Below are 43,156 nucleotides of genomic sequence, written 5' to 3'. Positions count from 1 at the left end.
CTAATCTTAGTATGTTTTAGTACATTCAAGGATCAATTTGCCGACAATCTCATGCGCTTTTCGGAAAGGAATTCCTTTTTTTGCGAGGTAATCTGCTAATTCTGTCGCATTTGAAAAATCCTTTTGAGTCGACGTTAGCATCCGATCCTTATTGACGGTCATCGTAGATAGCATTCCTGCCATGATATCAAGGGACTTCTGGATGGTGTCGACCGTATCAAACATCCCTTCCTTGTCTTCCTGCAAATCTTTATTATAGGCAAGTGGCAAGGATTTCATAATGGTCAAGAGTCCCATCAGATGACCATAGATCCGTCCACTCTTGCCTCTGATCAATTCAGCCATATCTGGATTTTTCTTTTGTGGCATGATCGAAGATCCGGTACTAAAGGTGTCTGATAGGCTGACAAATCCGTACTCATAACTGCACCAATTGATTAACTCTTCGCAAAAGCGAGAGAGATGCATAATCAAGATACTGCTATTGGATAAAAACTCAAGGATAAAGTCACGATCACTGACAGCATCCAGCGAATTGTGATAAATTCCCTTAAAGCCCATCAAATCTGCTGAAAGTTGGCGATCAATTGGGAAGGTCGTCCCAGCCAGTGCTGCTGCTCCAAGTGGGGAAAGATCCGTATGCTCCATATTAAAGCCAAAACGTTGACTATCCCGGGTAAACATTTGGTAGTAGGCCAAAAGGTGATGGGCAAAACTGATCGGTTGCGCGTGTTGCAAGTGTGTATAGCCAGGCATGATGGTTTCAACATTCTCTTCAGCCAGTGTCACTAAAACCTGACGGAGATGCAACAACTTCTGATCAATCAGCCGCAACTGATCCTTCAGATAGAGATGCATATCTGTCGCTACTTGATCATTTCGAGAACGGGCTGTATGCAGTTTCCCTGCTACTGGACCAATCTCTTCGGTCAACAGAGCCTCCATATTCATATGGATATCCTCATTTTGCACATCAAACTGTAATTCACCAGCCTCATAACGTGCCAATAAAGTCTCAAGCCCTGCCTCAATAGCCTTGGCTTCCTCTTGGGTGAGAATCCCAGTCTGACCTAGCATCTTGACATGGGCCAAGCTACCTTTTAGATCGTAAGGAGCAAGCCGGTAGTCAAAACCGATACTAGCCCCAAATTTTTCTACCCAATCTTCTAAAGCAGCTTCAAAGCGTCCGCCCCATAATTTATGGTTTGTCATAGTAGATCCTTTCTACTTTTCTAGATGTGCCTGTACTTCGGCATGCACCTTCGATGGCAAGCCCCAGAGCTTGATAAAGCCAACTGCTGCATCTTGATCAAACGTATCTGCACTCGTGTAAGTTGCGAGATTTTCATCATAAAGTGAATTGTTAGACTTCCGAGCTACCACTGTAGCAGTTCCTTTATACAATTTCACTTTGGCTGTAACATTAACAACTTTTTGTGTCTGTTTTAGATAAGCAATTAGAGCCTCTGTGGCAGGATTAAACCAAAGACCATTGTAAATAAGGTTTGACAGTTCATTTTCAATGATTGGTTTAAAGTGTGCTAATTCTCTGACTTGGGTCAAATCTTCAATATCTTTATGGGCAGCTAGAAGAGTGATAGCACCTGGACATTCGTAAATCTCACGCGATTTGATTCCGACCAACCGATTTTCAACGTGGTCGATCCGACCAACTCCGTGGGCACCTGCCAGATCATTCAATTTCAGAATCAACTCTGACAATTTCATCTTCTCACCATCCAAGGCCACGGGAACCCCTTCTTCGAAATCAATATCCACAAAAAGTGGCGTATCTGGAGCCTTTTCTGGTGCTACAGTCAGATCATAGGCATCTTCTGGTGCCTGATTCCAAGGATTTTCTAGAACTCCACATTCATTGGCCCGCCCCCAAAGGTTTTGGTCCACCGAATAAGGAGAATCTAAATCAGCTGGAATGGGCACACCATTTTCTTTGGCATAATTGATTTCTACCTCACGTGACCACTTCCACTCCCGAACAGGGGCAACCACCTTGAGAGACGGATCTAGAGAGGCGATAGCAAGCTCAAAACGCACTTGGTCATTGCCTTTTCCGGTACAGCCATGAGCAATGGTGGTCGCTCCTGTTTGATGAGCGATTTCGACTAATTTCTTCGAAATCAATGGTCGACTCAAAGCGGACACGAGAGGATATTTTTGTTCGTAGAAGGTGTGTCCTTGTAGCGCAACCAAAACATAGTCTTCAGCAAACTCGTCTTTGACATCAATCACATGCGATTCAATCGCACCGACCTTCAAGGCCTTATCGTGAATAAAACTCAGATCTTTTCCCTCACCGACATCCATACAGACGGCGATGACATCATAGTCTTTCTTCAACCAGGTGATGGCCACTGACGTATCCAAACCACCCGAATAAGCTAGTATTACTTTATCTTTCACCATACGATTACCTCTACCTTCTATGAATATATTGTCACCTATTCTACTCCGAAAAATAGAAGAAGTCAAGGAAAATTTAATAATTATTTAAATTAATACGTTTTATAAATATTTATTGATTTTGATAAATATCAAAATTTTAATTAGTAAAACAGTTTAAAATCACCTAAATAATAGGTTTGTTTGTTTTCATACTTTTTCTGAAAATTAGATGATCAGATGATTTTTTAGTTGGAAAATGGGTAAAACCATCTATTTCAGTCTTTTCGAATGCATAAAAAAGAGAGAAGCAAGTTCTCTCTTTCTCTATATGAAGTCTTATTTGACGTGTTTCTTAAGATCTTCTTGTGCTTTTTTATTTGACTCTGCTTGTTCTTTTTGCCATTTTTCAAGGGCTTTGTTGTAGTCAGCAGTTGTCACAGCTTTGTCTTGGAGTTTCATTCCTTTGTAGATAACGTGGTCTTTTCCTTTTCCACCAGTCCATGCAAATGGAGCTGAGAATGGTTCAATACGTGTCAAGAATGGACGTCCAGTTGATGAAGAAGTTGGCATAACAAGGGCGCTATCAGTCAACCAAGCTTGCGCAGCCGCATATTTTTCATAGCGTTTGTTAACGTCTTGTGTTTCTGCACCAGCATCTTTGATCATCTTTTCAAAGTCGTACAGACCAACTTTTTTAGCTGCTTCATTGTTTTCACTTGGGTCAAATCCAAGGAAAGTCTTAGTATTTTCACCAGATGAAGCTTTCAAGATATCCATGTAAGTTGATGGGTCTTGGTAGTCAGGGCTCCATCCAACATTATCAGAAAGATCCCAGTCTTCGCCAGCCGCATTCGGCGCAAAGAGGGTCGCATTTTGAAGGTCTTCTTTGGAAAGCATTTGGATATCGATGACGACATTTTCTTTACCAAGCGCTTCTTCAACTGATTGTTTGAAAGATTGCACCCGTTGAACTCTTGATGGAGTGGTTTGGTCTACAGGCATATCGATGTGAATTGGGAATTTCACACCTTCTGCTTCCAAAGCAGTTTTCGCTTTTGCAAACTCTTCCTTTGCTTTCTTCGCATCGAAGAGACCGTTTTGACCATCATCTAGTTTAGTAGATTTCCACTCATCTCCGTAGGTATCCAATTGTGTTTTCACCATTTCACCAAAGGTCTTTCCATCAGCTTGGACAAATGTTGGTGGAATGTAGAGGTTACGGATGATCTTGCTTGCTCCGTCTTTTCCGTTCAATTGAGCAGCATACGCTTCACGATTGAAGGCAAAGCTGATCGCTTGACGGAAGTCCTTGTTTAAGAGAGCTTTCTTCGTAGATTGTTTTTCCTCATCGGTCTTCTTAGCAGTGTGTTTGTAAGATTGACGATCGATGTTGGTACCAATGACATAAGAAGCGGCATCTTGAGGAGTATAGGTAATTTCATCCTTGAATTCCTTGGCTTGCTCTGAATAACCAGATCCAGTTGGGAAGAGTTTTGCTAAGCTAAGACCATTGTCCGCAAATGATTTGGCCAATTTACTTTGATCTTGTCCATCGTAGAACTCCAATTTGACATCTGAGATATAAACTTTGTCTTTGTCCCAGTAGTTTTGGTTTTTGGTCATTTCGATCGAAGATTTTGAAGTAAAGCTCTTCAAGATGTAAGGACCATTGTAAAGAAGGGAGCTAGTATCACTTGCTTGGGCGAATTTATCTCCTTTTGATTTTACGAATTTTTCATTGACAGGGAAAGTGATCCCAAGTGTCAATTTAGAGTTCCAGAATGATTCTGGTTGGTTCAAAGTGATTTGAAGGGTATGATCATCAACTGCTTTTACTCCTACAGCTGAGAAATCTTTATTTTTACCACTGACGTAGTCATTCAAGCCTTTGATAGAATCTTGGATGATGTAGAGCATTTCTGATTTATTATCAGCTGCATATTTGATCCCTGTGACGAAATCTTTAGCGGTGACATCCGCATACTCTTCGCCTTCTGAATCATACCATTTAGCATCATCACGAAGTTTATAAGTATAAGTCAAACCATCTTGGGAAACTGTCCAGTCTTTTGCAAGAGATGGAATCAAGTTACCATATTTGTCATTTTCAAACAAACCATCAATCAAGTTTCCTGTGATATCATGGGTTGCTGCTTTACTTGAAGTCAAGTAGTTCAAGTTTTCAGGCTCCGTCTCATAGACATATGAGAATTTTTGACCGTTGCTTGAGCTAGATGATTTCGAACCACCAGAACAAGCTGCTAGGATCCCTGCTGAAAGGAGAGCAACTCCCGCAAGTGCAATGACATTTCTTTTTTTCATGTAAAACTCCTTAAGAAATTTTAAGTTTATTTTAAGATTATACCACAAAGATTTTCAGAAGAAAAGGAATTTTCAGAAAATTTTAGTTTTTTAAAAAAACTACTCCGTGGAGTAGTTAAAATCGAAGATCGAGTTATCTTAGAAACTTTCCTTAAGTGAGTTCGGACGTTAGGTGAAATTATCCAGTGGATAATTTCAGCAATCCAGGAAGTTCCATGACTTAGTTTTGAATCTAAGGTTTCAAAACTCCCGAGTGCCTGAAACAAATGTGTTTCAGGCACCTATCTCACAGCGGAAAGTTTCCATATACTCCTGTCTTAATCTGGAAAGATATCAATTCTACTTTTTCGAATCACTTATATCACTTAATTTTAAAATTATTTGTTAACATTCTAAACCACTAGATAATATAGTTGTTCTTTTTACTCTACTAAGTCACTCTTGAGGTAGGCATCGACCATGCGCTCTGTTGCGACTACAGAATCCAAGTGGGTCCGCTCATATGAGTGGCTAGATTCGATCCCTGCTCCGAGAAGAGCGTGTTTGACTTCTGCTCCTGCACTCATGGCTGCAGAGGCATCTGAGCCATAGAAAGGATAGATATCCAACTTATAAGGGATTTCTTGGGCTTTTGCCAAGGCTACTAAATGCTGACGGAATTCGTAGTGATACGGTCCTGAAGCGTCTTTGACACAGATGGATACCGTGTATTCATCCGTCGCTTGGTCATCTCCCATAGCCCCCATATCCACTGCCAAGTACTCTACTACTTCAGACGGGATACTAGAGTTAGCACCATGCCCCACTTCTTCAAAGACTGAAAAGGCAAAGGTGGTCGTTACTGGCAATTGAATCTGTTCTTCCTTGTAGATGCGTAGAAGATTCAAGAGAATCGCCGCACTCACCTTGTCATCTAAGTGACGAGATTTGATAAAGCCGGTGTCTGTCACAATGGTCCGTGGATCAAAGCTGACAAAATCACCCACTTCAATGCCAAGGGCACGCGTTTCTTTTTCATTGGTTACTTTTTCATCCAGACGGACTTCCATATTGTCCTGGTTCCGCTCGACAGTTCCCGCATCCTTGTAGACGTGGCAAGAAGTCTGATGGACCAAAATTGTCCCCGAATGGGTCTTTCCTGTATTGGCTACATGGACCGTACAGTTTTCCCCTTCAATCATATTCCAAGGGAAACCACCGATACGGTCTAGCTTGAGGCGACCATCTGCTTTCACAGCGCGGACAATAGCCCCCAAGGTATCCACATGGGCTGTGACGTAGCGTTGCTTGTCTGTGATCACACCAGGTACGGTCACATTCACGCCACCCTTAGCCGTCCGAGTTACTTCGTACCCAAAGCCTTCAATGGTTTTGACCAAGTAGTCTGCGATCTCCCGTGTAAAACCGGTCGGTGAAGGAATGGCTGTCAATTCCTGCAAATAAGTCACTGTCTGATTCATAATGCCTCCAAATGTGTTTTTCTTTATTCTAGCATGAAATAGGTGGAATAGCCAGAGGAGAGGTTACAGGGTAGAGTTTTTTAACATCAATCCTCTAGGGTAAGAGGAAAAATATCTTCCCCTCTGTGCATTCTATCTTCCATTTCTTTCCACTCAATTACTAATTTATATAGTTCATCAGTTGGAATAAAACAAGGGTCTCCTAAAAGTTCTTCCTCAAATTGGAAGTAAACTTCTGTTATTTCTTTTCCAACTTCGATCCCCAATAAATTTCCATCAAAAGCGTATTCTTCCATACTTCCAGAAATGACACTCTCCAAAGCTTCTAGAACATCTGGATAAAAATCAGTAACTTCCGTCATCATAAAGGTTGTTAAAATTTTATAATTTTCATTATTATACTGAACGGTAAGTGAATCCTTGTTTCCAATATTTTTAAATAATTTATATTCTCTTCTTAACATTTATAAACCTTTCTACTTTGAAACAATTGGATAAGCTGTAATAATTTTTCCATTATCAGTAAGAATCATTCTAATTTTTATTCCTCCCTTACTCTCGCCAACATAAACACCTCTTGAACCTTCTTGATAAATCTTATTATTATACGCCTCATTAATAGCATCAACAACCTCCTGAGGACTCATATGATCGGGAAAGAAGGTTGATTTACCTCCGTTAGCTTTCTTAAGAGTCCCATTTACTTCAACTTTCGCTTCATAAACTCCAGCATCGTTTAAGACAGAACTTTTCGTACCTTCTATAATACTGCCAGTAGTCCCCTCTATCATATCATAGTGGTATCCTCCTGCTCGACCTTTTTTATTTAAATCACCTTCAAAAATGTGACTCAAAGACTTCTCGGTAAAGTTTTCTGTATGTTTGAGATTTGCTAAGTCATCCAAATTGTACATTTTGAATGCAGAAGCATTCCGATTCCAACTTTCAATTAAAGATTCTTCTTTTGCAACATACTGTTTAAAATTCGAACTCTCTCTCGCAATTTTGCTCTCTTCTATATTTCGTAAAATGCGTTCACGATCATAAGTTTTTGGTGGTTCTGTTATAGTTTTAACATTGGTTTCTACCTTAGGAATTACTGGTTTCCTATTGAAGAATGGAACCTTCCCTTTTACTTTACTAAATACATCCGAGAACGTTGTATAGGGTTTATTGTAGTACTGATTGTATCCAACATAAGAGGTATACAGGGAACTTGCCAGTTGCAAGCTCTCAGTAAAAGCCCTCACCTTCTTGATATTTTTTGCCCGATTGATTTCTTCCTGTGTAGCTGGTTTGCCTGTAAAAGGATTAATTCCTTCTTCAATTATATAATAATCATATTTAGTTTGAAAGGCGGGATCTCGCCAACTAAGCATTTTTTGACTATCTAAAAGGAAATAGCGATCTAGTAGGTAATCATAATTGGCGCGTTCTGTTTCAGATTTAAATAGTTGTGCATAGGGATTCACATGAGCCATGGAGATCAATGTTTTAAGTTCTGGATAGGCCTCTTCTATCGCTTCTTGATCCATTGCATCGATACGTTTCTTAAATTTCGGGTCCACCTTGGCTAATTCTGAAGGTAATAATCCTAAGTGATCATCCTTCACTTCATTATACCGCTTCCATAACAATTTGAGATCATTCATATCCCATTTTGCGAGAATCGTATCACCTTGCCCCATATTCGTAAACCTTTTATAGGCTTGAATCACATCTCCATACTCTTCCTCCAGTTCTGCACGTGACATTTTTGAGAGTTTGTCTTCTAACGTTTCAACCTTCGGACTCTTCACTTTGTTCAGGACTGCTTGTCGTTTTTGCCATCCTAAAGAGATTGTTTGTTTCCACGATAGATCCGATCCACTACTTGGTGGCAAGTAGGTTCCACTAGCAGCATCCCATGATTGTGCAGCTTGGGCAAACCCGTTTTGAACGGCCAATAAATACCGCTCTGAATTTAAAAAGATAGTTGGAGATACTGCATTAAAAGTAAGCAGGCTAATTAATATTTTCTGTAACTTTTGTTTTACTCCCTCGAATACAGCTATGGAGACCGAAAGATTTAGAAAAGCTGAAATCTTATTATCTGATTTTGTTTCCATTAACTGTCTTAGACTGGAAATCTTTTGATCTGCTTCCCTAATTTTTTCCTCTAAATCCACTTGACGCCAACTTTTACTATCTACATCAGAGGTATATTGACTGACAAATTTTTGACACTCCTCCGCCAGTGATTCTTGGTACAAGACAATCCCTTGGATTAATGGAATTACAGTACTTGTAATATGCGCCTTTGCTGAGTCGTAAGCATGCCCTTTTAACTCTTCTTCAGCTACAAAATTTTTAAGAACTTTAATCAATTCAATATTCTGTTGCACGCACTGGGCGGATATACTAGATAAACTAGTTGCCTGGCTGTTGGCGGATTCTAGATACATATCTATACTCATGTGATTTCCTCCGTCACTAATCGTCTTTTTTCTTGGTGAATCGAATCTAACTTCATTTCAATAGATTTATGTTCTTTCCGAAGTTTTTCTAATTCTTTATCCAGACTATATTCCATTATTCTCACTTGATGCTGGAATTCTAACTGGTCATCCATCATTTGACTTTGATATCTGCTACCTTCGAAAAGAAAATCTAGATCATTTAACCAATGAGAATCATTCAACAGCTGATCCATTACTTCCATTTTCTTCGAATCTAATTTTTCTATTTGCTGATATAAGTCCCACTCCTTATCTGAAAGTTGTAGTTCTTTCTCATGGAGCTTATTCCATGTATCTTCTGCACTCATATCTAATCCTCTAATACATCTAAGTATTTTGATTTCGCTTCATTTGAGAATGATGGCTTAGACTGAATAGTATTCAGAATATTTAAATTTTGACGAATCATGGCATCCTTATCTTCAAATTGCTCAGCTAAGCTATGGATATTTTGAATCATATTCACAATATGATTCGATAGCTGAGTCTGAAGATTCTCAAATTGACTAATACCATTTTTAGCACTATTATTACCAGCAACTGTCGTTTGTTCATCTCTTTGAACTGTAATAGCTGAATGATTATTGGCAGATCCTATTGCAGTAGCATGCTTAGCAGCCACCGAAAGATCACTTTTTACGGTGTATTTATCTCCCATTCATTTCTCCTTTAAATTTTTTCATATTATAACATCTTTCACAGCTATAAAAAAGCCTAGTTAGTGGTATTCCCAGCACATTCGCTCACACAAAAAACTCAAGCCGACTGACTTGAGTTCCTTATTATTGATCATTGCGGAATTCATACCAAACTTAGGGTGTTAAATGGAATAGCTTGAGGAAAGGTTACGGGTTTGAGTTTTTCAACTCTTCTCGTACTTGCATTAAGAGAAGGCCTAGCTTGTTCTTCCCAGAGCCATCTCCTCCATCAGCCCAGTAGTCGTCATTTCGTGTATGTTCGATGAGGATGGCATCTCCTGTCGCGAGCAATTCTTTAGCGATTTCGGGATTTTGGCTAAATTTCATCCGAAGGACCTGGAGCATCACCTCATCTTTGATCTCTTCCCAATCTGGTCTCAAGGGATTTTGACGATTGCGCCCCTCTAAGGCAGCATCCATCGGAGATGCTATCTGACGAATTTTCTCTTGAATTTGGGGCACTAATACAGTATCTGATGACAAAATGCTGGCTTTATCTTCCGCTTGTTTATCCTCTACAAGTTTAGCTTCAGCCAATTCAATCTCTTTGCGACTTTGTTTAACAGTCGAGTGTTGACCAGCAGGATATCCCATCATGAGAATAAAGCTAGTTGCAGCCACTGCTCCAACACTAATTAAGGCTTTAGTTTTGACTATATTTAACATCTTAGACCTTCTTTCTAAAAAACTAGGTCAAGCATACCAGATAAAGCTTGGAGCTTTTATCACAAGAAAAAGACTCCGAAGAGTCTTCGCATTACTTATGCAATTCTTTATTACTCAATGTATGAAAAATCCCCCACAGAAGAATATTTACAATGATAAACAGCACTATTTCCACTAAATTAAAGTCTATCAAATTCCGTGACCGCATTGCCACCATAGCTTGGGAGTAGGGATAGATTAAAGATAATTTATCTGATACAAAAATCATCATAAATCCTATGAAAGTACCAATAGCACCAATTCCCACAGATTTACTGAAAACACGAGTTTTAGCTGTTACAAAAAACTGCACTGCCATCATACTAATTGTTCCAAAAATCCCCAATAAATCCCACTTGAGGTAGGTGAACAAATTAGAAATTTCTAAATGAGCTAGGTGAGCACTTACATAAAAAATACCAAACAAGAACAACTGTAAAACAGCAATAAACAAGATAATTACTATTTCTTTTGCCAATAATAATTTCCCAAGACTGACATTATTAGCTCTGAGAAATTCAATATTTTTTCTATCAAACTCTTTTCCTAACATCATGGCTACATAAAGGCTGACCAAAATCGGAAAGAAAAGCTGGCTATAATAGAAGGTCAATTGTCCCCATAAAACAGGTACCTTTTCACTTTCTGAAACCATAGAATAAGCTGAACCAAAGTAAATCCCAAGACCAATCAGGCTACAAAAAGCTAAGAACCAAATACCAATCATCAGCATGGAAAATTTTTTGGTTTTCCGCCATTCTACTGATAGATAAGACATCATAGCTTGCCTCCTTTCTTTTCAACCAGATAGAGAGATAAGAAGAGATAGATTAGGGCTATTGGCAAATATGTAAAGAGTTTAAATCCTAGGTTTGTCACCAAAACATAACTCACTTGACTGGCGACTTGCTGGTAATCCACCAGAGACAGATATCCTATACCACCAAAAGGGAAAATCAGCTGTAGAAAAGCTGGGGCATGACCAAATCCAACTCCAAGAAATCCTCCGAAAATCCCTAATGACAGTATCAATGCCTGCTTTTTCAGTAAAAACTGCAAAGTCAAAAACAGACAGGTCAAGACAAAAGAGGCTAGCAGGAAAATGACGATTTGCCAGAGGATTAGGCTAACAGGCATTTCTAGACCAGATAAGATTGCAATCAACTGGACTACTACTCCCTCCAAAAAAGCGAGAAAGGTCAAAACGAACATAGTCAGGCCAAGCTTACTCAGAAAGATATGCCGTACATTTTCACCATTTGCCAAAAGCAGTTTGAAAGTGTTGCCCTCCTTCTCGTTCTTGACAATCCGCGATACAAAGAGAGCAACCACAATAGGAAGAATCAAGCCATTTACTTCTTTTATCATATAGAAAATTAGGCTAATCTGGTGCATGTGTGGATTACTTAGGTAGCGTGTAGCGGCTACAATTGCCCAAGCAAATCCAACTCCCATAACTAGTATGCTAATGAGGAAGGATTTGGTTCGTTTGGCCTTGAGCAATTCAATAGACAAATTATTCAACATAAGACTCACTCCTTGGTTAAGTTAAGGAAGATAGATTCCAAGGTTTCTTGTTCTTGCTTCACTTCATAAATTGGAACTTTCTCGACTATTAAATCTCGTAACAAACTAGAAATCTGCTGATCGGTAAGGTTAGTCAGCTTGAGTTTATCCTCTTGTATCTCTAACATCTTGCACGGATAACCAAATAACACTTGGCTAATGACTTCACGTCGATCTCTAAAATCCCCACGCACTTCCAGCCATTTATTGGACTGAATTTTACGAATTTCTCCCTCGTAAACCAGTTGTCCATGATTGATAATCCCCACACGGTCAGCAATATGCTCTACTTCAGAAAGGATATGGGTAGAGATGAAGACAGTAATGCCCTGTTCTTTTGCCAACTTGATAATCAGTTCCCGAATTTCATGAATCCCTGCTGGGTCTAGCCCGTTTGTTGGCTCATCCAGTATCAACAAACGTGGTTTCTTGACTAAGGCAAAGGCTAAAGCCAAACGCTGTTTCATACCCAAGGAATAATCTTTAACCAATTTTTTCTTGTTTTTAGGTTGATCTAACCCCACAATTTTCAAGGTTTCCTGAATATTTTTCTTATCAAATCCAAGGATTTTTTGGAAGACCAAGAGATTTTCATAGCCTGTCAAATTAGGATAATAAGATGGTTCTTCAATCATAGAGCCAATCTGATTAAGATACTGCTTGTCCGTACCTATAGATTGACCGAACACTTCAATCTCCCCAGCTGTACGAGAAATCAAAGACAAAATCATCTTCATGGTGGTTGTTTTCCCAGCTCCATTTGGACCTAGAAAACCATAAATCTCACCTTGTTGAACTGATAAGGAACTAAGGTTAACTACCTGAGTGTCCTTAAATTCCTTTTGTAAGTTTTTTATCTGTAAAACATTACTAATCATTATGAACTTCCTCCTCAACGAGATTCATTTGTTGTTTAGCCATTTGGAAATACCTCACTGATTAAAATTTATTTGAGAAGTATCTCTATCTAGGTTATGTCTTTATTATAGACATGCTAGATTAATTTTAAACTAAGCTAACCTTAATTTTACATTAAGATTAAAGTGTTTTACCTTTTTTCACTCTTTTAAATGGTATAATATAGATAAGTGAGGTAAGATTATGAATTTCGAACAACAACTCCTGAATAAGCACATCCTTATCATTGATGACGATAAAATTTTAAACTCTTCCATAAGAGATATTCTCACTGCCTACGGATTTTCCAATCTAACATCAGCCTATGATATAGAATCTAGTTTGGACATGATTGAAACAGAGCAGTTCGACCTTTTCCTTTTGGACATTATGCTCCCCGATGGTGACGGCTACACATTAGCAAAACATATCCGAAAAAAAGGCGATACACCTATCCTCTTTCTGACTGCCAAAAATAATCCTGAAGATGAGGTAGCTGGTTTCAATGCTGGTGGTGATGATTATGTCATGAAACCCTTCATTCCAAAAAATCTTATCTATCGTATTATGGCTCTGCTCCGGAGAAGCTATAAATCAGAACAGGAAGCAATACAGATTGGACAGACTTTGGTGAGTTTTCGGAATGCAACAGTACAAAAAAATGGAGCAGAAATTTCTATTACGCCAATTGAAATTCAGATTTTGAAAAAACTTTACGATAATAAAAATTACATCGTTTCAACCGAATCTCTCTGTGATACGATTTGGGGAGTGGATAGCTTTGGTTATGAAAACACTTTGACTGTACATATTCGGAAAATTCGAGAAAAAATAGAAGAAAATCCTTCAAAACCTCAATATTTAAAGACAGCTAAAGGGCTGGGATATAAATTGTTATCATGATTATAAACCAAACCAAAATTTTAAGGTATTCACTAAAGAAATTTATCTTTTTTTCCATCATTATCTTCATTACCAATATTCTTCTAATTGCCAGTTTTGTTTTCTACATTAAGGAAAAGCAAACTGCTACTGAGACTGTGAAAATAATTTCTGAACACATTACCATCACAAAAAATAACGTCCACATACCTAGAAATGATCTTTCTAGTCTAAAAGAACAAAAGTTATGGCTCATGGTATTGGATAAGCAGACTGGAAAACAAGTGTACGAACAGTATAAACCTACAGAAGTTCCTTCGCAATTTGACTATGGGGACATTTTACAATTTTCTCGCTATTATCTTTCAGATTATCCTGTTTTTAGTCAGATAAAAGGTGACTACATCATTGTTGTTGGTTTTCCAAAAGATAAAATTGCTCGTTATAGTTATAATTACTTAGATATAGATAGTATTCGCCTGATTCCGCTAGTAGCATTTGGAGTATTGCTTTTCAACTGCCTCTATTTCGCTTTTCTTTACTACTATGGTGTGACGCATATCAATCGTAAAATTGCACCTCTTGTAACTGCTATTCAGAATCTCCCAGATGGTTTGAAAAATCCAATAAATTCTATATCAGAACTAGAATATCTTACAACTGCAATTAATCAAACTGATACTCTACTCAAAGAGAATGAAGTCTTTAAAGAGCAATGGATTTCAGGTATTGCACACGATATCAAAACACCTCTTTCTGTCATCATTTCTAACGCGTCCTTGTTAAATGATTCTAAACTAGATACACAGTCTAAAAAACATATTCGCCCAATATTGACGGAATCCTATTACATCCAAAATATTTTAAATGACTTAAATATAGTAGCTCGCCTTTCATCCGGTCATCTTCAATTAAATCAGACTGAAACAAAAATTATCCCCTTCTTCAAAGACATTCTCATCCATATTTTAAATCAAGAAATCTGGAATGATTTTGAATTTGAATTTGATTACGATTATTCACTTGTTAATCAATCTATCATGATTGAGCAGTTTTTAATCACGAGAGTTATCCATAATATCATCTACAACTCTGTTTTACATAACGAAAAGGGTTGCACAATAAGAATCCACTTATTCAAAAAAGATACAAATGTAATTGTCGAAATCAAAGATAATGGACAGGGAGCTTCACCAGAAAAAATTGCTGAACTTAATGAATTATCTTTTAAAAGCATTGATATTTCTAAAATTAGAACGACTGGAATTGGGCTAAAAATTTCAAAACAAATTGTTGATTTGCATCAGGGCTCTATTTCGTTTGCTAGTGTCCAAAATGAATTCTTTGAAAGTATCATTTCACTTCCGATTTTCAACATTACCAATTAGATAAAAAAATGGAGAAGAACCATTAGAGTTTTCTCCATTTTTTTCATCTTATCTTCCACTTATACCCTACCCAGCCTGCCAAGACAAGCAAAGCAAGGTTAAAGATGATAAAGAAAGTCGTAAAACCAAATAATCCATTCTGTGCCAAATCTTCCGTGTTGGAATTCTGTCAATATTTTGGACACATTTTGGGAGGAAAATTTGAAGGCTAGCGCCCTTCGGTTGCTGGACCCCTTCTACGACCAATTCTCTGTACTCTACAGGGGACTGGTCATTCAATTTTTGTTGAATTCTAGTTTCATTATAAAATATGATGTAATTTTTGACAATATCTGTTATACTATCTCCAGTTATGTTTCTTCACTTATGGAGAGAGAAGGTTTCAGACTTGAGAACAGAGTGAAACCATTCGATACAGGCATTATCTGCTGGTGTTCCTTTTCGGGACATGGAGCGGGTGATGCCTTTTTCCGTACAAGCTTGATAGTAGGCTTTTGAGGTGTAGACAGATCCCTGATCGCTGTGTAAAAGTACCCCTTGAGGTAGCTCAAGTTGATGGTACAAAGTTAGTATCTTGACACTCTGAGATGGTATAAGCTACTATTTCACGATTATAGAGATCCATGATCGAAGATAGATAAAGTCTACAGTTTCCAAAGTAGAGGTAGGTGATGTCTATGACAAGCTTCTCCATAGGCTTGTCTGCCTGAAAATCACGATCCAGCTTATTGTCTGTTACATGGTAAGGCTTCCCTAATTTAGGTCCCTTCTTGGGACGGGCACGGCAAAGGCAGCCCTTTTCCTTCATGATACGATAGACCTTCTTGCGATTAACGACGAGGTTATAAACTTTCTTTAGTAAGCGAGTGATGGTTCGATAGCCGTAAATAAAGCGATTTGCCATACAGAGTTGTTCGATTTTATCTGCTATTTCGTCTCTTTTCTGAGAATTCTTACTCTCCTATTTCCAGCGATAAAAGGTGGAGCGTTTGACTCCGAAACACTCTAAAACAATAGATACAGGGCATGTTTTCTTATACTCTTCCACTAGCTTGATAAGACTTACTTTGTCGATTTTCTTACCAAGCTCTGATACTTTTTTAGTAATTCCACCTGCAAATGTAACTGTTCCACTTCAGATAATTGTTTCATTTCTTTTCCATAAGTATATTGTTTCCCCACGGGTTGGTGGAAACGGTACAATTCATCATTCTGATACCATTGCCACCAGGTTTTCACCTGAGTAGCATTTTTGATGCTGAGGGTATCCATGATAACTTTATTTGATTTGCCTGCCTTCGTCATTTCGATACAGGCTAGCTTAGTTTCTACTGAATATGCTTTTTGACCATAACAAAACACCCCTGTTTCTAGTTTACCAGAATTCAACAGGAGTGTTTTCTTGTGTCTCATTTTATGGGTGCAGTGCCGACCCTAGGGATTCTTTCGTTCTCATATATACGTCACTAGTATCGGCTAATTTGATTTAAATTGCAAGAGAAATAACATTTTACATAAAAATCGGTGGGTATCTTACAATTTTTGTATATAATAGATCTAAAAAGCAACTGGTTTTAAGAATTCTTATCTAAAACATTCGGAAATTTCCCTTAACCGTAGCGGAAAGTTGTTTTCTTCTCCTATTTATAATAGACTATCACTAACATTAGATGAAAAGGTGACTCTATGACTATAAATCAACTGCTTCAAAAGCTGGAGCCTACTAGCCCTATCCTTCAAGCTAACTTTGGAATTGAACGCGAAAGTCTTCGTGTCGATAGACAGGGAAAATTAGCACATACGCCTCACCCTTCCTGCCTAGGAGCTCGAAGTTTCCACCCTTATATTCAAACAGATTTTTGTGAGTTTCAGATGGAACTCATCACACCAGTTGCTAAATCTACCACTGAGGCTCGTCGATTTCTTGGAGCCATTACCGATGTAGCTGGACGTTCCATCAGTAAAGATGAACTTCTCTGGCCCTTGTCCATGCCTCCTCGTATCAACGCCCAAGAAATCCAAGTTGCCCAACTGGAAAATGAATTTGAACGCCATTATCGTAACTACCTGGCCGAAAAATACGGAACTAAACTACAAGCTATCTCAGGTATCCACTATAATATGGAACTAGGGAAAGATTTGGTTGAAGCCCTATTCCAAGAAAGTCACCAGATTGATATAATTGCTTTCAAAAACGCCCTCTATCTTAAGCTGGCTCAGAACTATTTGCGCTATCGTTGGGTGATTACCTATCTCTTTGGTGCTGCACCTGTTGCTGAGCAAGGCTTCTTCGATCAAGAAGTGCCAGAACTCGTGCGTTCCTTCCGAAACAGCGACCATGGTTATGTCAATAAGGAAAAAATACAAGTATCTTTTGCAAGCCTAGAGGACTATGTTTCTGACATCGAAAACTATATCGAACAAGGTGATTTGATTGCGGAAAAGGAATTTTACTCGGCTGTTCGTTTCCGTGGACAAAAGGTTAATCGCTCCTTCCTTGACAAGGGAATCACCTACCTAGAATTCCGTAACTTCGACCTCAACCCCTTTGAGCGTATCGGTATTAGCCAAACTACCATGGATACCGTACACCTACTCCTTCTAGCCTTCCTCTGGCTGGATGCCCCTGAAAATGTTGATCAGGCTCTGGCTCAAGGTCACGCGCTGAATGAAAAAATTGCCCTCTCTCATCCTTTAGAACCTCTACCTTCTGAAGCTGAAACTCAGAACATTACGACAGCTCTAGACCAACTGGTGCAACATTTTGGGCTTGGTGACTATCATCAAGGTCTGGTCAAACAAGTTAAAGATACCTTTGCAGATTCCAGTCAGACACTAGCTGCTCAACTTCTTCCTCATATCAAAGACAAGTCCCTTTCTGACTTTGCCCTTGACAAGGCGCTTGCCTATCATGATTACGACTGGACTGCCCACTATGCTCTTAAGGGTTATGAGGATATGGAACTTTCTACCCAGATGCTGCTCTTTGATGCCATTCAAAAGGGGCTTCATTTTGAAATCCTAGATGAGCAGGATCAATTCCTTAAACTCTGGCATAAAGATCATGTTGAGTACGTCAAAAATGGTAACATGACCTCAAAAGACAACTATGTAGTTCCTCTTGCCATGGCTAATAAAACCGTGACCAAAAAAATTCTGGCTGATGCTGGCTTCCCTGTCCCTGCCGGCGACGAATTTACCAGTCTAGAACAAGGTCTAGCCTACTATCCTCTTATCAAGGGCAAGCAAATTGTGGTTAAACCAAAATCAACCAACTTCGGTCTGGGCATTTCCATTTTCCAAGAGCCTGCCAGCCTTGATAACTATAAGAAAGCTCTCGAGATTGCCTTTGCAGAAGATACAGCTGTTCTTGTTGAAGAATTTATCCCAGGAACCGAATACCGTTTCTTCATTCTGGACGGGCGTTGTGAGGCTGTCCTCCTTCGTGTCGCTGCTAATGTTGTCGGTGATGGCAAACACACCATTCGTGAATTAGTCGCTCAGAAAAATGTCAATCCATTGCGAGGCCGTGACCACCGCTCACCTCTGGAAATCATTAAGCTAGGAGACATCGAACAATTGATGTTGACTCAGCAAGGTTATGCACCTGATGATATTCTCCCAGAAGGGAAAAAGGTCAATCTCCGCCGTAACTCCAACATCTCTACAGGTGGCGACTCTATTGATGTCACTGAGACCATGGATTCATCCTATCAAGAATTAGCTGCAGCTATAGCGACTAGCATGGGGGCCTGGGCTTGCGGGGTTGACCTCATCATTCCAGATAAAACTCAGCCTGCTAGCAAGGAAAAACCTCATTGCACTTGTATAGAGCTCAACTTCAATCCCGCTATGTATATTCACACCTATTGTGCTGAAGGTCCTGGACAAGCTATCACTCCAAAAATCCTAGACAAGCTTTTTCCAGAAGTTGCCACAAGTCAAACCTAAAACCTAATTCTTAGGAACAAACAAATCACCTTTATCTCGATGATATGATACCTCTTAAGTAGACAAGGTAAATACCTAAAATCTACGGCTCTTTGTCAACTGTAGTGGGTTGAAGAAAAGCTAAGCTCGAGAAAGGACAAATTTCGTCCTTTCTTTTTTGATATTCAGAGCGATGAAAATTCGCTTCTTGAAGTTTTCAAAGTTCCGAAAACCAAAGGCATTGCGTTTGATAAGTTTGATGAGATTATTAGTCGCTCCCAATTTTGCGTTGGAATAGGATAACTGAAGGGCATTGATGATTTTCCCTTTGTCCTTTAGAAATGCAGTCTGAAAAAGAGAATGAACCTTCTTTATATTGTCTTCAATGAGTCCAAAAAATTTCTCTGGTTCCTTATTCTGAAAGTGAAAAAGCAAGAGCTGATAGAGATTATAGTGGTATTTCAAGTCTTCTGAATAGCTCAAAAGCTTGTCTAGGATTTCTTTATTGCCTAAATTGTCAAATTAAGTTAGACTTTTCAAGTAACTCAGAAAAACTTGGTAGGGTGATTGAAATAGTTCTAATGGTAATTCATAGACTACCCTCTGTTCAGCTATTCCCCCTTCATCTGTAACAAAAAAATATTTCTCATGATGTCGCCAAATATGTTGTCCATAACCTTTTATTTCCTCAAACTTACTAACTTCTTCCCAGCCTAGTTTACTATATTTCATGTATGTTCTCCGATCTTTTCACTAATATCTTACATTACACCTTCAGGAATATCTCCTGTTGATCATTGTAACTATCTAGTTGACTGTTATACCAAACCCAGACTGTTAAATGGAATAGCTAGAGGAGAGATCTTACAGGATAGATTTTTTCAACTCTTCCCGTACTTGCATTAAGAGAAGGCCTAGCTTGTTCTTTCCAGAGCCATCTCCCCCATCAGCCCAGTAGTCGTCATTTCGTGTATGTTCGATGAGGATGGCATCTCCTGTTGCTAGCAATTCTTTTGTTTAAATGAACACGCCTACAGAATCATCCTAATATCAAATTTTTTTGAGAAATACATGGAAAAACTTCTTTCAAATTAATAAACTGACTTCATCATATGCTATAATTTAGTTATATTTTACAAAAATAAAAGTTTCTAAATAATGCCCCTATTTGCTCATTGATGCAACAGTGCCATTATTTCATTATCAGTTTTTATGTTATAGCTTTATCAAGGAGTTTCGTCTATGCTTCAATACCTTAAGCCTCTGCGCTGGTATCTTTTCTTTAATTTTCTCTTTAGTGGACTGTCCAATATTTGTACTGCTCTTCTTCCATACTTTACACAAGAGTTAATTCGTAGCCACTATCAAATAGCTTTGGCAGGTTATTGCATCGCAGTTATAGGTTACCTAACTTGCAACTACATCCAAATGCGACTTGACTGGAAACAGGCCATTCTCTTTTCGACAAATCTAAAGAACGACTGGTTTCAATCTCTTTTGGGACTTGCCCACCATGATTTCAAGCAGAAAACAGTCGCAGAATACATTTCTTATCAATCTAATGATCTTGATTCACTGGAAAAAGATTATCTACCTCCATTGATGAGTTTTTTTAAGCAGATTCTACGAATTTTGATTTATACCATCATTATTACCAGAACGATCAATCCTATAGTGGCGCTGATCCTACTGATTTCAACGGCTATCAGTATTCAAATTCCAAAGATCGTTGGTCAATTGACTGCGAAGCGTAGACAGACATATCTTGAAAAGCAAGGTGATTATTATCGGACCTTGGAGGATCTATTCCGAGGACATCACCTAGTTAACAAACTCACTCTACCTCATTTTATAGAGCAACAAAGAAGTTCCCTCAAAAACTTGCAGGACAAATATCTTAGGTATGGTTTGACTAAAATTACAGGTATTCTCTTGACGGGTATTTCTTTTGAATTCATTAGCCTTATTCTCTTTTCCTATCTAGCTTACTCTCTATATCATCAGCAAATTGGTATCCCTGAGGTGGTGGCCAGTTTTGGTTATATTACAGCCTTCTCAGAACCAATTCAAGAAATCCTTTACGATCTGCAAATGTTGGAGTCGGTAAAGCCTGTAATTAAAAGCTTTCAAACTATTGTTAAGCATCCATCTTCAATTCAGGCACCACAGCTTTCTTTTGAAACAATCACATTGAAGAATCTTTCTAAACAACTTGGGGAATCAACATTAAAGATTTCTTTTGCCACCATTCATAAAGGAGATAAGATTGCCCTCATTGGAGAGAACGGATCAGGTAAGAGTAGCCTACTCAATATTTTAAATGGTACGGATGAGGATTTCCAAGGCGAGATTTTGCTGAATGATCTTCCTCTAAATCAGCTTTGGGGAAGATTTGGCTTGATTTTGCAACAAGAGCATAGCTTCATCTCTAGTTATGAAAATAATGTTACGCTATTCAATACTTTCTCTGCAGAGTTTAAGGATGTGGAGTTTGAAGTAACACCTCCTCAATCCCTGTCAGGTGGTCAACAACAACGCATGTACCTCAATCGAGAAAAAAACCGTCAGAGTCCATTAGTTATTATGGATGAACCTTTTTCAGCCTTGGACGCTCGTCAGTTCGAGGCAGAATTGAAAAAAGTACTAGACTTACCGTGTGCTGTCATCATTACCTTACACCGACAGAATGAAGCACTGAAGAACTTTGACCAAGTCTGGGAAATTAGAGCTGGAAAACTAATCATTCAAAAAAATGAATAGACTTGCCTTCTAACGAAGATTTGTTTTATCATGATCAATACATCATCAGGCACAGATAGATTGAGGTCATCTTAACCCCAAAAAGAGCATTTCCATTATCATAAATGCTCTTTTTTTGTACTTAATTGTATTTCTTTCAACCCCTTCCATTACATCTCTAATTTCAAAAGGGATGAATCGTTTGATCAGTGTATAAGTAAACTATATTGATCTTCTCAATACTTCCGAATCGTCAGTGGATTTCTTTCCTTGTAATCACTCAACTAAAGATTTTCTTCATACAATTGCTAATCATTCTTTAATCTTACTTTTGTTTAAATCCTATTCTACCAAAATATGGCCATGAATTCATACCAAAACAAAAAGAGAGCAGCAAACTGAACTGCTCTCCATTTTGTTTATTTTTCGACCATACCGCCCTTGATCAGACTTTCTTTCGTTACTGAATAACTGACTGTATTGTCATCTAGCGGATTAAAGCCTGATACGATTTCTTTTAATTTTTTCAAATCAATTTTTGTGTAATCAATGGTATTGCGAATATAAAAGATTCCGTCTTTGTATTCTGATGTCAGTTCAAATCCGTGGCCCATCAGATCTTTGAATTTTTCTTGGCTCTTAGCAACGGCTTCTTTCATGGATTCAAGGGGGTTCGCACCAGGCACTTTTGAGACGTCGTAATCATCAACTTTTTCTTGTACTAACAAGGTATCTCCCTTGTAATACAAGGTTACAGTTGACTTACCTGCTTCATCACTCGTTTCGAGAACAGTTTTTTGTGCACCTGCTAGTGCATCCTCTTTTTTGCTTTCATCAGTTGATGACTCTTTTTTCTTTTCTTTAGCAGATGATTTGCTTGTTGCTTTACTGGTCGCTTTAGTAGACGATGGACTAGTAGATTTTGTAGTCTCTTTTTGTGCGCAACCAGCTAAAAGAAGACCCGCTGTCAAGAAGACGGCTAACATTTTTGTGGTTTTATTCATTTTGAATCCCTCGCTTTTTATGATGGTTAAGGAAATGACTGACGTCTGAAACGAGTCATGTAGCAAGATCAACTGTCGTTTTAGATGTTATTAGAAAAGCCTCAAAAATGATGTTCGCAGCCCCCTCCTTATCGATCATTGTAGCCATCTGGGTGGCTGGAATGCCATGCCCAGGCTGTTTGGATGATGGTTTCGATATTGTCAAATTTTGGTTGCCAGCCGAGAATCGCACGCGCCTTCTCAGATGATGCGATCAGGGTATCTGGATCTCCTGGTCTACGATCAGCCATCTCAAGTGGGATCGGATGTCCTGTCACCTTGCGGGCTGCTTCAACGATTTGAAGATTAGAGAATCCGGTCGATGAGCCCAGATTAAAGGCAGTCGATTCATTCCCTTTTCTGAGATACTCCACCGCAAGCAGATGGGCATCTGCCAAGTCAAATGGGTGGACATAGTCCCGAACATTGGTCCCATCTGGTGTCTTGTAGTCATCTCCAAAAATAGAAATCTTCTCGCGTTTGCCTTGGGCTACTTGTAAGACGATCGGCAAGAGATGGGTCTCTGGTCCGTGGTCTTCACCGATTGATCCGTCTGGCTTAGCACCCGCTACATTAAAGTAACGGAGGGGCACATACTTGATGCCATAGGCTTGATCGGCCCAGCGCATAATAGTTTCCATCATGAGCTTGCTTTCGCCATATGGATTGATCGGTTTTTGTGGAGTGGTTTCAAGAATCGGAATTTCTTCTGGAATACCATAGGTGGCTGCGGTTGAAGAAAAGACGATGTAGTGCACCCCACATTCATGCATGACTTCCAAGAGTTTGACCATGCCAGCTGTATTGTTATCAAAATATTTCAAAGGATCAGCCATAGACTCAGCTACCAGTGAGTAGGCCGCAAAGTGGATGACCGCATCGATATCTGCATGTTCCTTAAAAACCCTGCGCATGAAGTCTTGATCCGCCAGGTCTCCTTGGTAAAAGACGGCATCTGGATGCACCGCTGCACGGTGGCCTGTGACCAGGCTATCTACTACCACGACTTTTTCCTGTCCTTCATTGACCAAGCGGTCTACCATGTGGGAACCGATATAGCCAGCTCCTCCGAGTACGAGTATTGCCATTTGTTTTCCTTTCGCTTTTTTATCTTCTCTCTTATTGTACCAAATTTCTGCCTCTTCTCCACACTTAAAGTGTCGCGACAAAGCGTCTAAAGGCTGCTTGGCCTTCTGCTGTTCGCTTGTAGACACCGGCATCTTCCAGCACGCGCGCAAAGATCTGACCGACTGATTCACGGACAAGGGCCTCTGCCTCTACTTCGTCTGTGATGGATGGGTGAGTGGCTTTCAAGTCATCCGCCCAGTCTTGGTGGTAACTAGCCACACTGCTTTCTCGTCCAAGCAGATAATCTTGGACCTGCTTGAGCTCTTCCTTGAGTCGAGGTGGCAAAATGGCTAGACCCATGACTTCGATCAGGCCGATATTTTCTTTTTTGATGTGTTGGACATCCGCATGTGGGTGGTAAATGCCATCTGGATGCTCTGGTGAGGTTTGGTTGTCACGGAGCACCAAGTCCAGTTCATAATGCCCATCGCGGATTCGTGCAATGGGGGTAATGGTATGATGGGGTTGACCGTCAGATGTGGCTAAGACTTGCACAGCTGGATCCGAGTAACCTCGCCAGCTTTCTAAGATATGGTCTGCCAGTTCAATCAATTGCGCCTTGTCATCCGATTGCAAGCGGAGAACCGACATAGGCCAGTTGACAATTCCTAGTGACACGGCTTCAAATCCCGAAATTGTAAAGCTTTCCTCCACAGTAGCCAGCTCCATGGCAAAGGTGTGTCGACCACCTTGGTAATGTTCGTGGGTTAGGATAGAACCTCCTACAATTGGGAGATCGGCATTAGAACCTGCAAAATAACCTGGGAAAGTCTCGACAATGGTCAAGAGTCGCTCAAAGGTCTTGCGGTTAATAGACATGGGGATGTGCTGACTATAAAGGAAAATGCAGTGTTCGTTAAAGTAAGCATAAGGAGAATACTGGAAGCCCCACTCCTGCCCCGCTATATCAAAGCGGATAATCCGGTGATTGGCCCGGGCTGGATGGTCTAGACGACCTTGATAGCCTTCATTTTCAAAGCACAATTGACAAGCAGGATAATGACGCACCTTGGCATTTTTAGCAGCCGCAATGTCTTTGGGGTCTTTTTCAGGTTTTGACAGATTGATGGTAATTTCGATCGTCCCATAAGGGGTCTCTGTCTCGAAGGCAATATTTTTTGCAATGGCATTGACCTTGATATAATCATTGTGCTTAGAGAGGGCATAGAAATCCGCAATCGCATCTTCCTTGGACTGACGGTAGGTCTCCCAGAAACGACGATTGACCTGACTCGGACTGGGGGTGACCCAATCCATCAACTCCGCACCCAGACTGTCTTTTGCGGCCATGCTATCTGGAATCTTACTATTAGCGACTGCAAGCTCCACCAACTGATTTTTGAGCGCGATCAAGTCAGCCTGATGAGCTGGGGCGTCTAACCCTTCTTCTCCAATGCGACTCATAACGCGGTTTTTTAGATAAATCCGATCCATCTCTTCATAGTCACTTGCATCAATGATGGCTGTGACAAATGCATCTAATACCAGTTCTGTCATCCTATCTCCTTTTTAATCAAGTACCCGTGTCCCCGCAGCAACCTCTGCAATGTAGAAACTTGGCGCATAGCCAACGACTTCCTCATAGCGTTTGCCGACAGCTTCCTCAAAAGCCTCAACCTTATCTTTGTTGACAAGGGCAATGGCACAACCACCAAAGCCTGCTCCGGTCATACGAGCGCCCAGGACGCCTTCTTGTTCCCAGGCAGTATGTACCAAGGTATCCAATTCTAGCCCTGTCACTTCATAATCATGCTCCAAGGATACGTGGGAAGCATTCATGAGACGACCAAAGCCTTCCAGATCACCTGCTTCAAGTGCCTTACGGGCTTGGAGGGTCCGTTGGTTCTCAAGTACAGCATGACGAGCCCGTTTGATGCGATTGGCATCTTTGATCAAATAACTATAGGCATCGAAGGTCCAGATATCCAATTCTCCAAGAGTTTGGATAGCTAATTTTGCCTGAAGTTCAGAGACAGCTGTTTCACATTCGGCGCGGCGTTCATTGTATTTGGAATCAGCCAATTCACGGCGTTTGTTGGTATTCATGATGACCACGACATTGTCTTTGAGATCAAGCGGCACCAGATCATATTCTAAAGTATTAGTATCTAGATAAATAGCGCGTTGATCATCCCCCATACCGATGGCAAATTGGTCCATGATACCAGAATTAACCCCGATGAAGTGATTTTCCGTTTGTTTTCCGATCTTGACCAAATCGAGGCGATCCAACTTGAGATCAAACAGCTTTTCAGCGATCACACCAATCAAGAGCTCAAGTGAGGCTGAAGAGGAGAGTCCAGCTCCATTTGGAATCGTGCCGTAGACATAGACATCCATCCCGGTATCAATGACGTGGCCAGCTTCTTGTAAAAAATGAAGCACGCCTTTTGGATAGTTGGTCCAGTTGTGCTCTTTTTCATAATGAAGGTTGTCCAATGGGACTTCAATGATCCCCTTGTCTTTGAAGTTATCTGAAAAGAAACGCAAGAGTTTGTCCTCACGTTTTCTTGCAGCTCCATAGGTCCCAAGGGTAATTGCAGCCGGGAAGACGTGTCCTCCGTTGTAGTCTGTGTGTTCACCAATCAGATTGATCCGACCAGGTGAGAAGAAGGTATGGTCGGCTTCTAGTCCAAAAAGGGTTTGAAAGCGATCACGTAATTGCTGACGAGTAATGGGTGTAGCCATAGGGAACTCCTTTAATGATTTTGTAAACGTTTTTATACCTGTATTATAAACAATATAATAACTGTTTTCAAGCATTTTTAGTAAAATTTTATTGAAAAAATTAACAACAAAAAATCTCTTGATAAATTCGGTTTTTCTTTATCAGATAGGTTAAGAGATGCATTGGATGCAAATAGAGAATTTTAGTAAAATTTTACTAAAAAATCTCAATTAGGAGGTCATCCAATTGAGATTCTAAATTCCTTAATTTTTCTTTCTCGGATAGATAAAAGATCCAAGGAAGGTTAAGAGGCTAACACCCATAAGGGCTAGGATGTTCTCGGTTTGACCGGTCTTTGGCAATACCGATGAAGCAGGACTATCGGATACACTGACAGGAGCCTGAGCAGTGTCATGTGACACAGAAATCGGAGTGACTTGTGGACCATCAAGAGGACGAACTTTTTCTTGCTTGCTAGCAAGGACCTGTGTTCCAGTGTTGCCAACCACTACTGGTTTTGTCTGATGGGTTGGATCGAGTGTTGATGGAGTTGGATCCGAAGCTTCTGGGGTCGGTAATGGAGCAGGTGCTGGATAGAAGAGGCCATGACCAATGCGATAGGCATACTCTGTTTTCGACATTTTCCCATCTACAATTTTTGGAATATCCACCGGTAAAGTACCTATGTGTTCCTTACCATTGAAGATGACTTCCACACCTGCAGGAATATTCGGACCAAAGGCATTGTCTGGTTTGAGAGATTCCGTTGGATCCATTCCCTTATTTCCATAGACTGCTAAAATGGCTTTAGCCGCTGGATAGTTGGCTACATCGTAAGGTTTGGAGATCGAAAGGATAGCTGCCTTCTTCTGCTTGGTGTTGGCATAATGGATGATTTCCGTTGGGATCTTGGTCCTCCAGAAATCTTTATCCAGTTGCCCCTCATAGCCGATCTCTGAAATCACTACGATGTGAGTGGCTTTTTCGAGGTCTTCTTTTAGACTATCAAGCGTGGATTCTTTGGTGAAGTTCTTCGCCACAAAGGAGGTATCTTTTGGAAGAACCCCATCCGCTATTAAGCGACGCATGCCCAAATTTAGTCCAGGAACTTCATTTTCAAAAGCTCCTAATAATAGGACATGATCCCCTTTTTGGACCTTAAATGGCAAGGTATGGTCTTCATTTTTTACAACTGTCACCGCTGCTGCTGCAATCTTGCGTTCCAGATCACGATTGAGGTTGGAACCTACTTCTTCCTCAGCTTTTTCAGGCGTGCGAGCACTTGGATCAAAATTCAGGACCCCACGTTTTTCTTTGAGGGTGAGGATCCGACGAACCGACTCATTTAAACGATCTTCTGAGATGTCACCCGTTTGCACCGCACGAACCACTTCATCGACAATGGTATCAATCTTGGTCAAATCGGTTTTACTGCGAAGGGTCGTTGGCATCAAGACCAGGTCAACTCCTGCCTTGATCGCCATCTTCACAGCTTCCACCTCACCGAAGTTCTTAGCGATGGCGTCCATTCCCATGGCATCGGAGACAATCACACCCTTATAGCCGTATTTCTTCCGTACCAATCCCGTTAAGATATCATCAGAGAGTGTCGCTGGTACATAGATTTTCTCACCAGTTTCTTTTGACACAACCTGATCTTTTTCAATTTGTGGGTATTGGATATGAGCTGTCATCAAGAGGTCTACACCTGCATCCATAGCTTTTTTGAATGGAAGGAGTTCTAATTTTTCAAGTTCGGCAAGAGATTTATCCACCAATGGGAGACCTGTATGGGAATCAACCGCTGTATCTCCATGACCCGGAAAATGCTTAGCAGCGACGGCCACATTGTAGTCCTGAATTCCCTTCATCATCGGAATTCCTAAGTAAGCAACACGGTTTGGATCAGAGGAGAAGGAACGAAGCCCAATGACAGGGTTTTGTGGATTGTTATTGGTATCTAGCACGGGTGCAAAATCAACATTTAAACCGAGAGCAGATAACTCACGACCGATGATTTGGCCAGCTTCTTTAGCTAGCTTGGGATCATTAGTGGCTCCGATAGCCATATTTCCAGGAAGGGCTGTTCCTGTTCCTAAGCGGTAGACGATGCCCCCTTCTTGGTCGATCGCTAACAATAGCGGAATCTTTCCGTTATTGGCCTTGTTTTCAATGGCTGCCTTTTGCATATCTTGGGTCAGAGCTAGGGTCTGCTTGGTTTCTTTCACATTCTCAGCAAAAAGAATAACGCCCCCAAAATCATATTTATCAATAGCTTCCGCTACTTCAGCATTAACTTTAGTCAGATCTTGAGGTGACTCCTGATTCGCCTCCTGCCACTTACGGAAATCCGGCATAATCATTTGAGTGACCTTTTGTTTGAGTGGCATGTTTTCAATCAATTTTTCCACTTCAGGAGATGTCGTCTCTGTCGATGCTACCGTTGGGGAGGCTGCAGGGACGGCTGAACGGTCTGTTGTAGTCGGTGTTTCGGCCACTTCTCCCTGATTTTCTGTGGAAGTTTCTGGAGCTGGAGAAGCTACAACCTCTTCTACTGTTGCTGCCGGTTCATTGGCTTGATCCGGTGCTTGAGCTGTATCTGCTTTTGCTGTTTGGACTGATAATAAAGCAAAAGCCGTTAATAGGGCTGCAGATGGATACAGGATTTTTTTCATAAAGCGACCTCCTTTCTTCATAGATATTGTACCATTATTCAATTGCAATGTAAACGGTTTCGTATATTGAATATGATGATTTATTATTTTAATTTGCTTATTTATAATCCCTTTTGCTCATTCAGACCTGTAAACATTTAGTAAAATCTATTTCTTTTTACTGGTATTTAGAGTATACTTTAGGTAGCAAGCAAAAGAAGGAACAACTATGGCAACGATTAAAGACATAGCAGAAAAAGCAGGTGTTTCACAGTCGACCGTCTCTCGTGTCCTCAATCTGGACGAGACCTTGTCCGTCAGTGAAGACACGCGCAATCGGATTTTTCGCATCGCTGAGGACCTGCATTACCAAAAGAAAAGCCGAAAAACAATTCCTCAAGCGGGCCTAGACTCTCATAAAATCGTTATCTTTGAATGGTACACGCGCGAAGAAGAATTAGACGATCTCTACTACTACGCCATCCGGATAGGGTTGGAAAGACAGGCCCAAGAATTGGGCTATGAGATCATTCGTATCTTCAGCAAGGATGATTGGTCCTTGATGCAAGAGGCAGACGGGATCATCGCGCTTGGGAAATTCAGTCCCAAGACCATTCAAGATCTGGAAAGCTACGGCAAGCCCCTGATCTTTGTCGATAGCAACACCCTCTATCTGGGGCATTCTTGTGTGACGACAGATCTAGAAGATTCTGTTATCATGGTTCTTGATCACTTTCTTGAAAAGGGACATGAGGACATCGGGCTTTTGGTTGGTCGGGAACAGACTGCTGATGCTATCCCACTTCTAATGGATCCGCGTCAACGGACCTTTCAACAATACCTCACCGCAAAAGGGTTTTACCAAGAACGCTTTGTCGCGGTTGGAGAATTTTCGACTGAATCTGGCTACCAACTGATGGAACAGCTGATTCAAACACTGGGCAACGACTTGCCAACGGCCTTTTTCATGGCCAGTGATGCCTTAGCTGTCGGGGCCCTTCGGTCCCTTCAGGAGCACCAAATCGCAGTACCTGATCGCGTCAGTCTCATTTCCTTCAATGATACCTCGATCGCCAAGTATGTCTACCCTGCCCTCTCTACCGTCACAGTTTATACAGAAGAAATGGGTAAGCAAGCCATTCAGATGCTATGGCAAACCTTTCAAGGAACCCAACCAAGTGTTCCCTATATGGTCAAATTAGCTACCAAACTGACGATTCGAGACAGCAGTCGCTAGGAGGTCCTATGAAAACACACGAAATTCTTTTTCAAACCCTATCCCAAGCAGATGACTACGTCAACGGAGAGCAACTAGCCAAGGAGTTAGGCGTTTCTCGCACCTCTATCTGGAAAGCCATCCAACGCTTGGAAAAAGAGGGAGTCGTCATCGAATCCCTCAAAAAGAAAGGTTATAGACTCATCTCAGGTGACATTTTACTACCTGAAGTGATCGCAAGCAACACCCACTTGAACGTTTCTCTAAACGAACATTGTAGCTCTACTCAATTGGATGCCAAATTAGGGATGGAAGCCAATCATGAAGGCAATACGCTCTACCTAGCCAATTCTCAATCTGCAGGGAAGGGACGATTTGGCCGTAGCTACTACTGTCCAGATCAAGGTGGTATCTACATGTCCCTTCATCTCAAGCCCCAACTCCCACCTGCGGGGCTCCCCCCTTATACCCTCATGGTCGCTGCAGCTATCTGTAAAGCGATTAAAAACTTGACCTTGATAGATGTTTCTATCAAATGGGTCAATGACATTTATTACCGTGAAAAGAAAATTGGCGGTATCCTAACGGAAGCCATTACCTCGATTGAAACCGGTCTTGTCACAGATGTCATTATTGGAGTCGGCTTCAATATGGCTATCTCTACTTTCCCAGAAGAGCTAAAAACCAAGGCCGGTTCCTTGTTTGAAGGTCCTTGCCCCATCACTCGGAATAGCCTCATCTGCGAAATCTGGAAGGAATTTTTCCAAATGGATGTCGACGAGCTGGTCTACCTGTATAAAGAGCGCTCCCTAGTCCTAGGACGAACTGTCACCTTTGAGCAGAACCAACAGACCTATCAAGGCCTCGCCAAAGACATCTCCGATACCGGCCAACTCTTGGTCCAATTGGACAAGAAAAAAGAAATCTGGCTCAATAGCGGTGAAATCTCCTTGACCAAATGGTGAAAACAAGTAAAGAAAAGAGGCTGAGACAAAAGTCCTAGCCTCTCAATTATCTTTGGATTGTCGAACAAGACGCAGTAATAATTTCAAATGTTAATCTTCTCACCCAAGTCTATTTCAAGTATTTCTTGGCATACTCTTCGTAGTTTGGTTTCTCTTTTTTATTCATGGCATAGAGCAAGAGGCCACTCAAATCATTGTCTTTTGAAGTTGGTTGAATCATGATGGCAATATTTTTATTCGGATCTGGGAAAATCACTGAATAAGACTCACCATCTTGTTCAATTTTGTAGTATACAATCCCCTCTTTTCTTTCAATCGACTTTTGTTTATAGGGATACTTTTCACCATCAACTGTTACAGTATCTTTTGTAAAAACAAGCTCACCATTTTTCTTATCGCCCGTTTGGACTTTCCATTTGCCTTCCAGTTTAGCCGGAGAGCTACTGCAAGCCGCAATCAGAACCAAACCAAGAGAAAGAAGAACCATCGCAATTATTTTTTTCATTTTAGACATTTATCTTTCACACTCCTAAAATATTTTTTTATTTTCTCTTCACCTATAGAAAGACTTGGATTCCTTCACGCACTTGTAAAAACAACCCTAGACTCATAGGATCAGTGAAAATTTGCATAGAACTAGTATACCATAAATGACAGGTTGCAGGATACACCGAATCAGAAAAAACCTTTTGAAAATGTGATACTCCATTTTCAAAAGGTTTTCTTTATTTTCGGCTTTTTTTGTTGATTTCTTTTTCAATGGCACTGGCAATTTTCTCTACCACATAGGCTGTTTGGAGATTGCGCAAAATCAAGAAGGCCAAAAAGAGGGCAAAGAGCATTTGACCCTCCATAGTCGCCTCATTGAAAAAGTAGGTTTCTAGAGCAGTAAAGACTGCTAACACTGCAAATTGTTTTCTATTCATAGAACTATTCTACCATGAATCTATAAAAAATTCATGAGTTAATCGTTTTGTACGGTAATTTTATTAGACAAAAAATCGAATTCTTTTGGGATGACGCTCTCTTCTTCTGCGACTACTTCAGCCTTTTGTCCACGCGCTTTAGATGAAAATTCAGCTCGAATCTTAGTCCACTCTTCCAAAGAAATCGCTAAGATCTCAGGTGAAAAACCGGCAGCATTGCTGAGGATATTGCCAAACATAGTATTGAGGTTGTCCCGCTTCATGGTCTGTTCAGCATTGAAGGCCGATTCAAAAGCCAAAATCGCATGGTTCTCATTGGCAGCAACTGGCTGCGATCCGATCAAGAGGGCTTTATCTGCACCTCCTAGACTTTCGATAATCTCTCCCCAAGCATTTTGAAGCCGGATCAAGTTGGTCCGTGCCAGTTCTGGATTTTCAACCGCTTCTTGCAAGATCGCATTGACCTTGTTTCGATCGACCCGGTAAGCCTTATTAGACTTGGTTGGGCGGGTTACTGGTGGCTTGGAACTAGATAGATTGTCTCCAGCTTGGGCCACTTCTTGCTTGAGTTGAGCGACTTCTTTCTTCAGCTCTTCTAGCTGAGCCAACACATTGGAAGGCACTTCAACAGTGGCCGACGTTGAAGTTTGTCCCGTCATTTCGGCCAATTTGATGGTCATCATCTCCGTATAAATGCGCGGTTGCAAGCTGTTTTTGATATCCGCTAGACTGGTCGTCGCCTGATCAATAAGGGCAAATAGTCGAGCTTGATCTACCGATAGATTAGCCGCAAACAAGTCACTAGCATGGGTATTTTCTCCACCTGTTTGGACAATTAACAGATCACGCAGGTATTGGAGCAAGTCCGTGACGAAACGGGCCATATTCTTCCCATTATCAAAGATAATCGCGAGCTGGTCCAGCGCCGCTGTCGCATCACGAGCTAGGATCGCAGCTACATACTGGTCAAGAGCAGCAAGACTGATGGAGCCGGTGATCTCTTCAGCAATCGCTGTTGTCAACTCACTACCTGCTGTTAGACTCAAGGCTTGGTCCAAAATAGACAAGGCATCCCGCATACCACCTTCAGCACGCCGGGCGATAATCTGCACAGCATCTGCTTCATAAGAAATGCTTTCTTTGGCTAAGATACTTTCCAAATGGTGAACAATATCTGGCAGTTTGATCGATTTGAATTCAAAGCGTTGCACCCGTGATAGAATCGTCGCAGGAATTTTGTGCAACTCCGTTGTTGCGAGGATAAAGACCACATTTTCCGTTGGCTCTTCCAATGTCTTTAACAAGGCATTGAAAGCACCAGTAGAGAGCATGTGCACTTCATCGATGATGTAGACCTTGTGTTTAGCAAGACTTGGCGCATAGGTTGATTTGTCGCGAATATCACGAATCTCATCGACCCCATTGTTAGAGGCCGCATCGATCTCGATGACATCTTCTAAGCTCCCATTGGTAATGGCTTCACAGATATAGCAGTCGTTACAAGGCTCTCCATTGACTTGATTAGGGCAGTTCATGGCCTTGGCAAAGATCTTGGCCACACTGGTTTTCCCAGTTCCACGAGGACCAGAAAAGAGATAGGCATGGCTGATCTTATCTTGCTCCACTGCTTGTCTCAATGTCCGTGCCACCACTTGCTGGCCAACCAATTGGCCAAAGGTCTGGCTCCGGTATTTTCGATATAAGGCTTGATACATTAACTCTTCACTCCAAACATCTTAAAATCCCAGTCTGTCTTTTCAAGCAGGAGAGAGACAAACTGTTCGAGATAGGCTTGGTCCAGCTGATCATAATCAGCGACTATTTCTGAATCTAGATCCAAAACCCCAAGGAGTTGCCCATCCTTGACCATGGGCACCACAATCTCACTCATGGCCCGACTATCACAGGAAATGTAGTTGGCATGCTGGTGGACGTCCTCGACGATGATGGTTTCTTGCTTTTGAGCTGCTTCTCCACAGACACCCTTTCCAAGTGCGATGTGGACACAAGATACTCCACCTTGAAAAGGTCCCAAGATCAATTCCGATTTGTCATACAAATAAAAACCTGCAAAGACTGAACGAGGTAGGGCTTGATTCAAGAGTGCGCTAGCATTGGATAGATTGGCCAAAGCATTGGTTTCATCCGTTAAGAGAGCATCTAACTGGGCCAGCAAGAGCTGGTATTGTGATTCTTTTTCCGATTGTTTCATACCTTTCATTATACCAAATCTTTGCTCAAAAATTAAGTTAGAAAGCGACAAAAAGAGTGCGATTGAGTGATTTTCTTCAAAATTCTCTTCGCACTCTCTATTATTTAGATAGATAAGATCCGCTCATGTCCTTATCTCTGTTTTGTCTTAACCTTCACGCGCTTCTCGGAGGATTTTTTCAATCTTGGTTGTAATCAGATCGATCGCTACAGTATTGCTGACACCTTCCGGGATAATGACATCCGCATAGCGTTTAGTCGGTTCGATAAACTGATGGTACATAGGCTTCACCACACCCAAGTACTGATCAATAACGCTATCAAGACTCCGGCCACGCTCTTCCATATCTCGCTTGATCCGACGAATGATCCGAACATCATCATCGGTATCCACAAAAATTTTGATATCCATCAAGTCGCGAAGGCGCTTGTCTTCAAGAACAAGGATCCCCTCTACGATAAAGACATCCTGCGGTTCCTGACGATAGGTCTTATTACTACGCGTATGCGCAGCATAGTCATAGGTTGGGATGTCCACCGGGCGACCTGCTAACAGTTCATTGATCTGTGCAATCATCAAATCTGTATCAAAGGCAAACGGATGGTCATAGTTGGTCTTGATCCGCTCCTCAAAGGTCAAATGACTTTGATCCTTGTAATAAGAATCATGCTCAATCATGGCAATCTTTTCATTTGGAAAATTCGCCAAAATGGCACGAGATACACTAGTTTTTCCACCACCAGAACCACCAGTAACACCAATAATAATCGGTCTATTTTGCATGTTTAACTCCAATAACTGTACTCGTCTGAAAGATTCAAACACCTCAGACATATCTTATTTATTCTACCATATTTTAGCTCAGACTTGAATAGTTTTAAATCAGAAGTTTAGAAAACAAAAAGGACCTCGCGGTCCTCTCATTATTGCACTTTTTCCACCATCGACTTAAAATTATAGTCTTTATCTAGAACAATAACCTTCTTCCCTCCATCTACAGGTACAATGTAGGAATGAGTATAAGCCTCTTTATATACTTCCTTAGCACTATTCACTGTGTAGCCTTGATTTTTAATCTCTTTTTGAACCTCTTCAAATTCAGCATTTATTTCATCATCCGAAGAATGGGAATTTCCACTCTTATTATTGATACGATCAGTATCTACAAGTGGATAAATAGCAGTGACATCCGTATTCGATGCGCCATTTTTCGTTATTTGAAAAACTAAATGATCGTCAGTATTAGACACGTTTTTCCATTTTCCAACCAAAACGTCAGGATATTCGATTTTTTGGAAAACGGCTCTCTTCTTAAATTCTGACAAATTGGATGTACAGTAGGCTAGGTCCGCTAAATCATCAAAGAAGATGACATTTGTCCCATTAGACTGAAGCAAATTATAAAATACTAAACCTTCCGTTTTAAAAATGACTACTTCTTTGGTACTCAAATGAAACTTTTTATCGACATCCTTTAGCGTCTGCATATTCGGTAAGTTTAATTTAGAAAGTTTCTGAATAAATTCATCTTTAGCTTCTTTTCCTTCGATCGTTTTTTCGATCAGATGAGTTGTATTGACTTTCTTTTTCTTTCCATTTAGTTCATAAACTACTGGCATCGAATCCGTGTTGCTAAGCCAAATTCCATCCAGACTTTTTGTCCCTGTAAAGAAAAAGATCCAAATAAGAGTGATTGCAGTAACAATAGCGACTACGGCCAGACCGAACGTTGTTGGTTTATTGAAAGACAACTTGGGTTTTCTCTTCCCCGGAACAGGTTGCAAAATTTTCTGATATGACTGCTCTTGAGCGAAGGATGTAGGTGCAACAGCTGCTTCCCGACTATGAGCCTGATTGTTGCTTGTTTGAGCAGATGCATCCTTTTGTTCTACTACAAACTCCCCCTTTTCACGCGCTTCTTGAAATTCTTGCATACTTGGCTTGCGACCATTGACCGCTTCAAAGTACTCGACCCAATCTTTTTGATTCATGATCATCCTCCTAAAAAATCATTTCCCTAAAAACTAGTCATAGTATACCACAAATCAGGGAGTTCAGAACATTTTTTAGGAAATTCATGATGAAAAACAAAAAGGACCTTGCGGTCCTCTCATTATTTCATTTTTTCTAGCTTGGCATTCACGTGATAACTACTATCTAAGACAAGAATATTTTTTCCACCATTTACTGATACGAAGTAATAATTTAACCCTACTTGTTTATAGACGTCCTTTTCACTCTTTACTTGATAGCCTTCTGACTCAATCTCTTCTTTAATGTTCTCAAATTGTTTTTGAACTTTTTTATCTGTTGATTTATTTTTTTCAGATTTGCCATCTAGAAAATCTTTATCTGCCATCGGGTAGAAAGCAGCTTGGCTTGTTTCAGAATCACTGGAAATCAATCCATGATCGGTAATCGTAACCTTTCTTGTTTCATCACTTTCATCAGCCGTAACTTTCCATTTACCCACCAAAACTTTAGGAGTTTCAACTTTTTGATAAACCAGATCCTCTTTAAAGGATTTCGAATTTGATGAATAACTTTTTAAATCATATACACTATCTTTTAAGATAACATTTGAACCATCTTTTTGAAGTAAATTATAAGTGACATGCTTATCGTATTTGACAATGATGACTTCTGTTGTTTTCAAGTTAAATTTCTTGTCTACATCCGCAAGCGTATGGATTTCACTTGAATCTAACAAGGAGAGGGCTGTTTCAAATTCTTTTTTTGCTTCATTTCCTTTGAGGACATCATCAACTGTTTTTTCACCATTCACCCTTTGTTTCTTTCCAGTGAGTTCATAAGTGACCGGACTCGAATCGGTATTTCGAACCCAAACGCCATCTAGGCTTGGTCCACTTGAGAAGAAAAAGAAGCAAACTACAGCAACCACTGCGACAAGTCCTGCGATGGATAGACCGATGACGGTTTTCTTAGTGAAGCTGAATTTTGCTCCTTTTGGTCTTGGCACCGGTTGGCTATGGCCTGCAGGACCACTTGGTTGCATTTGTGGCTGTGGAGCGATAGTTACAGGTTCTCCTGCTTGAGTTGGTGTATTGGTCTTTTCAATGACAAATTCACCCTTTTCACGCGCTTCTTGAAATTCTTGCATGCTTGGCTTGCGACCATTGAGGGCTTCAAAGTACTCAACCCAATCCTTTTGATTCATCTTGATCCTCCTAAAAACGAAATTTTTTAAAAAAGCTATTATTAGTATACCATAAATCCTACCATTCAAAGAAAATTATTTGGAAATTCATGGCCTCTAAAAAAGAAAAAGGACCTATCGGCCCTTCAAATTAGTTTACTTTTTCAGCTTTTATAGAGAAATGGTAGTTTTTGTCCAGAGCAATAAATTTCTTTCCGCCCTCTACAGGAATAATATAAGAATTTGAATAAGACTCTTTATAGACATCTTTGGCACTATTGATTTTGTAGCCTTGTTCTGCAACTGCTTTTTGGACATGTTCGAATTCTGTATTTACTTTATCATCCAGAGAATGAGAATCCCCATCACTACTATTGATGCGAGCAGAATCTACAAGTGAATAAACGGCGCTACAATAACTGTTGGAGGAACGTTTCGAAATACCATGATCTGATAATTGCAAAATATCTTCCTCTTCTTCTTCATTTTCTCCCTCGACCACTTCCCATTTTCCCACTAAAAACTTTGGAAATGCGAGTTTTTTAAAGACGGTCATTTTCTTAAATTCCGGGACAGCATTTCTATAATAAATGAGATCTTTAAAATTATCAGAAAGCATGACATTTGTGCCATTTTCCTGCAGTAAATTATAAAACGTTTCGCCATCTGTTTTGATAATAACCACTTCTTTGGTCTTCAATTGATACTGATTGTCAACATCGGCCAGTGTCTGTATAGCAGAGGAATCTAATGAAGAGAGCTTATCATTGAATTCTTTTTTCGCTTCATTTCCTTTGATCACTTTTCGAATTAGATAATCGCCATTGAGCTTCTTTTCTTTCCCATTTAGCTCGTAGACAAGAGGTCTGGAAGCCGTGTCGGTCAGCCAAATTCCATCTAAATCCGGCCCACCTGAGAAGAAAAAGAAGCAGACTAAGCCAATCACTGCGACAAGGCCTGCGATGGAGAGACCGATGACTGTTTTTTTATGGAACCTTGGCTTTTTGGGGCTTGCTAGTGGTTGGCTGTAACCGGCTGGACCAGTTGGCTGCACTTGTGGCTGTGGAGCGACAGGTGATGAAGCAGGTGTATCCGGTTTGTTCACAACAAATTCACCGTTTTCACGCGCTTCCTGAAATTCTTGCATACTTGGCTTACGGCCATTGACCGCTTCAAAATATTCAACCCAATCTTTCTGATTCATGATCATCCTCCTAAAAAATTGATTTCCCTAAAAACTAGTCATAGTATACCACAAATCAGCGAGTCTAGAGCTTTTTTGGGGAAATTCATGATAAAAAGAAAAAGGACCATGCGGTCCCTTTATTATTCAACTTTCTGTATTTTATTTACAATTTTAAAATCGTCATCAAGAGCAATAAGCGTCTTTCCACCATTTACTGGGACGAGATAATTAGTATAATTCATTTTATACACTTCATCTGGACTAGTGACAGTGTAACCTTGCTTTTTAATAGCTTTTTGGATATGTTCAAACTGGCTTTTTAGTTTTGAATCCGAATAGTCGTCATCTTTATTATATTTATTTAATCGCTTCAAATCCGTCAGACTATAAAATAATGTAAAACCTTTCTCCTTACTACCCGATTTGCTAATGATTCCATGGTCTGAAATGGTATAAGTACCGTCCTCATAAAATTTCCATTTTCCAACTAAAACTTTTGGAAATTCAATTTTTTGGAAAACTACTTGTTTCTTAAATTCTGATACAGATGAATCATTATATTTTAGTGCTTTAAAATCCTGATCAATAATTACGTTGGTGCCATCTGCTTGAAGCAAGTTATAACGTACATTTTTATCTGCTTTAACAATAACGACTTCTTTAGTTTTTAATTGGAACTTCTTATCAACATCTGCCAAATTCTTTAAGTTAGATAAATCGTATGAAGATAGTTTCTCATTAAATTCCTTTTTCGCTTCATTTCCCTTGATTATTTTATTTATGGAATATAGCATATTAATCGTCTGTTTTTTCCCTTTTAGCTCATAGGCAACAGGTGCTAAGTTAGGGTTAAGCCAAATTCCATCTAAATCCGGTCCACTTGAGAAGAAAAAGAAGCATACCAAAGCAATGACCGCGACAAGCCCTGCGATCGATAGACCTGTGACCGTTTTCTTATGGAACCTTGGCTTTTTGGGGCTTGCTAGCGGCTGATTATAACCGGATGGGCCAGTTGGTTGCACTTGCGGCTGCGGAGCGACAGGTGCTGAAGCAGGGGTATCCGGTTTGTTCACAACAAACTCCCCCTTTTCACGCGCTTCTTGAAATTCTTGCATACTTGGCTTACGGTTGTAGAGTGCTTCAAAATGGTCAACCCAATCTTTTTGGTTCATATCCTATCCTTCCTATTTGAAACCTAATATGTTCCATTATATCATACATCCGCTTTTACTGAAAACGAGTGAAAAGTCCAAGCGGTTTTCTACTTGGACTCTCTTCCTTATTTCAAAACTTTTTGTGTTTTCGCGTAGTTGGCTTCAACAGCGTCTTTTTCGGCTTTCCACCAATCTTGGTGGTCGGTGTACCACTTGATCGTTTCTTCCAAACCTGCTTCGAAGTTTGTGAATTGTGGTTTCCAACCTAATTCTTCACGCAATTTTGTTGAATCAATCGCGTAACGCAAATCGTGACCAGCACGGTCTGTGACACGATCGTAAGCATCTTTTGGTTGACCCATTTTTTCAAGGATCAATTCAAGCACTTCCTTGTTGTTCTTTTCACCGTCAGCACCGATTAAGTAAGTTTCACCGATACGACCCTTGGTAAGAATAGCCCAAACACCAGTTGAGTGGTCGTTGGTGTGGATCCAGTCACGGACGTTTTTCCCTTCACCGTATAGTTTTGGCTTGATGCCCGACAAGATATTGGTGATTTGACGTGGGATGAACTTCTCGATGTGTTGGTATGGTCCGTAGTTGTTTGAACAGTTAGAAATCGTTGCCTTGACACCGAATGAACGTACCCAAGCCTTCACAATCAAGTCTGAAGCAGCCTTGGTTGATGAATAAGGGGAGGATGGGTTGTATTTGGTTTCTGCAGTGAATTTTTCACCAGGTCCTTCACCGTGTCCAGGAAGGTCTTCACGCAATGGAAGGTCCCCATATACTTCGTCTGTTGACACGTGGTGGAAACGAATATCGTACTTGCGAGCCGCTTCCAAGAGTGTATAAGTTCCAACAAAGTTTGTGTAGATAAATGGAGATGGATCTTTGAGGGAGTTGTCATTGTGGCTTTCAGCCGCATAGTGGACGATGGCATCTGCTTTGGCAGCCAATTTGTCGACTAATTCGGCATCAGCAATATCCCCCACAACCAACTCGACACGGTCCCCAAGGATTTCTTCGATATTGGCACGGTTGCCAGCGTAAGTAAGTTTATCCAAGACTGTCACATGGACATCTGGATGGTTGTTATAGACATAGTGAACAAAGTTTGAACCGATGAAACCAGCGCCACCGGTTACGATGATATGTTTGTATTCAGTCATTTTTTCTCCAAATAGTTTTTTCTTTTGATTGTTCCTTTGGCTAGTGAGGGACGCCAGCAACCCTTCGGTTTCATGGCTAAATCCGGAGCCGAAGTCTCCGGATTTTCCTACAAGATTCCCTACGGCAATCTTGTTTCCACTAGGGCAGGAACAATCCTACCAGGCTCCTTGCAGTCGCAAAAATACTGTGCAAGGTTTATTTTTACAAATCTTCTGCTTTTAGGGGTTTGACGTCTTTGAGCAGTGGGTGATTCTTGTCTGCTTCTGAGACTTCTGCTTCTGCCAAGTTTTCCCATTGGATGTCTAGGCTTGGGTCTGCGTAATTAACAAATGCGTATTTTGGTTTGAGTTCCAATGCCCAGTAATCATTGACTAAGTAGGTATAAGCCACTTTATCCGTCAAAACTTGGAACCCATTGGCTACACCACGAGGGACGAAGATCCCTTTGGAAGCATCAATCACAGTTTGGTAAGTGTTCCCGAAGGTCTCGCCTTCCCGAAGGTCTACCCAAGTTCCAAGGACCTTACCTTCATCTGCCACAGAGATATACTTATCCCAAGGCTCTGCATGCAAGCCACGCAAAACATTCTTACGAGAGAATGAAATGTTATTTTGCAACTTGCCTTCCGCAAAGAAGCTTTCTGGAAATTCAAGAGGAAGCATTTTTTCTTTTTGGAAGTTTTCTTTAAACCAACCACGGTTGTCCCCATGAACGGGGATATCGAATTCCAACATACCTGGAATGGCTTCGATCTTACGTGCTGCTAGTTCTTTTCCGAAAAATTGTTCTGTCATTAAGCTTCTCCTATCAAACGGAGCAAGTATTGTCCGTATTCGTTTTTCTTCAGCGGTTGCGCCAATTCATGAACTTGTTCTTTGGTAATATAGCCCATGCGATAGGCAATTTCTTCAAGATTGGCCACTTGAACATTTTGCAAGCGTTGAACGGTCTCGATATATTGAGAAGCTTGCAAGAGGCTTTCGTGGGTTCCAGTATCCAACCAGGCAAAACCACGGCCCATGAGTTCTACAGAGAGATCTCCACGCTCTAAATATGCCTTATTAACATCTGTGATTTCAAGCTCTCCACGAGGACTTGGTTTGATGTTTTTAGCAATTTCGACCACATCATTGTCATAGAAGTAAAGTCCTGTCACCGCAAAGTGAGATTTCGGATGTTCTGGTTTTTCTTCGATAGAGATGGCATTCATCTCATCATCGAACTCAACCACACCAAAACGTTCTGGGTCTTTGACTTGGTATCCAAAGACAGTCGCCCCTTTTTCTTTTGCTTCTGCCCGTTGCAACATGGCTGTTAAGCCATTTCCATGGAAAATATTGTCCCCAAGAATAAGTGCTACATGATCGTCACCGATAAAGTCTTCCCCAATGATGAAGGCTTGGGCCAAGCCATCAGGACTTGGTTGCTCTGCATAAGAGAGAGAAATGCCAAGTTCAGAACCATCTCCAAGAAGCTCTTCAAAACGAGGGAGGTCCTGAGGAGTTGAGATAATCAAGATTTCTTTGATCCCCGCCAACATTAGAGTTGAAAGCGGATAGTAGATCATTGGTTTGTCATAGATGGGCATCAATTGTTTGGAAGCTGCGCGTGTCAATGGGTACAAGCGAGTTCCAGAGCCACCAGCTAGAATAATACCTTTCATAATTACAGGCCTTTCTACGTAGTCATTACTCTTATTTTATCATGTTTATATAAAAAAGTCACCTTGCATCTATGGTACAAGGTGATCTCATTTATCCCAAAGCGACGTCTAGGATCATCATAATGACAAAGCCGACCATAAGCCCCAGGGTTGCCACGTCTGTGTTGCCATTGGTCTGTGTTGCCATTGGTCTGTGAATCTGGGATCAACTCCTCAACTACCACGAAGATCATCGCACCTGCCGCAAAGCCCATCATGATGTCCAGTAATTTTCGACTAATGTGCTTGAAGAAAAAGACGATGGCTGACCCGACAATGGTACAGACCCATGTAAACAATCCCGCGAGAAAGGCCTGAAAGACCACGGATTACGATTGAAACCAATTTATAACAACTCCCATTTTCTTGTTGATTCACTGGTTCTATTCTACTATTTTTAGCCGAATGAAGGAAGATCTTTCGAAAAAAAGAGAGTGGGACAGAAATCCTGGCCTCTCAATTATCTTTGGATTGTCGAGCAAG

General features: G+C 40.6%; 36 protein-coding genes and 6 pseudogenes. 6 read left to right on the top strand and 36 right to left on the bottom strand.

Translation table 11 applies throughout. The annotated features are described in order from the left end of the window. Window positions 1-15: 15 nt before the first annotated feature. The 12 genes and pseudogenes from argH to BTU61_RS10075 form a co-directional block, all read right to left on the bottom strand. Window positions 16-1,212: pseudogene (gene argH / locus BTU61_RS10130) on the bottom strand (argininosuccinate lyase); the annotation flags it as partial. A gap of 12 nt (window positions 1,213-1,224) precedes the next feature. Beyond that, window positions 1,225-2,424 (bottom strand): argininosuccinate synthase, encoded by a 1,200-nt coding sequence (locus tag BTU61_RS10125; RefSeq protein WP_200773427.1) that lies wholly within the window; start codon window positions 2,422-2,424, stop codon window positions 1,225-1,227. A gap of 315 nt (window positions 2,425-2,739) precedes the next feature. Then, complete coding sequence (locus BTU61_RS10120) at window positions 2,740-4,725, bottom strand: peptide ABC transporter substrate-binding protein (RefSeq protein ID WP_200773426.1); 1,986 nt, start codon at window positions 4,723-4,725, stop codon at window positions 2,740-2,742. Window positions 4,726-5,147: 422 nt separating this feature from the next. Then, window positions 5,148-6,185 carry a M42 family metallopeptidase gene (locus tag BTU61_RS10115; RefSeq protein WP_200773425.1) on the bottom strand — a complete coding sequence of 346 codons (1,038 nt, stop codon included), beginning with the start codon at window positions 6,183-6,185 and terminating at the stop codon, window positions 5,148-5,150. An 86-nt stretch (window positions 6,186-6,271) separates the two neighbouring features. Next, a complete protein-coding gene (locus BTU61_RS10110; RefSeq protein ID WP_200773424.1) occupies window positions 6,272-6,649 on the bottom strand; it encodes a hypothetical protein in 378 nt (125 codons plus the stop codon). 12 nt (window positions 6,650-6,661) lie between these two features. After that, window positions 6,662-8,641 (bottom strand): EndoU domain-containing protein, encoded by a 1,980-nt coding sequence (locus BTU61_RS10105; protein ID WP_234700143.1) that lies wholly within the window; start codon window positions 8,639-8,641, stop codon window positions 6,662-6,664. Next, window positions 8,638-8,991, bottom strand: coding sequence for a DUF3958 family protein (locus BTU61_RS10100; protein WP_200773423.1), 354 nt, complete (start codon window positions 8,989-8,991; stop codon window positions 8,638-8,640). Before BTU61_RS10100 ends, BTU61_RS10105 begins: the two co-directional genes overlap by 4 nt. Before the next feature lie 2 nt (window positions 8,992-8,993). After that, window positions 8,994-9,341 carry a TIGR04197 family type VII secretion effector gene (locus BTU61_RS10095; protein ID WP_200773422.1) on the bottom strand — a complete coding sequence of 116 codons (348 nt, stop codon included), beginning with the start codon at window positions 9,339-9,341 and terminating at the stop codon, window positions 8,994-8,996. 214 nt (window positions 9,342-9,555) lie between these two features. Then, a pseudogene (locus BTU61_RS10345) lies at window positions 9,556-10,047 on the bottom strand (NADAR family protein); the annotation flags it as partial. Window positions 10,048-10,138: 91 nt separating this feature from the next. Next, entirely contained in the window at window positions 10,139-10,867 is a 729-nt protein-coding gene (locus tag BTU61_RS10085) for an ABC transporter permease (RefSeq protein WP_200773421.1), read from the bottom strand. Further along, the gene (locus tag BTU61_RS10080; protein ID WP_200773420.1) at window positions 10,864-11,613 is read right to left on the bottom strand and encodes an ABC transporter permease; all 750 of its coding nucleotides are present in this window, start codon (window positions 11,611-11,613) and stop codon (window positions 10,864-10,866) included. The genes BTU61_RS10085 and BTU61_RS10080 overlap by 4 nt, the downstream gene beginning before the upstream one ends. 5 nt (window positions 11,614-11,618) lie before the next feature. After that, window positions 11,619-12,530, bottom strand: coding sequence for an ABC transporter ATP-binding protein (locus BTU61_RS10075; RefSeq protein ID WP_200773419.1), 912 nt, complete (start codon window positions 12,528-12,530; stop codon window positions 11,619-11,621). Window positions 12,531-12,753: 223 nt separating this feature from the next. On the opposite strand from BTU61_RS10075, the gene BTU61_RS10070 reads away from it, so the two are divergent. Then, on the top strand, window positions 12,754-13,452 hold the full coding sequence (locus BTU61_RS10070) for a response regulator transcription factor (RefSeq protein ID WP_002892257.1): 699 nt from the start codon (window positions 12,754-12,756) through the stop codon (window positions 13,450-13,452). Then, the gene (locus tag BTU61_RS10065) at window positions 13,449-14,819 is read left to right on the top strand and encodes a sensor histidine kinase (protein ID WP_200773418.1); all 1,371 of its coding nucleotides are present in this window, start codon (window positions 13,449-13,451) and stop codon (window positions 14,817-14,819) included. Before BTU61_RS10070 ends, BTU61_RS10065 begins: the two co-directional genes overlap by 4 nt. Window positions 14,820-14,862: 43 nt before the next feature. Here the strand turns inward: BTU61_RS10065 and BTU61_RS10290 are convergent, their stop codons facing one another. Together BTU61_RS10290 and BTU61_RS10060 are read right to left on the bottom strand one after the other, a co-directional pair. Further along, complete coding sequence (locus BTU61_RS10290; RefSeq protein WP_222935347.1) at window positions 14,863-14,967, bottom strand: hypothetical protein; 105 nt, start codon at window positions 14,965-14,967, stop codon at window positions 14,863-14,865. Between the two features lie 89 nt (window positions 14,968-15,056). Next, window positions 15,057-16,124, bottom strand: a pseudogene (locus BTU61_RS10060) (IS3 family transposase); the annotation flags it as partial. A 381-nt stretch (window positions 16,125-16,505) separates the two neighbouring features. On the opposite strand from BTU61_RS10060, the gene gshAB reads away from it, so the two are divergent. Beyond that, a complete protein-coding gene (gene gshAB, locus BTU61_RS10055; RefSeq protein WP_200773417.1) occupies window positions 16,506-18,770 on the top strand; it encodes a bifunctional glutamate--cysteine ligase GshA/glutathione synthetase GshB in 2,265 nt (754 codons plus the stop codon). 120 nt (window positions 18,771-18,890) lie between these two features. Here gshAB and BTU61_RS10050 read toward each other — a convergent pair. The 3 genes and pseudogenes from BTU61_RS10050 to BTU61_RS10040 form a co-directional block, all read right to left on the bottom strand. Continuing rightward, window positions 18,891-19,265: pseudogene (locus BTU61_RS10050) on the bottom strand (transposase); the annotation flags it as partial. A 6-nt stretch (window positions 19,266-19,271) separates the two neighbouring features. Beyond that, window positions 19,272-19,481: a hypothetical protein gene (locus BTU61_RS10045; RefSeq protein ID WP_031573799.1), complete on the bottom strand. Its 210-nt coding sequence runs from the start codon at window positions 19,479-19,481 to the stop codon at window positions 19,272-19,274. A 132-nt stretch (window positions 19,482-19,613) separates the two neighbouring features. Then, window positions 19,614-19,757 (bottom strand): NADAR domain-containing protein, encoded by a 144-nt coding sequence (locus BTU61_RS10040; RefSeq protein WP_275946252.1) that lies wholly within the window; start codon window positions 19,755-19,757, stop codon window positions 19,614-19,616. A 234-nt stretch (window positions 19,758-19,991) separates the two neighbouring features. Between BTU61_RS10040 and BTU61_RS10035 the strand changes: the two genes are divergently transcribed. Next, window positions 19,992-21,509, top strand: coding sequence for an ATP-binding cassette domain-containing protein (locus tag BTU61_RS10035; protein WP_200773416.1), 1,518 nt, complete (start codon window positions 19,992-19,994; stop codon window positions 21,507-21,509). A gap of 398 nt (window positions 21,510-21,907) precedes the next feature. Here BTU61_RS10035 and BTU61_RS10030 read toward each other — a convergent pair whose 3' ends face one another. The 5 genes from BTU61_RS10030 to BTU61_RS10010 form a co-directional block, all read right to left on the bottom strand. Beyond that, the gene (locus BTU61_RS10030) at window positions 21,908-22,492 is read right to left on the bottom strand and encodes a DUF1307 domain-containing protein (protein WP_200773415.1); all 585 of its coding nucleotides are present in this window, start codon (window positions 22,490-22,492) and stop codon (window positions 21,908-21,910) included. Window positions 22,493-22,620: 128 nt separating this feature from the next. Continuing rightward, window positions 22,621-23,619, bottom strand: a complete 999-nt coding sequence (gene galE / locus BTU61_RS10025; RefSeq protein ID WP_200773414.1) for a UDP-glucose 4-epimerase GalE — start codon at window positions 23,617-23,619, stop codon at window positions 22,621-22,623. 64 nt (window positions 23,620-23,683) lie between these two features. After that, entirely contained in the window at window positions 23,684-25,156 is a 1,473-nt protein-coding gene (gene galT, locus BTU61_RS10020; protein WP_200773413.1) for a UDP-glucose--hexose-1-phosphate uridylyltransferase, read from the bottom strand. 12 nt (window positions 25,157-25,168) lie between these two features. Further along, window positions 25,169-26,347, bottom strand: coding sequence for a galactokinase (locus BTU61_RS10015; protein ID WP_200773412.1), 1,179 nt, complete (start codon window positions 26,345-26,347; stop codon window positions 25,169-25,171). 243 nt (window positions 26,348-26,590) lie between these two features. Continuing rightward, window positions 26,591-29,002: a glycoside hydrolase family 3 N-terminal domain-containing protein gene (locus BTU61_RS10010; protein ID WP_200773411.1), complete on the bottom strand. Its 2,412-nt coding sequence runs from the start codon at window positions 29,000-29,002 to the stop codon at window positions 26,591-26,593. Window positions 29,003-29,210: 208 nt separating this feature from the next. On the opposite strand from BTU61_RS10010, the gene BTU61_RS10005 reads away from it, so the two are divergent. Continuing rightward, window positions 29,211-30,218 (top strand): LacI family DNA-binding transcriptional regulator, encoded by a 1,008-nt coding sequence (locus BTU61_RS10005; protein WP_200773410.1) that lies wholly within the window; start codon window positions 29,211-29,213, stop codon window positions 30,216-30,218. Window positions 30,219-30,226: 8 nt separating this feature from the next. Further along, on the top strand, window positions 30,227-31,162 hold the full coding sequence (gene birA, locus BTU61_RS10000; RefSeq protein ID WP_200773409.1) for a bifunctional biotin--[acetyl-CoA-carboxylase] ligase/biotin operon repressor BirA: 936 nt from the start codon (window positions 30,227-30,229) through the stop codon (window positions 31,160-31,162). A gap of 109 nt (window positions 31,163-31,271) precedes the next feature. Here birA and BTU61_RS09995 read toward each other — a convergent pair whose 3' ends face one another. The 14 genes and pseudogenes from BTU61_RS09995 to BTU61_RS10395 all read right to left on the bottom strand — a co-directional run. Continuing rightward, entirely contained in the window at window positions 31,272-31,676 is a 405-nt protein-coding gene (locus BTU61_RS09995; RefSeq protein ID WP_187540583.1) for a glycosyltransferase, read from the bottom strand. A 211-nt stretch (window positions 31,677-31,887) separates the two neighbouring features. Continuing rightward, window positions 31,888-32,088 (bottom strand): DUF3272 family protein, encoded by a 201-nt coding sequence (locus tag BTU61_RS09990; protein ID WP_200773408.1) that lies wholly within the window; start codon window positions 32,086-32,088, stop codon window positions 31,888-31,890. A 38-nt stretch (window positions 32,089-32,126) separates the two neighbouring features. After that, the gene (dnaX, locus tag BTU61_RS09985) at window positions 32,127-33,803 is read right to left on the bottom strand and encodes a DNA polymerase III subunit gamma/tau (protein WP_200773407.1); all 1,677 of its coding nucleotides are present in this window, start codon (window positions 33,801-33,803) and stop codon (window positions 32,127-32,129) included. Beyond that, a complete protein-coding gene (locus tag BTU61_RS09980; protein WP_338058533.1) occupies window positions 33,803-34,300 on the bottom strand; it encodes a GAF domain-containing protein in 498 nt (165 codons plus the stop codon). Before BTU61_RS09980 ends, dnaX begins: the two co-directional genes overlap by 1 nt. 147 nt (window positions 34,301-34,447) lie before the next feature. Next, complete coding sequence (gene udk, locus BTU61_RS09975; RefSeq protein ID WP_200773405.1) at window positions 34,448-35,083, bottom strand: uridine kinase; 636 nt, start codon at window positions 35,081-35,083, stop codon at window positions 34,448-34,450. Window positions 35,084-35,223: 140 nt separating this feature from the next. Continuing rightward, window positions 35,224-36,291 (bottom strand): hypothetical protein, encoded by a 1,068-nt coding sequence (locus tag BTU61_RS09970; protein ID WP_200773404.1) that lies wholly within the window; start codon window positions 36,289-36,291, stop codon window positions 35,224-35,226. Between the two features lie 122 nt (window positions 36,292-36,413). Continuing rightward, complete coding sequence (locus tag BTU61_RS09965) at window positions 36,414-37,478, bottom strand: hypothetical protein (RefSeq protein WP_200773403.1); 1,065 nt, start codon at window positions 37,476-37,478, stop codon at window positions 36,414-36,416. Window positions 37,479-37,608: 130 nt separating this feature from the next. Next, complete coding sequence (locus BTU61_RS09960; RefSeq protein WP_200773402.1) at window positions 37,609-38,661, bottom strand: hypothetical protein; 1,053 nt, start codon at window positions 38,659-38,661, stop codon at window positions 37,609-37,611. A 122-nt stretch (window positions 38,662-38,783) separates the two neighbouring features. Further along, window positions 38,784-39,815: a hypothetical protein gene (locus BTU61_RS09955; RefSeq protein ID WP_200773401.1), complete on the bottom strand. Its 1,032-nt coding sequence runs from the start codon at window positions 39,813-39,815 to the stop codon at window positions 38,784-38,786. A 107-nt stretch (window positions 39,816-39,922) separates the two neighbouring features. Further along, complete coding sequence (gene rfbB, locus BTU61_RS09950) at window positions 39,923-40,969, bottom strand: dTDP-glucose 4,6-dehydratase (protein ID WP_200773400.1); 1,047 nt, start codon at window positions 40,967-40,969, stop codon at window positions 39,923-39,925. A 202-nt stretch (window positions 40,970-41,171) separates the two neighbouring features. Next, window positions 41,172-41,765, bottom strand: coding sequence for a dTDP-4-dehydrorhamnose 3,5-epimerase family protein (locus BTU61_RS09945; RefSeq protein WP_200773399.1), 594 nt, complete (start codon window positions 41,763-41,765; stop codon window positions 41,172-41,174). Further along, on the bottom strand, window positions 41,765-42,634 hold the full coding sequence (gene rfbA / locus BTU61_RS09940; protein WP_200773398.1) for a glucose-1-phosphate thymidylyltransferase RfbA: 870 nt from the start codon (window positions 42,632-42,634) through the stop codon (window positions 41,765-41,767). The genes BTU61_RS09945 and rfbA overlap by 1 nt, the downstream gene beginning before the upstream one ends. A gap of 91 nt (window positions 42,635-42,725) precedes the next feature. Continuing rightward, window positions 42,726-42,885: pseudogene (locus BTU61_RS10400) on the bottom strand (zinc transporter); the annotation flags it as partial. Further along, window positions 42,862-42,999 (bottom strand): annotated as a pseudogene (locus BTU61_RS10395) (ZIP family metal transporter); the annotation flags it as partial. The pseudogenes BTU61_RS10395 and BTU61_RS10400, both read right to left, overlap by 24 nt. Window positions 43,000-43,156 lie beyond the last annotated feature (157 nt).

Origin of the sequence: Streptococcus lactarius (assembly GCF_016642265.1) — a bacterium.
Classification (GTDB): Bacteria; Bacillota; Bacilli; order Lactobacillales; family Streptococcaceae; genus Streptococcus; species Streptococcus lactarius.
This window is presented reverse-complemented; position numbering and strand designations above follow the sequence as displayed.

Excerpts from the sequence above, each read along its gene's own strand:
- BTU61_RS10125 (WP_200773427.1), bottom strand. The coding sequence starts at position 2,424 with ATGGTGAAAGATAAAGTAATACTAGCTTATTCGGGTGGTTTGGATACG.
- BTU61_RS10120 (WP_200773426.1), bottom strand. The coding sequence starts at position 4,725 with ATGAAAAAAAGAAATGTCATTGCACTTGCGGGAGTTGCTCTCCTTTCA.
- BTU61_RS10115 (WP_200773425.1), bottom strand. The coding sequence starts at position 6,185 with ATGAATCAGACAGTGACTTATTTGCAGGAATTGACAGCCATTCCTTCA.
- BTU61_RS10110 (WP_200773424.1), bottom strand. The coding sequence starts at position 6,649 with ATGTTAAGAAGAGAATATAAATTATTTAAAAATATTGGAAACAAGGAT.
- BTU61_RS10105 (WP_234700143.1), bottom strand. The coding sequence starts at position 8,641 with ATGAGTATAGATATGTATCTAGAATCCGCCAACAGCCAGGCAACTAGT.
- BTU61_RS10100 (WP_200773423.1), bottom strand. The coding sequence starts at position 8,991 with ATGAGTGCAGAAGATACATGGAATAAGCTCCATGAGAAAGAACTACAA.
- BTU61_RS10095 (WP_200773422.1), bottom strand. The coding sequence starts at position 9,341 with ATGGGAGATAAATACACCGTAAAAAGTGATCTTTCGGTGGCTGCTAAG.
- BTU61_RS10085 (WP_200773421.1), bottom strand. The coding sequence starts at position 10,867 with ATGATGTCTTATCTATCAGTAGAATGGCGGAAAACCAAAAAATTTTCC.
- BTU61_RS10080 (WP_200773420.1), bottom strand. The coding sequence starts at position 11,613 with ATGTTGAATAATTTGTCTATTGAATTGCTCAAGGCCAAACGAACCAAA.
- BTU61_RS10075 (WP_200773419.1), bottom strand. The coding sequence starts at position 12,530 with ATGATTAGTAATGTTTTACAGATAAAAAACTTACAAAAGGAATTTAAG.
- BTU61_RS10070 (WP_002892257.1), top strand. The coding sequence starts at position 12,754 with ATGAATTTCGAACAACAACTCCTGAATAAGCACATCCTTATCATTGAT.
- BTU61_RS10065 (WP_200773418.1), top strand. The coding sequence starts at position 13,449 with ATGATTATAAACCAAACCAAAATTTTAAGGTATTCACTAAAGAAATTT.
- gshAB (WP_200773417.1), top strand. The coding sequence starts at position 16,506 with ATGACTATAAATCAACTGCTTCAAAAGCTGGAGCCTACTAGCCCTATC.
- BTU61_RS10045 (WP_031573799.1), bottom strand. The coding sequence starts at position 19,481 with ATGAAATATAGTAAACTAGGCTGGGAAGAAGTTAGTAAGTTTGAGGAA.
- BTU61_RS10035 (WP_200773416.1), top strand. The coding sequence starts at position 19,992 with ATGCTTCAATACCTTAAGCCTCTGCGCTGGTATCTTTTCTTTAATTTT.
- BTU61_RS10030 (WP_200773415.1), bottom strand. The coding sequence starts at position 22,492 with ATGAATAAAACCACAAAAATGTTAGCCGTCTTCTTGACAGCGGGTCTT.
- galE (WP_200773414.1), bottom strand. The coding sequence starts at position 23,619 with ATGGCAATACTCGTACTCGGAGGAGCTGGCTATATCGGTTCCCACATG.
- galT (WP_200773413.1), bottom strand. The coding sequence starts at position 25,156 with ATGACAGAACTGGTATTAGATGCATTTGTCACAGCCATCATTGATGCA.
- BTU61_RS10015 (WP_200773412.1), bottom strand. The coding sequence starts at position 26,347 with ATGGCTACACCCATTACTCGTCAGCAATTACGTGATCGCTTTCAAACC.
- BTU61_RS10010 (WP_200773411.1), bottom strand. The coding sequence starts at position 29,002 with ATGAAAAAAATCCTGTATCCATCTGCAGCCCTATTAACGGCTTTTGCT.
- BTU61_RS10005 (WP_200773410.1), top strand. The coding sequence starts at position 29,211 with ATGGCAACGATTAAAGACATAGCAGAAAAAGCAGGTGTTTCACAGTCG.
- birA (WP_200773409.1), top strand. The coding sequence starts at position 30,227 with ATGAAAACACACGAAATTCTTTTTCAAACCCTATCCCAAGCAGATGAC.
- BTU61_RS09995 (WP_187540583.1), bottom strand. The coding sequence starts at position 31,676 with ATGTCTAAAATGAAAAAAATAATTGCGATGGTTCTTCTTTCTCTTGGT.
- BTU61_RS09990 (WP_200773408.1), bottom strand. The coding sequence starts at position 32,088 with ATGAATAGAAAACAATTTGCAGTGTTAGCAGTCTTTACTGCTCTAGAA.
- dnaX (WP_200773407.1), bottom strand. The coding sequence starts at position 33,803 with ATGTATCAAGCCTTATATCGAAAATACCGGAGCCAGACCTTTGGCCAA.
- BTU61_RS09980 (WP_338058533.1), bottom strand. The coding sequence starts at position 34,300 with ATGAAACAATCGGAAAAAGAATCACAATACCAGCTCTTGCTGGCCCAG.
- udk (WP_200773405.1), bottom strand. The coding sequence starts at position 35,083 with ATGCAAAATAGACCGATTATTATTGGTGTTACTGGTGGTTCTGGTGGT.
- BTU61_RS09970 (WP_200773404.1), bottom strand. The coding sequence starts at position 36,291 with ATGAATCAAAAAGATTGGGTCGAGTACTTTGAAGCGGTCAATGGTCGC.
- BTU61_RS09965 (WP_200773403.1), bottom strand. The coding sequence starts at position 37,478 with ATGAATCAAAAGGATTGGGTTGAGTACTTTGAAGCCCTCAATGGTCGC.
- BTU61_RS09960 (WP_200773402.1), bottom strand. The coding sequence starts at position 38,661 with ATGAATCAGAAAGATTGGGTTGAATATTTTGAAGCGGTCAATGGCCGT.
- BTU61_RS09955 (WP_200773401.1), bottom strand. The coding sequence starts at position 39,815 with ATGAACCAAAAAGATTGGGTTGACCATTTTGAAGCACTCTACAACCGT.
- rfbB (WP_200773400.1), bottom strand. The coding sequence starts at position 40,969 with ATGACTGAATACAAACATATCATCGTAACCGGTGGCGCTGGTTTCATC.
- BTU61_RS09945 (WP_200773399.1), bottom strand. The coding sequence starts at position 41,765 with ATGACAGAACAATTTTTCGGAAAAGAACTAGCAGCACGTAAGATCGAA.
- rfbA (WP_200773398.1), bottom strand. The coding sequence starts at position 42,634 with ATGAAAGGTATTATTCTAGCTGGTGGCTCTGGAACTCGCTTGTACCCA.